The organism is Rhodoferax sp. GW821-FHT02C08, assembly GCF_059421805.1.
The window spans coordinates 284,623-342,293 of the sequence record NZ_JBWKVR010000003.1 but is presented as its reverse complement, the minus strand read 5'-3'; the positions used below and the strand labels follow the sequence as shown (position 1 = coordinate 342,293).

Here is a 57,671-nt window from a genome sequence, read left to right as displayed (position 1 = left end):
TTTCACCCCGAAGTGCAAACGTAGTGTGTCAGAAAAATTCCGTTATGGCTGCGGGCATTTGTCACACCGCCTGGGATTTACAAAACCGTACACGCGGTATACGTCCCGAAAGCCGGGGCTGCCCCCCTGCCCCCCGCTGCGCTATACCGCCAGTGCGACACCGTGGCGCAGCTTGAACACCGCCACCACGTCCACCAGTTGCTGCGCTTGCAGCTTCAGGCTATCGGCGGCAGCAGCGCTTTGTTCGACCAGGGCGGCATTCTGCTGCGTGGCCTGGTCCATTTGCGTAACCGCCTCGCCAACCTGGCTCACGCCCAGCGACTGCTCGGTGCTGGCGGAGCTGATCTCGCCCATGATGTCAGCCACACGGCGGATCGACGTCACCACCTCCTGCATGGTGGTGCCGGCCTGGTCCACCAGGACCGTACCCCGCGTCACCCGCTCCACGCTGGCATGGATGAGTTGCTTGATCTCCTTGGCGGCTTCGGCCGAGCGGCCGGCCAGGCTGCGCACCTCGCTGGCCACCACCGCAAAACCGCGCCCCTGTTCGCCAGCGCGAGCGGCTTCCACGGCCGCATTCAAGGCCAGGATATTGGTCTGGAAGGCGATGCCGTCTATGACGCTGATGATGTCGGCAATCTTGTTGCTGCTTTCGTTGATGCCCTTCATAGTCTCAACCACCTGGCCGACCACATCGCCTCCCCGCATGGCTACGCTGGAGGCGTTCAGCGCCAGTTGGTTCGCCTGGTGGGCGTTATCGGCATTCAGCTTCACGGTACTGGACAGCTCCTCCATCGAGGCAGCAGTTTCCTCCAGCGCGCTGGCCTGTTGCTCAGTACGCGCGCTCAGGTCGTTATTGCCCTGAGAAATCTCGGCGCTGGCGGTGGCCACGCCCTCGGCGTTCTGCCGCACATTGCCCACCACCTTGGACAGACTGGTCTGCATGCCCTGCAGGGCGCGCAGCAGCTGCGAGGTTTCGTTCTCGCCAACCGCCTCGAACTCCAGACTCAGATCGCCAGCAGCGACAGCACGCGACACGTCCACCGCCTGGTTCAGCGGGCGTGTGATCGAGCGCACCAGCAACCAACCCAGCGCGCACAGAAGTGCGATGGCCGCAGCCCCCAGGCTGAGCAGCATGAGCATGGCGGAATCGTAATTTTCCTGGGCCGAGGCTTCGGCATTTTTTCCATTCTTTGTCAGCACAGCCACCATTTCTTCGGCCGCGTCAGTCGCCGCCTGCTGCAGCGGTGCCACCGTGGTATGCAGCATCTGGGTTGCTTCGGTGTTCTTGTTCTCCTTGCCCAGCGCCACTACCTGGCTGGTAGGTGCCTGCAAGGCCTCCACCGCCAGCTCCAGCTTGCGCAGCGCCGCCACTGCTGCGGCGCTGATCACGGTGTCCTGCAGCTGCTTGTCCAGCTTCAGATAGCTGGCTTGCACATCCGCCAGACGGTCGGCCTGCTTCTGGATATCGGCCGCGCTTTCCAGCAGCACGATGTCACGCGCCACGATCGCCCGTACCCGCAGGTTGTCCTTCACATCCTTGACGTTCATCATCTTGGGCATGCGGTCGTTGGTCTGCTGGTTCAAGGTTGCGCGAATGGACGCCATATTGCTGGCACCCACCCAAACCATCGCCGCCATCAAACCGGCGGCCAAAGCGATACCGATGCCCAGGCGGGTGCTGATTTTCAAGTCGCTCAAGTTCATGTTTCGCTCCCAGTGAGGTGAACCACCGTTACGCCGAGGCACATCAGCCACACGCGCGCCCTTCCAACAAATTCTGCTATCAAAACTACAGTTTGGTGAAGTGGGTAAAGCCTGAGTAAAGACAGATATGCAGCGCTCTGCGCGCCTTCGAGCGCGAGCGACGGAGCGGCCTTTTACAATCGCGCCCTTTTTCCCCTGCTAGCGCTACAAAATGAATATCACGGTCAACGACGAACTGCTTGCCTACATCGACCCGCTCACCCCCGAGGAGCACGCCGCGCTGGAGCGCAGCATCCTGGCCGAAGGCTGCCGCGACGCGCTGGTGCTGTGGGGCGATGTTCTGGTGGACGGCCACAACCGCTACGGCATCTGCACCAAACACAACATCCCGTTCAACACCGTGCAGAACACCCGCTTCAAGACCATGGACGACGTGCATCTGTGGATGATCGACCAGCACCTGGGCCGGCGCAGCGTGTCCGACTTCCAGCGCGGCGTGCTGGCTCTGCGTAAAAAAGACATCCTGGCCGGGCGCGACCAGCCCGTGCCCGCCGAAGCCGTGACCGACACCAGCGGCCCCGCGCCCTGGGAAGCCCCCGCCGAGGCACCGGCCGCCCCAGCCGCCGAGCCCGCGCTGACCCGCGAAGCCCTGGCCAAGGCCGCACGCGTCAGCAGCGCCACCATCAGCCAGATCGAAAAGATCCAGAAGTCCGCCACGCCCGAGCTGGTGGCTGCGGTGAAGTCCGGCACCATCTCCATCAACACCGCAGCCACCGTGGCCAGCCTGCCGGCCGAAGTACAGCTGGCCGCCGCCGCCGGTGGCAAGAAAGAGCTGCAGCAGGCCGCCCGCCAGGTACGCGCTGCCAAGGCGGTGGAGCGCACCGAGCCCGACACGCCCGAAGGCATCATCGCCCGCCTGAAGCAAACCGTGGCCGAACTGACCGCAGAGAACGCCGCCCTGAAGGCGCACATCGCTGAACTGATGGCCTAAGCGGATACAAGCCAAACAAGCTACTAGCGCTGGTAGAACCTGCGCTAGTAGCTACTTATTTAATAGCAAATGCCTGTTAGCCTGCAGGCGCCCGGGACTGCTGCAACAAGTTGGCTGCGATTTGCAGCTCTGACTGCAACCATTCCTGGAAAGCCAGCAGCGGCGGCCAGTCACGGTATTCCGGGGGGTACACCAGCCAATAGGCGTCGTACGCCTCGGTCGCCAAGGCCAGGGGCGACAACTGCACCAGCCGCCCGGCACGCAGCGCGTCGGCGGCCACCAGCTCGCGACCCAGCGCAATACCCAAGCCCTGCTCGGTGGCCTGCAGCATCAGGCCCATGTCGTTGAAAACCGCCACCGGCTGGATACGGCAGGGATGGCCCGCCAGCGCAAACCAGGCCTCCCAGCACTCGCTGGTGCCCAGCAAGGGCTCGTGGACCCAGCTGGCGGGGTCGCTGCCGGCCAGGCGCGCGGCCATGGCTGGGCTGGCCACCACCACCTGCTGCGAATCGATCAGGCGGCTGCCTTCCAGGCCGCGCCACGGACCTTTGCCCTGGCGCACCGCCGCGTGAAAGCCCTCGCGTGGCAGGTCCATGGCCTGCTGCGAGGTGTGCAGCTCCACCGCCATACCGGGGTGCAGGGCCCGCCAATGCGCCATGCGCGGCATCAGCCAGTGCTGGGCAAACGACGGCGATACGGTGATGCGCAAACGCTGTTCGGTGCCGGTAGAGGCCAGGGCCGCAGCCCGCATGCCCTCGTCGAGCTGGGCCAGCGCAGGCTCTACCGCTTGCAGCAGCGCGGCCCCGGCGGCATTCAGCACAACGCGGCGGCCCCGCCGGTCAAACAGCAAGAAGCCGAGTTGCTCCTCCAGCAAGCGGATTTGCTGGCTGACCGCGCTGTGCGTGAGGTGCAGTTGCTCGCCCGCGGCGCGCAGGTTGGACAGCTTGGCCACGGCGCGAAAAGTGGGCAGGGTTTGCAGGGGAATGCGGGGCATTCTGGTAAGTATAAGCATCCAGCCTTGGCAGAAATGAGCGCTTTTATAGAGACCAATGAATGAATATGCTTACCAGCATCCATTCTGAACGCCTGCCATGCCCCTTTCCACCCTTGCACTTAAACGGCCTCTGGCCTGGCGCAGTAGCACCCAACTGCTGGCCCGGCTGTGGCAGCACTGCACCCGCCGCAGCCCGCCCGCCGCAACACCCCTGGGCGAGCTCAGCAGCCACCTGCTGCGCGACATCCAAGCCCCGGGCCGCGTGCACGGGCAGGCACAGGAGCACAGCGAACTGGCCCGCTATGACCGACAGCAAGCGCGGCATGCGGCCCATTTAAATATATAAAAGGAAACCGCCCCAGCGCAGATAAAACCTGCGCAACCCGCTATCAAAACAGGAGTATTAGGACCTTCTAGACGGTCCAGCTAGTAGGTGGATGCAGGTTCACTGTCCACACCGAAAACACGCACGCAGTCGCGTCCGCTGACCTTGGCGGCGTACATGGCGGCGTCGGCACTGCGCAGCAGCTCGTCGGCGTCGGCACCCGCTGCGGGGTACAACGCAATGCCTATGGATGCCCCCACCTGCAGCTGGTGAGACTCGATCTCCATGTCCTCGGCCACACCATCCAGCATGCGGTAGGCCAGGCCCAACGCGCTCTCCACGCCCTCCACCCGGTACTGCAGCACGGCGAACTCATCGCCGCCCATGCGCGCCACCAGGTCTCCGTCGCGAACGATCTGCCGCATGCGCTGGGCCAGCAAAGCCAACACCTTGTCGCCCACGGCATGGCCGTAGGTATCGTTGATGGGCTTGAAGCGGTCAATGTCGATGAAGTGCACAGCAAAGCCGGTGGAGCTCGGGCCGAACACCTTAACTGCATGGTTCAGCGCCTCCAGGAAGGCATCCCGGTTGACCAGCGAGGTCAGGCCGTCATGCCGGGCCACATGGCGGATGCGCTCATCGGCACGTTTGCGCTCGGTGATGTCGGTATAGGTGCGCAGCACGCCGCCGCCCTGGATGGGCACGCTGTTGACCTCGATCACCCGGCCGTCCGGGCGCTTGCGGTCGTAGGAATAAGGCCGGCTGAAGTCGCCCCCGGTGCGCACGATCTCCACCAGCTCGGGCGGCACATGGACGAACTCACCGTGCGCAGCCTGGTAGGCAAATACCGCATCCAAGGTGGGGCGGCTGTCCATCAGTTCCTTGGGCAAGCCCAACAGCTCCTGGGCACGCCGGTTGCAGACCACTACCACCCGCTCGGCACTGATGCGCATCACACCTTGCAGCATGCACTCCAGCGTGGCCTCCAGCAGAGCCGACTTTTCCTGCAATATGGATTCACTGTCGCGGGCACGGCGCTCGGCATCCTGCAGCTGCTGTTGCTGGTGCTTGAGCTGGGTGATGTCCATGTGGGCAAAAAAACCCTTGCCATCCAGGCTGCGCTGGGCGACGACGCGGCTCCAGCGCCCATCGGGCAAGGGCACTTCAACAGGTATGCCCTGGTAACGGGTGCCTTCGGCCAGGGTCAGCAAGCCCTCCTGGAACAAGGCGCCGTCCTGCGCTTCGCGCCCCTTCCACAAGTTGCGGTAAAGGTTCTCGAAACGCAGGCCGACCGCCGCATTGCGCCCCGATAACCCGTACAGCAGCACAAAAGGCTCGTTGACCCATTCGATACGCTCGTCCGCACCGGTAACCATGATGCCGTCCGGCAGCTTGTCGAACAGGCCCGCACCGTCGATGGATGGCGCATCGGCCGTGCCCAGAATGGAGGTACCCAGCCCGCCAGTGTTCAGGTCGTGCGCGCGCCAGATACGGATGCGCCCCACCTCCGGCAGGGGCAGGGACGACACCCACAGGCGCACACCCCGGTGTACGAACGAATACGCGCGCTGCTGCGCCCGGTGGCGCGCAATGCCTCTGGTGATGTAGTCGTCTATGGCCGGCAGTTCCTCCGGCGGCAGGCGCCCCTGGTAGAAGCGCCGCAGGTTGGCCGCGTAGGGCTCCCCCGCATGGATATGGGCCGCGTGCTCCGGGAAGAATTTGAGAAAGCTGCGGTTCCACAGCAAGGTGTTGTCGGCGTCGTCAAACACGCAAGTGGCGATGCCCAGGCCGTCCAGCGTGTCGGCCACTGTCTGCAGCAGAGGCAACACGCTAGCCATCCACCCGCCCTGTGCCGACACGCTGTGCCGCGCGGGGGCGCCAACCCGGCTGCCGTGCGTGCAGCCGCTGGTAAGGCTTGCTTGTCTGGGCGCAACTGACACGCCCCCTGCGGTCTATTCTGCTCATGGCCAAAATGTACCCGAGTCGCCCGTGCTTGCACCGTGCTGCGTGTAAAACCAAACTCTGCCCTGCCCTCTGCGTCTCTTGCACAAAAAAATACCGCGACGCCGGATTCACCTGCGGCATCAGCTACATTTTTAATAGCACGCTACTGCCCGCCCTCTTTGGGCGCTAAGTCCACGCCGCTGAGTTTGGCGATGTACTCGGGCAGCATGGGCACATAGGCCTGGTCCCCGCCGTTCTTTAAGGCCAGGGCAAAGGAATTCTTGACCGCATTGCCCAGGCTGTTGGAGATGCCCGCCGCGTCGGCCATGGACTCCAGATAGCGCAGGTCCTTGAAGGCGTTGTGCAGAGTGAATTTATGGGCCTCCTTGTTACCCTCCAGCACATAGCCCATGAAGGTCTGGTAGAAGCCGCAATCCATGCGGCCGCCGCGTATCACCGAGTCAAACCGCTCCGGCCCAATGCCCACCGCCTGCGCCAGCGTCATGGCCTCGGAATACAGTGCCGCATAACCCAGCGACAGAAAGTTGTTGACCAGCTTCATACGGTGGCCGTCGCCCGGCCCGCCGATATGCACGATGCGCCCGGCCCAGGTGGCCAGCACCGGCTGGATGCGGGCGAAGGTGGCAGCATCCGCCCCCACCATGGTGTCCAGCGTGCCGTCCCAGGCCTCTTTGGGCGTGCGGCCCAGCGGCGCATCCACCAGCGTGGCGCCCAGCGCCGCGATTTCCGCCGCCAGCGCCACGGTGGACACCGGGTCGGAGGTCGAGCAATCCACCACCACCGCACCAGGCTGCAGGCCGCCCGCCAGGCCGTTCGGCCCGCGCAGCAACGCCTCCACATCGCGTGAGCCGGTCACGCACAAGAAAATGACCGTTGCCTGGGCGGCCAAGGCTTGTGGGGACGCCGCCACCTGGGCGCCGCGCTGCTGCAAGTCTTCCAGCGCAGCCGACGGGCGGCGGGCGTAGACGGTGAGCGCATAGCCCTTGTCCACAATGTTCTTGGCCATGCCGTGGCCCATCAGGCCCAGGCCTATGAAGCCGATGTGCTCTCGCGTCTGTTCCATGGATGTCTGCCTTTGCTTTGATCTGAGCAGGGTTTGTACCCCATCCAAACGCAGTCGGGTACTTGCCCAGGCCCGTTACACCAGTGTCACAATGTAAACAGGGTCGGAAATGTTGCCGTTTCCAGCAGACGAATAACAAGGGATCGCCCAGATCTCCAACGATGGCAAGCGTGACAGAACTGCATATGTTTAGGGACGCTCTGCACCACTCCCCGCGGTCTGTGGCAGCACGGCCTTGGGCGGTCTGCTGCCTCGCATTTCTGGCCAATAGCTACGGCTATCGGCTGCAAAATGCGCCTTGCATCCCATCCAGATCTGCGCCACCACATCCTCGTCAGAGTTATGCAGAGCATCGCTAACGTGCTGGCACGCTTTCGCCAGTTCATGGCGCCGTACGAGGCGGAAGAACCCCTGGCCGCCAGTTTCCGCGCCAAGCAACTCCAGGCCGTGCTGGGCCTGACCCCGTTGGCCATGCTGGTCAACCTGTTCAACGCTGCCGTCGTCATGTCCCGCATGCCCACCCATGCCCAATGGCTGTGGCTCTGGTTCTTGGCCTTGCTGGTATTTGCCGGCCAGGGCCTGAGGGCCTGGTACCGCACACGCAACCGTCCGCCCCGGCCCCGGGCTTCGCTGAAAGCCATGCGGCGCGCACTGCGCCACGCTGCCGGACTGGGTGCGTTATGGGGCCTATTGCCCGCGCTGCTGCTGCCCGGCGCGGCGCCACAAGACCAGCACATGCTGACCATCATTTCCTGTGGAATGATCTGCGCGGGCGGCTTTGCCCTGGTGACCGTACCGGCAGCGGCAATGTCTTATGTGGGCATTCTGACTCTGGGCTCCGCCATCGGCCTGCTGCGCATCGCGCTGCCGGGTGCGCATGTGCTGCTCTACCTGCTGCTGGTATACAGCCTGGTGGTGGTCGCCTCGGTGCGCGTCATGGCCCGCTCCTACGGCTCGCGCCTGGTGGCCGAAGCGGACGCCGCCCACAAAGAGCAGATCGTGGGCCTGCTGCTGCGCGACTTCGAAGAAAACTCCAGCGACTTTCTGTGGGAGCTGTCACCCAGCGGGCAACTGGGCCGCACCTCCAGTCGGCTGTCCAAAGCCCTGCAATTCGACCCGCTGCAAGACGCTGACCAAAGCCTGGTTACGCTGATTGCACGCACCCAGGCCGCCTACCCCCAGGCGCCCGACGACACCGCGCAGTACCTGGACAAACTGCAGGAGGCGCTGGCCACACCCCAGCCCTTCCGCGACCTGGTTGTACCTGTAATACTCAACGGCAAGCAGCGCTGGTGGGCGCTGACCGCCAAGCCTGTATTCCTGCTAGGCCAAGCAGGCCAGGCCGACCATAACCAGCACGGCTGGCGCGGCGTGGGTGCCGACATCACCGACCGCAAGCACGCTGAAGACGAAATGCATCGCCTGGCGCATTTCGACGCACTCACCGGCCTGGCCAACCGCCGCCATTTCCAGCACCGGCTGCAGCAGTTGTGCACCCAGAACGGTGGCACCCCGGGCAGCGCAGCACTGCTGTGCATCGACATGGACAACTTCAAGCGCGTGAACGACGCCCACGGCCATGCCAACGGTGACCTGCTGCTGAAGACCGTGGCCCAACGCATGGTCGGCGCCATCCGGGCCCGTGACATGGTCGCCCGCCTGGGCGGAGATGAATTCGCCATACTGCTCGACGGCATCGCCCAGCCCGACGAAGTGCGCCTGTTCACCGAGCGCCTGATGCAGACCATAGAGCAGCCCTGCAACCTGTCCGGCATACGCTGCACGCCGCACACCAGTATCGGCATCGCCCTGCTGCCGCAGGACGGCCGGCACGCCGACGAAGTACTCCACCACGCCGATCTGGCGCTGTACGAGGCCAAGGCCCGTGGCCGGCGGCAGGCCCATTTTTTCTCACCGGCCATGGACGAAAAATCCCGCCGCCGCATCGCCCTGGAAGACGATCTACGCCACGCCTTGCAACAGGGCGAGTTGCATCTGGTCTACCAGCCCCAGATCTCGCTCGCCGGCCAGCACATGACGGGCGTGGAAGCCCTGCTGCGCTGGTCCAGCATGCGCTTTGGCAGCGTCTCGCCGGCAGAATTCATCTCCATCGCCGAAGAAGCTGGGCTGATCAGCGACATCGGTCTGTGGGTGCTGGAAACCGCCTGCCAGGCGGCCCGCCAGTTGCCCGACGCACTGCTGATGGCGGTCAACCTGTCGGCCAGCCAGTTTGACGACGCGCTGCTGGTGGACAAGATACTGGCCGTGCTGGAAAAAACCGGCCTGGACCCGCAGCGGCTGGAACTGGAGATCACCGAGTCCGTCTTTCTGGCCGACACCGACGACGTGCTGGCCGCACTACACCGCCTGCGCAGCGCCGGCATCCGCATTGCGCTGGACGATTTCGGCACCGGCTACTCGTCACTGGCCTATTTACGCAGCTTCCCGTTCAACAAGCTGAAGATCGACCGCTCCTTCGTCATGCACATTGGCGACAACGCGGAGTCGGATGCCATCGTGCGCTCCGTCATCGACCTGGCCAGCGGCCTGCACATGGTCACCACGGCCGAGGGCATAGAAACCGCCGAACAATGCCAGCGCCTGACACAGCTGGCCTGCACCACCGGCCAGGGCTACTACTTTGCCCGCCCACTGAGTCTGGCCGCCGTACTGGAGCGGCTGGCGCAACCTATGCAGTGAGCCAACGGCCAAAAAAAACGCGGCAGCTGTGTCCCGCCCCGCTGCACTAGGTCCGTTACAAAATCAGTACAACAAAAAAAGGGCTGCAGCGCATAATTCTTCAGCGCCAGTAGCTATTTTTATCATAGCAACTGAAGCAATATCGGCGCGCACGCTGACGTACGTGCCGACCGCCGACAGGGCATCTACCGTAGCCCCACAGGCAGGGATTCTCCTGCGGGCTCCGTACCAGGACAGGCTATGAAGATAATTGGCATTTCCGCCTCGCGCCGCCGCTTTTTGCGCGGCGCTGTCAAAACCGCACCGGCGCTGGCGACGCTGGGCAGCACACTCGGCCTGGCCAGTTCAACCCCTGTCGGCAGCAGCCCTGCCAGCTACAGCCCGGGCTATTTCACCCCACAGGAATGGCAGCTGCTGTCAGCCCTGGTAGAGCGCCTGATCCCGGCCGATGCCACTGGCCCCAGCGCCACCGAGGCCGGTGTGCCCGAGTTCATCGACCGGCAGATGGACCAGCCCTACGGCCATGGTGCGCTGTGGTTCATGCAGGCGCCGTTCGTGCCCACCGCCGCCGATGAATTCGGCTACCAGCTGGCGCAAAGCCCGCGCGAGCTATACCGCCAGGCCCTGGCCGCATTGGCACAGGCCATACAGCAGCAACACAGCAAACCTTTCACCGATCTGACCCCGGCCGAGCAGGACGCGGTGCTGACCGGGCTGGAAGCCGGCACGCTGGCCATAGGCACAGTGCCGCCCAAGACCTTCTTCGCGCAGCTGCTGACGAATACCCGCGAAGGCTACTTCTGCGACCCCAAGCATGGCGGCAACAAGAACATGGCAGCCTGGAAGATGGTCGGCTTTCCGGGTGCGCGCGGCGACTACATCGACTGGGTAGACCAGTACGCCACCAGGTACCCGCTGCCGCCGGTGTCCAGCTCTTAAAGGATCACGATGAGCGACAGCGTTAAAAAACCCGCGGTCGATGTCGTCATCGTCGGCTTTGGCTGGACCGGCGCCATCATGGCGAAAGAACTCACCGAGGCCGGCCTGAAAGTTGTGGCCCTGGAGCGCGGCCCCTACCGCGACACCTACCCCGACGGCATCTACCCCACAACGCTGGACGAGCTGACTTTCGTGCAGCGCGGCAAGCTGTTCCAGAACATGGCGAAGAGCTCGTTCACCTTCCGCCACGGCGTGGCCGATCTGGCCGTGCCCTACCGGCAGATCGGCGCCTTCAAACCCGGCGAAGGCGTGGGCGGCGCCGGCCTGCACTGGTCGGGCCAGCACTGGCGTGTGACACCCGAAGAGCTGCAGCTGAAAACCCATTACACCCAGCGCTACGGCAAGAACTTCATCCCCGACGGCATGACCATCCAGGACTTCGGCGTGAGCTACGCCGAGCTGGAGCCGCACTTCGACTTTGTTGAAAAAGTCTTTGGCACCTCCGGCCGCGCCTACAAGGTCAAGGGCCAGGTGGTCGGAGAAGGCAATGTATTCGAGGCCGACCGATCCGACCACTACCCGCTGCCACCGCAAAAAGTGCCCTACACCGCCAGCCTGTTCATGCAGGCGGCGAAGGAGGTCGGCCTGCACCCCTTTGTCGAACCCTCGTCCAACGCCTCCGGCCCCTACACCAACCCCTATGGCTGCCAGATGGGGCCATGCAATTTCTGCGGCTTCTGCTCGGGCTTTGCCTGCTACAACTACTCCAAGGCCTCGCCGAACGTGAACATCATGCCGGCGCTGCGGCTGGCCGCCAACTTCGAGCTGCGTGCCGACGCGAATGTGCTGCGCATCAACCTCGACGCCAGCGGCAAGCGCGCTACCGGCGTCACCTATGTGGACGCCACCGGCAAGAGCTTCGAGCAACCCGCCGAGCTGGTAATCGCCAGCACCTTTGCCTATAACAACGCGCGGCTGTTTTTGCTGTCTGGTATTGGCAAGCCCTATGACCCTGTGAGTGGTGAAGGCGTGGTGGGCCGCAACATCGCCTACCAGATGATGTCCACGGTGCAGATGTTCTTCCCACCCGGCACCAACACCAACCCCTTCATCGGCGCCGGCGGCACCGGCGTGGCGGTGGACGACTACAACGCCGACAACTTCGACCACGGCCCGCTGGGCTTTGTGGGCGGCGCGCCGGCCTGGTGCAACCCGGCCGGCGTGAAACCCATAGGTGGCATACCGGTACCCACTGGCACGCCAAACTGGGGTGCGGGCTGGAAGCGCGCTGTGAAAGACAACTACCTGAACACCGTGTCCTTCGACGTGCACGGCGCCAACATGGTCTACCGCGATTGCTATGTCGATCTGGACCCGACCTACACCGACCACTACGGCCAGGCGCTGATGCGCTTCACCTTCGACTGGAAAGACAACGACATCAAGATGAGCCGCTACGTCACCGGCGAGATGCTGAAAGTGGCCAAGGCCATGAACCCGCATTCCATCAAGGTCAGCCAGAAGAACTTTGGCGACCACCTGGACCTGCGCGCCTACCAGACCACCCACTGGGCCGGTGGTGTGGCCATGGGCGAAGACCGCAGCACCAGCGTGCTGAACCGCTATCTGCAGAGCTGGGACGTGCCGAATGTGTTTGCCGTCGGCTCTGGCGTGTTCCCCATCGGCATCGGCTACAACCCGACCGGCCTGGCCACCGCACTGACCTACTGGGCCGCCAAGGCGATACGTGAACAGTACCTGAAAGACCCTCGCCCCCTGGTAGATGCATGATGGCCCGCCCCACCCAGCGCCCCGCCCTGCTACTTGCTGCCGCACTGGCTTTGGCACTCTGCGCCGGCTCAGCGCAGGCCGCGGCCCCTGTCGATGCCCAACTGCTAGCCAAGGGCGCCTACCTGGCCCGCGCCGGTGACTGCATCGCCTGCCACAGCGCCACACCGGACAAGCCATTTGCCGGCGGCCTGCCCATGTCTACGCCGGTGGGTGCCGTCTACTCCACCAATATCACGCCGGACAAAACCGCGGGCATCGGCGACTGGAGCTATGAAGACTTCGCCAAGCTGATGCGCACTGGCGTCACCAAGGCCGGTTACACCGTCTACCCGGCCATGCCCTACCCGTCTTTCTCGCGCCTGGGCGAAGACGATCTGCAGGCGCTGTACGCCTATTTCATGCATGGCGTGCAGCCCGACCCCACGCCGAATAAAAAGGCCGACATTCCCTGGCCTCTATCGATGCGCTTCCCACTGGCACTGTGGCGCATGGTGTTTGCGCCACAGCCGGCCCCCATGAGCGTGCCGCAGAGTCCTCAGCCGAACCTGCTGCGCGGCGCCTATCTGGTGCAGGGCCTGGGCCACTGTGGCGCCTGCCACACGGCGCGCGGCGTGGCCTTTCAGGAAAAGGCTCTGAGTGATACCGGCAACAGCATCTACCTGGCCGGCGGCGGCGCGGTTGACGGCTGGGTCCCACCGTCCCTGCGCAACAGCCACGGCGGCGGCCTTGCAAGCTGGAGCGGGCGTGACATCGTGGATTTTTTGAAAACCGGACGCAACCAGCGCAGCGCCTCGTTTGGTGGCATGAATGACGTGGTGGCGCATTCCACCCAGCACCTGACCGACGCCGACCTGACCAGCATCGCGCTCTACCTGAAGTCCTTGCCCACCAGCGCACCCGCGCCAGCAGCGTATGTGGCCGACCCGCGCGTGGCGCAGGAGCTGCACAACGGCGTGGTGAACAGCCGCGGCGCACAAATCTACCTGGACCGCTGCGCCGGCTGCCACCGATCCGATGGCCAGGGTGCTGCCAAAACCTTCCCGGCGCTGGCCGGCAATGCGCTGCTACAGACCGCAGACGCATCAAGCAGCATCAAGATCGTGCTGTCCGGCAGTGCCATGCCCGCCACGCAGACCGCGCCCTCGGCCTTCACCATGGCGCCGTACGCCGGGCTGCTCAGCGACGCCGACATCGCCGACGTCGTCAGCTTCATCCAGACCAGTTGGGGCAACCAGGGTGGTGTGGCCACAGCGCGCCAGGTGGCTGCCCTGCGCAAGACATCGCCGCCCGTGCAAGCCGCGACCGTGTCCACGTTTGCGCCGGGCCGGCCGGACACCTTGGCGCCGCGCCCAGCAGCCAGCAGCGCTGTGCCTTAAACATTCAAAGGGAATCGGGCTCTAGCGCAGGTAGAACCTGCGCTAGCAGCTACTCTTTCAATAGCATGCGTTAACCGCACCAATGCTTACCAGCGCTGGTGCACCAGCGGTTTGGCAAAGCGCTCATACACACCCGCGATGGCCTGCATGGTGCCGTCGGTCAGCGGCGGCAAGTCGGCGGCGGCCACGTTGTCGGCCACCTGGGTAGCGCGCTTGCCACCGGGAATGGAGCAGGTCACCGCCGGGTGCATCTGTATCCAGCGCAGCGCCATCTGCGGCATGCTCTGGCCCGCGGGCACCAGGGGTCGCAGCGCGTCCACGGCTTGCAGGCCTACGTTGTAATCCAGCCCAGAGAAGGTTTCACCTTTGTCGAAGGCCGCGCCCTCGCGGTTGAACTGGCGGTGGTCGTCCGCGGCGAAAGTGCTGTCCTTGGTCAGCTTGCCACTCAGCAGGCCGCTGGACAGCGGCAGCCGCGCGAGAATGCCCACGCCGCGCTTTTGCGTTTGTTCAAACAGCAGCTCGGCCGGGCGCTGGCGGAAGATGTTGTAGATGATCTGCACCGACTGCACGCCGGGGAATTCAATCGCCTTCAGCGCCTCCTCCACCTTCTCCACACTCACGCCGTAGTGGCGCAACTTGCCTGCCTTCACCAGGTCGTCCAGCACGCCAAACACTTCGGGCATATAGAACACCTCGGTTGGCGGGCAGTGCAGTTGCAGCAGGTCCAGCGCCTCGGTGTTCAGATTCACCAGGCTGCGCTCGACAAAGGCGGTCAGGTTTTCGCGGTTGTAGCCAGCCGCCACATGCGGGCTCAGGCGGCGCCCCGCCTTGGTGGCAATGTAGAAGGGTTCGCTACGCTCGCGCTTGAGCTGGGCCAGCAGCCGTTCGCTGCGGCCATCGCCGTATACGTCGGCGCTGTCGAAGAAGTTCACGCCCATATCCAGCGCTTTGTGCAGCGCTCCCATGGACTCTGCGTCATCCACATCGCCCCAGGTGCCGCCAATGGCCCATGCGCCGAAGCTGACGGTCGAAATATTCCAGCCGGTGCGGCCGAGAGGACGGTATTGCAAGATGGGTCTCCTTGTTGGTTCGGGCGGCAAGTATCGCACCTTGGGCCATTTAGTGCGACGCTTCAACAATAGACCCTAAAGCCTGGTTAACGCTGGCAAACACTGCGCAGACAGCTACGTTTTAGATAGCAAACAGCCAAAGCCGCCAGGCGCCTCCGCACACGACTGCAGCCTGTGGCTCTTTCGCCATGCCTTGATCTGCATCAGTGTGGCCCCAGGTGCATAGGAGGACCATCAGGTCCAAGGAGTCCCACCATGCAACACCTCACCCCGGAACAACGGGCCACCCTGAACCGCGTATTGCAAGAACGCCGCCTTGCGCTGGAGGGTGAATTGGCCGACCACCGGCAAGATCTGGCCGCATTGGCCCCAACGCTGGCAGAGCGCCCACAAAACAGCAGCGCCTACCCGGCCAACGCAAACGACCGCGAGGTCGAAGCCGCTTTGTCCGATATGGACTCGGCTGAACTGGCTGCCGTGCAGCGTGCCCAGCAGCGCCTGCAGGACGACAGCTTTGGCATCTGCGTGGACTGCGCACAACCCATCCCATTTGCACGTTTGATGATTGAGCCCGAAGCCCTGCGCTGCGTGGCCTGTGCCTCCATTTTTGAAAGGAAACTCTGACATGCCACTATTCCACGCCGTAGTCTGGACCGACCACCAATCCGCCCAGGTCATCCAGTTCGATGCCGAGCAGGTGCTACCGCAAAAGCTCCACTCCCACAGCTACGACACTGCCCAGCACGGCAGCGCCGTACGCTCGCAGCACGAGTTCTTTGGCCATGTATGCGATGTGCTGGACGGCATCAGCCAGGTGCTGGTCACCGGCTCACATACCTCCATCGCCGACTTTCGCCACTATGCCGACAAACACAAGCCCGCGACCGCGCAGCACATCATCGGCTATGAGATAGTGGACCACCCCACGGACAAGCAGCTGGTTGCCCTGGCCCGCAAGGCGTTTGACAAACACAACCTGATGGACGGTGTGCCTACTGCAGGGTGAAGCGGGGTGAACTGCCACGCCCCCTCCGGGGTTGAGAGCGGCTAGGTCATACCGACCCGCTTCCGACATGGGCAGCGCCAACGTAATCTACGGCGGTGCAGCCATGCCCAACGGGCCCCCATGGGCAAGCCTTAGCAACTTGACGAATATTGGCTAATTCACCAGCGGCTGGAATTCAACCCGGCAAACACTCAACTCCATCAAAGTGTGCTGTTGCTGGTGGGAACAAGTTTGATCAGCGCTCCGCGCAGCTCTCTGAGCCTGGGCGGCTTGCTCAGCACACAGTCCACGTTCGCGGGTCCAACGCCGTCAGAAACCAATCGCTGCCCCCAACCCGTCAGCAATATCACGGGCGTTGACGGCGACAAATATTTGATGGCAGTAGCGACCTTATGCCCATCTACATAAGGCATTCCAAGGTCCGTAATCACAATCGCGAATGACTCGCCCTGCTCCTGTGCACTATGGAACGTATTAATGCCGGCTTGACCACCATCAGCAGAAACCACCGTATGCCCATCAAACGCCAAAATATCGCGCAGCGATCTCAGCACCAAAGGGTCGTCGTCCACGATCAGTATCCGCAAATGTGACGGCGCACTCTTTTCGTCGGCATGAGATGCAGTTTCTGCAACATCTGAAGGAACAAGAAAGCCCAAACGCACCGTTGTCCCGACGGCCAATTTCGACTCCAATTCGACGCTGGCGCTGTGCCGCTCCACCATGCCATAGACCATTGCCAGCCCCAATCCTGTTCCACGCTCTCCTTTTGTCGTGAAAAATGGCTCCAAGCAACGTTTACGCGTATCCTCATCCATCCCGATCCCAGAATCGCTCACTTCAATAAACACATGTCTTGAGACGATCTGCCTATCCCGGTCCTCAACCCCCGCAACCCTGGTGCGAAGTGTCAGCGTGCCACCATCAGGCATTGCATCGACCGCATTGAAAATGAGATTCGTCAATGCCTCCCGTATTTCACCCTCGACTCCCATAAAGAAAGGAAGATCAGGGTCAAGTTCGGTCCGCAGCTCAATCACAACACCCCGTTGCTGTGGCATATCGCTCCAGCGTGCTCGCGTCAGGTCGGCCACCTGCTGGATCAGGAGATTGGCATTTACCGGACTCAAAGTTAGCTGCGTTTCACGTTGCCGATAAAACTCCCTCATCCGAGCGACCGTTGCGGCCACATCGTCAATGGCCCGCTGGATCACCTCCAAATGGTTGCGGCCACGGTTGCTCAGGTTGGGCTCAGTTTCCAGCAGCAATTCCGTGTATAGCGCGATTGGAGAAATAGCATTATTGATATCGTGCGCAATCCCACTGGCCATTTGACCCAGCGCACGCAACCGTTCTTGCTGCATCACCGATTGCTGCGTCTGACGTAGATCGTCATAGGCTTGCTGCAAAGCGGTATACAACTGCGCTTGGTTGGCAGCGAGCGCAACGTGCTCACACAATTGCCGTAGGAATTCACACTCACCACTACTAAAACTGTTCGGCTGTTGTCGTGCAACGACCAAGACACCAAACACCGTACTTTCCACCAGCAGCGGAGCCATCACCAATGCGCGCAAACCACCTTTGGCTAGACGTTGTGGAAAAGGAAAATCTACTCCACTGATATCACCCTCGTATACCAGTTGCCCTTTCATGCACAGGGATAGGCCATTTGTGTCTATGGAAATGCGGGCGTTTTCCTCTAAAGAGAGTTGATGCATCAGCGCTTCGCTGCGCAGTCCCACACAGGTAACGATCAGCACATTTTGTGGTTGGTCGTATACGCAGAGGCAGACAAAATCCATCGGCAGTTGGTCCTCCAGGCTACGGATAACCACCTGAAAGATACTTCGTAAATCTTGGCGTGCGCCCGTAGAACGGGTAATCTGATGCAGCAGATTCAACCGCTCAAGTTGCGCATGTGCCTTTTGCTCAGCCTGTTGACGAACCAGAATTTCAGATGCGAGCGTCTCATTGGCGTTGAGCAGTTCATCTCGTGAAACGGTGGTTAACTTCAATTTTTCCGTCATGCCGTCAAACGCACGAGCGAGTTCGCCAATTTCATCTTGCGAAGCCGCGCCTAAGACAAAATCAAGATTACCTTCACCAACCACCTTCGTGCCTTCACGAAGTCTCTCGAGCGGTCGCGTTACGCTTCTCAACGTGATAAAGATAGTAAAAGCAATAGCCAGCACAACCAACAGGCCAAACGCAATCACCGTAACATTCGCTCTGTGTTGCGCATCAAGCACAGCATTGCGACTACGCTCCGACAAAACCAAAGCGTCAGAAATCATGGCTTGGGTTTTGTTTGATATCTGTCCAGACAATCTGGACTCCAACTCCTCAAGTATTTCTCTTCGACCCTGATCGTTTTCGAGTTCATGGCGATTCGCCACTAATAAACCGAACAATCTTCCAACGTCTTCTTGGTTGCGTCGAAGATCTCCAATAATTTCTGCATCATCTAAATCATTTGAGCCCATCGTTTCCGCAAGAAATTTTGAAAAAGAAGCAGACTTCAATTGCCATTGTTCCTGTGCACGCTCTTCATGGTGAAGCTCATATTCCATCGAGAGATATCGGAGAGCGGTAACTGCACGTAAAACCTCACCGGCTTGCTCATTTTTTACAAGCTCCCTCTTCATTTGTGAAGTTGTAAATAGTAAAACGCCCACAATGATGGCGACCACTATCCCACAAAATAGCTCAATAAGTTTTAGTCGTGTAGAGATTTTCACGGTAAAACTCTCAATGAATAACTGTCACGGCGGATGGATTGACGAATTCCAATCCGCCAATATACATATTATTCAAATAATTTGGCACCTTCAGTTTATCGGTCATTTTTTTCTTTATAGCCCAGCGAGCCTCATCCTCCAATGCCAATATCAATCCTTGATCCAAAACAATATCAAACTGATATGACGACCAATCCGCCCTCAATTTTTCAATTTGTATTTTTGTAGCCTTAGAAACAATTTTCTGAGCAACTTCTGGATTATTGTTGCATATCTTCGCGGCATGAATCAATGCACCTAAAACCTTCTTCACAGTTTCAGGATGCTGCGAAATATAGTTCTGCGTTCCAACCATGTTATAGATGCTTTCATATACATCTTGGCCATAAAAAACAACACCATTATTTCCAAGTTTCTCCATCGCACTGCCTAAATATGGTTCCCATATAGCAACTGCATCCACCTTTCCTTCTGCAAGGGCAGCAGGTAATTCTTCCGGCTTATAGTTATGCACAGTCACTTCAGTTGCCAGCAATTTTTGCCGATTGAGAAATGCATCCAAAGTAAAGTGAGCCGATGTACCTAGAGGAACACCAACATTTTTCCCTTTTAGATTGCTAGGCGCATTGATTCCTCTGTCTTTTCTGCCAACAATTCCATGGTCTTTTTCTCCCGAAAAAATTGTTGCAATTACAGAAATTGGGATTGCATCCAAACCAGCAAACATTACAGGAATATCGGCAACCGTACCTAAATCAGCATTCTTTTGAGTAATCGCTGCCATGGCAGCTTTTCCACTGGTATAAGGTTTAATTGAAACCTGAAGTCCTTCATTTTTAAAAAAACCCTCTTCCTGGGCAACAATGACGGAACAACTACCCACATATTCAGTATTCACGGCCAAAACAACTTGCTCGGACTGCAAATTCGCCGACACCAGAGATGCATATTTGAACCAAATAAAAACCCCAAACAACACGGCCAACAACAAACTAACTCCGCCCACCAGCATAAATATGGAGGCTTTTCGCATACCAGGTGTCTGTATCTCTTTCATCATCGAGGTGCCCTCAAAGCATTTATAACCTTTAAACAGGCGATTGCCGCCTTATTTCCGACATCCTTTTCTTCATGCCAGGCAGACACGGAGACTGCAACAATATTTGCAAAAGAAAGAGTTTTAAAAAGAGCCTCAATCTCTGAATACGTTGGGCCATTTTTCACATGATACTTTAGAGCAGGAGTTTCCGCCTCTGCATCCACCACATCGGTATCCCAATGAATATATAGGCTTTCATCGGAATTAAAATTCTTGAGAACCTCCGAAATACCACAAACAGTAATTTCCGAATTGTGCAATGCATCTTTTTCAGAAGCATCAAGATCGCGGGCATCTGATAATATGATTTTATTTTCAGCATAAGGGGTAAAACCGATATTCGCAAACATCGAATTTAGGGCCTCATAATGGGAACCGCCCTGCTCAATTCGACCAACCAACATAGCCAGTGGCATACCTCCAATATATTTTGTGATCGATGTTTCCCAAGTATGAAAATCACCATGGGCATCCAACCAAAGAATACGATCTGGTGTTTTTCCAGCCTTTTGCAAACCGCTTAAAACACCCAATGTAGAAACGCAATCTCCAGCAACGCTAATGGGACGCAAACCCATGCTTGCCAATTCTTTCACTTTATTTGATAGCACATGATAAATCCCACCCATTCTTCGTAGCTTTTCATCTGGATCATCAATACTTACTTTGTCCAGTTCAGAAACAGCAAGCACGTCCCAAACATGATCGTCTAACTCTCGAAGACGACAAAGACCATCACGTCTTTGCCCCATTAAGAACGGAACAATCAAATGATTGTTCATAACCAGGTTTCCGAGTTCATCTCATAACCCAACGAGCCCATCATGCTAGCAACCTCTTCTCGGCGACCTAGCGTAAGCAGCAAATCATTCCTTTTTCTCCATCGCTTCAGTGCTGGAGTCTCGGTTGCCATTAAAACAGGGAGATCTTTTAGGACTTCCATTTCATGTAACCCTAAGTATTTTTCAATTCTTTTAACCACCGCGTGTGGTGTCATCAAAAAATCCTCAAAAGCAACCCGAAGAGCATCTACACCACTAGAGATAATAGCTTGATGTGAAGACAACCATTGATTAAGGCAAACATTCTCCAATTTTTCATTTTGGAAATCTCTCCAATTCGGTGGCAAATCAAACTTCCACCACGATTTTCCAAACGGAACGCAATCAGAGTAACCCTCGATATTTAAACTTAGCCCACATTTTCTTAAGTCATGGGAAAAAAACCCCACAGGAGACAACCAACCATCCATTAAGCCATTGACAGACTGCGCATACCCACGCGTCAAGTGAATATATTTAACGATGGCATTCGGAAAAATATCCTCATATATTCCGATTCGGTAAACATCCGGTGGAGTTTTAAAAAGCAAAACTTTACTCTCCACATCCTCAGCACCAAATGGTCTCCGTTTAATTCTTGGCATGACAAATGGGGGCTCCTCAATTTTTAAGCACTCATCAAACCAGAGATTTTCATTTGCAGATAAATTTCCATCGTAATAATTGATTCGCCAAGCCTCATTCTCAAAAACCTTGGATAGAACAAATTTATCTAGATCACGCTCATTTTCTATATGAGCCCAATTTCTATTTTCATCAAAAATACTGCGTAAAATGCGAAGAAGATCCTCAAAGCCAGCACTCTTCGAAAACTTCACAGGAAATTGCAACAAAAATCTTTTTGCATATTTCTTTACCAGAAAATTTGCACCGGGAACATCATCCGAAAATATAGAAAGCCCGTCGAAAATATTGTCAATCAAACATTTTTTGTTATTTAAATAATCAATCGCATCACTATCCGAGTTATAACCAAAGCCATTTTCTGTTAATACAAGAAAAGGCTCAATCTCACCATCCAATGAAGCAACACTCGGATGTGATTCCAATGTATTTTTTAACAAACTTGACCCTGATCGAGGGCTACACAAAATTACAGCAACTCTTTTCACCAAAACATTCAGCTCGGAATTCTGAATATTTCGAGCTGCATTCACGGCCTTGATGAGATCACCCGGCATCATTCCACTTTTGCCACTCTCTTCATAAGAAACGCGTGAAACACTTTGGTTTCTGATTTATCGGCCGATTCACGCCCTATCGCCTTCACGGAAAATCCAGCCTCTTTGGCAAGTTTTTTTACTCGCTCCGTTTCTCCAAAATTAGAATGTATAAAATATATACGACCATTTGGATTCAAATGCTCTCCAACCTCTGCAAAGAAACGTGTGTTTGTTTGAAAATCCGTGTCCCATTGTGCCCTGGCAACTATATCGTGGGCAAATTTATCTCTAAATGGAATATTCGCCGTAATAACGTCAAACTTTTGACCCTTCAGGTTATCAAACAAATTAGACTTAACAACCTTCATGATTTTCTCAAAACCATGAGATTTGGCATTATATTTTGCACTTTTAATTGCAGCAGGATTAATATCAACTCCAACCACCTTCCCCGCCCCTTGATAGCAAGAAAAAATAGCAATAACACCTGACCCCGTTCCAACATCCAGTACGCTCTCTCCACTCTGCACGTGGAAATTTTTCACCAGAGGCTTGCTATCCGTAAATGGCCAAAATGTATTTGGGTAAACTAAAAATTCTTTTCCCAAATATTTAACAACCTTTCCTTCAGGCGATACCGATTTGAATAATTTTTGCCGCCCCTTTTGCCAGCGATTTATTTTTGCATCTTCTAAAGCAGATTTATTTTCCATAAGTTCCACCTTTTAAAATATTAAACAACCATACCTCATCGACAAAAAACCAGATCGTTGCATTCGGTCTGCAAGATCTCAACCACCCGAATAATCGTTACAAATACAAAAAAACTTATTGGACAGCGAATAGCCTCACATCCAAGCAATTAACTTGGTTCACCAACAAAATCATTCGATACTGGCGCGGTTAATTTATTAACCGGAAGCTCAATCCAAAAAGTGCTACCGAGACCTACGGCACTGTTAACGCCAATTTCCGCATGCATGGCTTCTATTATTTTTTTAGTGAAGGCAAGACCAATTCCAGAGCCCTCCTCCTGAGATTTCTCTCGTCCAAGACGATTGAATGGTTGGAATATTTCTTTTAATTGCTCGGAACTGAGTCCAATCCCAGTATCCACTACAGAAATTCGAATGCGGTCAGTTTTTATGGGTTGACAATATACTGTGACCGTTCCATGTTTTGTGTTGTATTTGATTGCATTTGATAATAAATTTATCAATACCTGCTTCAGTCGTGTTTTATCAGAGAACACGAACAGATCAATATTCTCCGGATAAGTCATTCCAATTTTATATTTTTCTGCTATGGGTCCTATCATTGTCTGACACTCATCAAAAATGAGCGCCAAGGGAATCAACTCCAATGAAATAGATATATTCCCTGATTCAACCTGCGCAATATCGAGAACACCGTTAATTAATGTGAGCAAATGCTTTCCCGCACTTTCAATATGCGTAGCAAATTTTCTCTTTTCTTCAAGTGTCGATGGAATTGACTCTGATTTCAGGATTTGTGCAAATCCAAGAATGGCATTGAGCGGCGTGCGTAGCTCATGGCTCATATGCGACAGGAATTTTGATTTTTCCTGATTGGCGCGTTCCGCCTCTTTTTTTGCCGCCTCCAGCTCTCGGTTCAATATGTTGAGTTCAGCAGCATGGGTCCGTTGGCGCTGCTCCAAAATCGCGTTTTCGATACGCAACCGCCGCGTCTCCAGTGCGCGCGCAAGGACGGGAAGAATGACCGCTATCTTGAAAGGTTTGACAATGTAGTCATGGGCTCCGACTTTCATTGCCTGCACCGCAGAAGCGATGGAGCCCTCACCCGTCATGATGATGCAGGCGAGATTGGGGTCCATCTTGATTGCCGCTTGCACTAAGGCAATACCGTTGATGCCAGGCATCATCAGATCAGATAGCAACAAATCGAATGTCTCTGTTTGCAGCAACTCCAGCGCAACCTCTCCAGAGACGAGACCGGTTGTCCTATAGTCGTGGCTACCCAAAATATCGCACAAAGCGCGCATGTGCACCGCTTCGTCGTCAACGATCAGGATATGGGGATTGGGATGGACTCCCGATTCGGCCATCAGACCTCCTGTCTGCTGTTGAAACCAACAATTAATTCGCAAAACATCTTTCCTGCAGCAACGTCAGGAAACCACGGAATGCGTAATAAAAACCAACTTGCCCCAAACGTTGTTTAGCATGTCGCACATGCTCAAAAACTGCAATGGGGACTCTGCTACAGAGGTGAGGAGGACCAGAGTAGCAGCGAGTCCGCATCCCCAATATTGAGGATAAAACACACCTCGAATTGCCATTTAAATTGTCAATATCGAAGATGGAACGACCATAGCATCACCGTTCAGAAAATCAATCAGCGCCGTTTGGCATCTCTGGCACGCGGGCCGCATCTGGATGTGTTCACAATCGTCAAAGTTTGCCTTCCTCGGTTGGTCCGATCGAACAGGAGTAAGAATGTCAAAGCTAGCTTGTACTCTTTGGCTGACTGGGCTCAGCGCCTCAGGTAAAACCAGTTTGGCTCAAGCGCTGGCTGAAGCACTCACTGCGGATGGGGCTTCGTGCCAAGTACTGGACGGCGACCTGATACGTCAACAGCTGAGCCGCGATCTCGGCTTCTCGCGGGAAGATCGCCGTGAAAACATTCGCCGCGTCGCCAACTTGTGCCGTCAATTGAATGACGAAGGAACTCTGGCCATTGCTGCGCTGATATCTCCGTACCGCGATGACCGGAACCTGGCACGCCAAACCATAGGTCCGACACGGTTCATTGAGGTGTACATGGCGACCCCCATGGAGATATGTGAGGCCCGCGACCCCAAAGGCCTCTACCGTCGGGCACGCAGTGGCGACATTAGCAGCTTTACCGGAATCAGCGCCCCGTATGAAGCGCCACAGTCCCCCCATTTGTCCTTCAATACGGGAATACAAGATTTGAACGAATGCGTCCGCTTGAGCATGGACATACTTGCGGCACGCTTGCTTGATTAAGTGCCAGCAACGCCAGAACTAATTACTTGCACAACGTCCCATCAAGTGCGCTCCTTAGGGTTCGCAGGGTAAGGACCGCCAAGACCAGGCTGAGCGCGCCCAGCAACACCGTGGCAAGAACCCAGAGCGGTGCGCTACCACGCAACTCCGCGTACCTCAACGCAGCATTCACCAGCGCAGCCATGGGGAAGCTGATCGCCCACCACCCCGCAGAAAATTTCACACTGGGGCGGAACACCTTAGGCGCGACCACGGCAAACATGAACAGCGCAAAGTAAAACAGCAGCGCAGCAAAGCGGTCTACTCCGCCCACGATATTGCTGTAGGCAAGAAAGCCCACCGCAAACGGCGCCACCAGAATCATCAGCGACGGCATCATGCCCGGCACGAGCGGGTCGCGGTGCACCAGCCGGCTAATAATCATCGCGAAGAGCACCAACGCCAGCACGGCGCCGACCGCACCGGCGAGTAAGTTCACCTCAGCCACCCAGGCCATGGGTATCTGTGCGCCAGTCACCGGGATGTCCAGCGTGGCCACGCACGGCACAATCCAGGCCGGCACTGCATGCGAAGCGTCCACCTGGCCATTGAGCAGGCGCGAGACCACGAGGTAGCACAGCGCAAAAGTTGTCAGCACACCCACGGTCCAGGTAGCGCGGGCAGCCTCCGGGCTATACGGACCGGCAATGGCAGACAGCAACAACAACGAGATCGCGATGGTGCCAAAGAAGTTGCCGCTCACCGGGTGTTGAAACTCAGCCAGCACCGCCTGCGGATGCTTCACCAGCTTCGTCACATAGCCCCAGGCCAGCAGCAGAAAAACACCCACGGCGAATGCGCCTACACCCTCGCCGATCCAGGCCGGCACCCCCAGGCTGCTGTGCGCCAGCCGCCAGGCCAGGGCCAGCCCGCTGAGTCCCATCACCGCGCCAAACAAATTGACCGGCAGGTTGCGGATCGACGCTGCGGCAGGCGGCGAATGGCGCACAGCGGACGCGTCGAGAGACGGGTTCAGGGACGGAGTGATGGACAGGTTTGGCACGACGAACCTTTTGGCTGAATTTGCATAAACATATATTTTCTGCCAGACTCCGCCCACTGTCTGCGCCGACATAAGGCGTTTTCTGCCAATCATTGGGCAATGTCTGCCATGCGTATCGCCATACTCGCTTTTCCCCGTTTCCAGCTGCTGGATGTTGCAGGGCCCGCAGACGTTTTCGTCGAAGCCTCGCGCCAGCTCGGCAATCCAAACGCCTACCAGGTGCAGGTCATTGGCACCGAAGAAGGCATGCTCAAAAGCAGCGGTGGGTTGCGCCTGGCCGTCGACGCCACCGTGGCCACACAGCGCGGGCCTATCGACACCTTGCTGGTCGCGGGCAGCCCGAATATCGAGGACATGGCCAGCGACCAGCCACTGCAAGACTGGCTTAGACGGCAGGCGCGCAGCGTGCGGCGCTATGGCTCCGTCTGCACCGGCGCCTTCGTGCTAGCGGCCACCGGGCTGCTGGACGGCAAGCGGGTCGCAACCCACTGGAATTCGGCTGCCCGCCTGGCAGCGGCCTACCCCAATACCAATGTCGAAGCGGACGCCATCTACGTGCAAGACGGCAAGCTGTTCACATCCGCAGGCGTCACCGCCGGCATGGACCTGGCCCTGGCGATGGTAGAACAGGACCATGGCCGCGAGCTTGCGCTACGCGTGGCCCGCGAGCTAGTGATGTTCCTCAAGCGCCCGGGCGGGCAGAGCCAGTTCAGCGCCCACCTGGCGGCACAGACAGCGGAGCGATCCAATGTGCGCGAGCTGCAAGACTATGTGCTGGCGAACCTGAAGCACGATCTGTCCGTGCCGCTGCTGGCGTCCAAGGCCGGCATGAGCGAAAGAAGCTTTGCCCGCATCTTCCGCGACGAGACCGGAACCACGCCCGCCGAGTTTGTAGAAAACGCCCGCATAGACGCAGCCCGCCGCCTGGCCGAAGAATCAGACTGGCCCGCCAAGCGGCTGGCCGATGCTGTGGGGTATGCCAATGTGGACGGCTTCAGACGGGCATTTGGTCGCCGGCTGGGGGTGAGCCTGGTGGAATACCGGAAGCGATTTGCGGGATGAGGGTGGAGGGGCGACGGGCACGCAATCCTGAGGGCCCAATGGCATAGCCCAAAGGATGCTTTTCTTGAGCCTATTCAACCCTTACTCGACGGACCATTCAAGGTGCGTGGCCCAGCCAATCCAGATGTCGAGCGGAGCATAGTTGTTACAGTTCTTGAAACTATTGGACAACGACATCGATTCCGAATCGCTTTATCGTCAGCTTGGTCAGCTTCTCGCCGATGAGCCGGAATTTAACTTGCAAGGAACGCTGGACAGGGAAACGCCCCTGCGATGATGGCGGGCATTTGCTCATGAAAATATTTCTACTTGGCACACAGCACCCATTGCAGGAGGCATCTCCTCGCATCAAGACTGAAGTGCTTACTGCCTTTACGGACCACCTTCGAGCTATCTGCACAAGCCATGCGATCGCTGCAATCGGCGAAGAGATGGATTTGCAGACTGTCAACGACTGGCCGGGGCGACCGAAGCGAGGCTCGATCCCTGAAACAGTAGCGAGCGAAGTCGGAATTCCGCATCGGTATTGTGATCCTACTCAGGAAGAACGCGTGCTCATTGGTGCCGTCTCAATCGAGACAGACCCGTCGAGGCGGGCGTTTTTAAAACTGCCTGACGTGCCCGCCGAAGATTTGGAGGCGGAGCAGATGGTCCGGTATGGGCGACGGGAGGAGGAATGGTTACGACGGGTCCGTGCTATGGACATATGGCCCTTGCTGTTCGTTTGCGGGATAGACCACCTCACCACCTTTTCCGAAAAAGTGATTGCGGGGGGCTTGGACTTGGAAGTCCTGCCGTCCTATCCCATACCGGATGGCGCGGAGTTGCAGCGGCCCAAGCCGCTCGACCTCAGCGGGGAAGAAAAGAAAATTACCCCTTAACCAGCACCCGCAAATCCCGCCCCCCCGGCACTCTCCCCCGCACGTTCTGCTGCACCGACTCGGTCAGCAATTCCGCCAAGCGCTGCACCGGCGGCTCAGGCTCGTTGCTGGCGCGGCGCAGGGCCAGGGTGATCTGCGGTAGCGCCGGCAACACTGTGCCAGTACGTTCGATCGTGCGCACATGGGCCGGCAGGCCGAACGGCGTACGCACACATAGGCCCAGGCCGGCCGAGGTGGCGGCCCACAGCGCGGCCAGGCTGGAGCTGGTGAACACGTAGCGCCAGGGCATGCCGGCGCGTTCCAGGGTGGTGGTGACGATGTCGCGCAGTGGGCATGGGGCATCGACGACGACCAGGGGTATCGGCTCTTGCAAGCCGCCCTGCGCGCCCCGCCCCAACTTCTGCAGCTGCTGCCACCACGGAGCCTCCAGCGCAGTCAAGTCGGCCGGGCCTATCCACTGCAGTGGCAGGCGCAGCACGCTGTCGGTGCGCGCATCGGCAGCGTCTAAGCCCACATCCCAGAACATCGCCAGGTCCAACTGGCCTAGCGCCAGCCGTTCGCGCAACACCGCGCTGGTGGCCACGCAGGCCTCGATGCGCACCTTGGGGTGGGCGCGGGCGAAGCGGCCCAGCGCCTCGGGCAGCACGGCCTCGCCCAAATCCTCCTGCAGGCCCAGGCGCACCCGGCCCTGCAGGTCGGTGCCGCGCACGGCGGCCACGGCTTCGTCGTTCAGTGCCAGCAGGCGGTGGGCGTAGGCCAGCAGGGTTTCGCCAGCATCCGTCAGCTCCAGCCCACGGCCGGACTTGCGCAGCAAGGGCGTGCCGGACTGCGATTCCAGCTTCTTCAGCTGCGCGCTGACGGCCGAGGTGGAGCGGCCCAGCCGGTCCGCCGCGCGGGCGTAGCTGCCCAGCGCGATGCCGGTGGAGAAGCTGCGCAGCATGTCTATGTCGTAGGTGATCTGGCCCATGGCAATCATCCCGATTTTCAAAATGATCAGTCTACTATTTTCTGATTTTCAAAACAGTCTGCGCCGCCCACAATCCGCCGCATGACACACCAAGCGACTCTTTCCACCCCACTTGTCACCTGCCCGCCGCCGCGCCACCGCTGGAAGGTGCTGGCCGCCGGCGTTGCCGCGAATGCGGCTTTTTCCGTAGCCTTCAGCGGCATCCCGATGACCGCGGTGCTGATGCGCGACGGCTACCGGCTCGACAACGCGACGCTGGGCCTGGTGCTGGGCCTAATGGGCCTGGGCATCGCCATCAGCGAACTGCCCTGGGGCCTGCTGACCGACCGCTGGGGCGACCGCCCGGTGCTGCTGACCGGCCTGGTCAGCACCGCACTGGCCTTGGCAGCCATGGCGCTGTGGGCGGCTCCATCGGGCGGGCAGATTCCACCGCTGGGCTTGCTGGCCGGCGGCCTGGTGCTGGTGGGCCTGCTAGGCGGCAGCGTGAACGGCGCCAGCGGCCGGGCGGTGATGCTGTGGTTTGCCGACGGCGAACGCGGCCTGGCGATGAGCATCCGCCAGACCGCCGTGCCGCTGGGCGGCGGCATCGGCGCGCTGCTGCTGCCGGCGCTGGCGCTGCAGCACGGCTTTGCCGCGATCTACAGCCTGCTGGCCGTGCTGTGCCTGCTGGCCGCGCTGCTGACCTGGGCCTGGGTGCACGAGCCGGCGCTGGTTCCGCACGCCAAACCCAGCACCGCCGCCGCCCGCAGCGAGCCGCTACATGGCCCGTTACGTAACCCGCGCATCTGGCGCACCGTGGCCGGCATCGGCATTCTGTGTGCGCCGCAGTTTGCCGTGCTGTCCTTCGGCACCGTGTTCCTGCACGACTACGGCCATGCCGGCCTGGCGACCATCACCGCGGCGATGGCGCTGGTGCAAGTCGGCGCGATGGTGATGCGCGTCTGGAGCGGCCGCTGGACGGACCGGCAGCGCAACCGCCCGGCCTATTTGCGGGCCTGCAGCGGGCTCAGCGCCGCGCTGTTTGCCGGGTTGGCACTGTTCAGTGCGCTGGCCGATGGCGGGCAGTTGCTGGGGTCGCCCCTGCTGCGCGCCGGCTTGCTGGTACTGCTGGCCATCTGTGGCATCTGCGTATCCGCCTGGCATGGCGTGGCCTATGTGCAGCTGGCCAGCTGCGCTGGCGCCCAGCGCTCGGGCACGGCGCTGGCGATGGCGAATACCTGCGTGTTCGGCGTCTGCTTTGTAACGCCGCTGGCACTACCGCATCTGCTTGCGCTGCAGGGCTGGCCGCTGGTGTGGCTGCTGGCCAGCGGCTGCGCATTGATGGCGCGGCCCTTGTTGGGTGGTGCCAAAGTACAACCCAAGTAAAAAATGTAATAAATCCACCTCCGACGCAGACACCACCTGCGCCAGTAGCTACAAACTCCATAGCAAAGACACCTAAGTGACATGATGTCTGACGATGGCATGGAATCTGCTGATAATGTCAGCCCGCAGACGCTGGGGTATTTACCAATCCCTCCACCGCACGATGCGAGCACCATCGCAGTGCACGTCTGACTTTGCGTTTTGACATATTTGGAGAACCATGAAAAATCTGAGCAAACTGGTCGTGGCCCTGGGCTTGACCGCCGCCGCTTTGGCAACCCACGCCGCAGGCACCCTTGTCTATTGTTCCGAAGCCAGCCCCGAGGGCTTTGACACCGCGCAGTACACCGGCGGCCAAACCTTCGATGCGGCCGGCATGGCCATCTTCAACCGCCTGGTCGAGTTCGAGCGCGGCACCACCAAGGTGGTCCCCGCCCTGGCCGAGTCCTATGACAGCGCCCCCGACGGCCTGACCTACACCTTCCATCTGCGCAAGGGCGTGAAGTTCCACACCACCGAGAACTTCACACCCAGCCGCGACTTCAATGCCGATGACGTGGTGTTCACGTTCATGCGCATGTTCGACAAGACCACGCCCTTCGCCAAAGCCTACCCGGTGCAGTTTCCCTACGCGGGCGACACCGGCCTGGACACGAACGTGGCCTCGGTGCGCAAGACCGACGACAACACCGTGGTCTTCCTGCTGAAGAAGCCCGACCCCGACCTGCTGGCCAAGATCGCCATGCCGGTGTTCTCCATCCTGTCGGCCGAGCACGCCAACAAGCTGCTGGCCGCCGGCACGCCCGCGCTGATCAACCAGCAGCCCGTGGGCACCGGCCCCTACATCCTGAAGCGCTACCAAAAAGACTCGCAGATCCGTTACGCGGCCAACAAGCAGTACTGGAACGCCAAGGACATCAAGCTGGACAACCTGATCTTCGCCATCACCACCGATGCATCGGTGCGCGCCCAGAAGGTCAAGGCCGGTGAATGCCAGGCCATGTCCTATCCCAAGCCGCAAGACCTGGAAAGCCTGAAGGCCGACCCCAAGCTGAAGGTCATCAGCGCGCCTGGCTTCAACATCGGCTACCTGTCGTACAACACTGAAAAGCCCATCACCGGCAAGCTGGAAGTGCGCCAGGCGCTGGACATGGCGATCAACCGCAAGGCCATCATCGAGGCCGTGTACCAAGGCCAGGGCCAGGAAGCCACCAACCCCTTCCCATCCTCGCTGTGGTCTTACAACCCGACGCTGAAGAACGCCCCCACGAACATCGAAAAAGCCAAGGAGCTGCTGAAAAAGGCCGGCTACCCCGATGGCTTTGAGATCAATCTGTGGAGCATGCCGGTGGTGCGCCCCTACAACCCCAACGCCAAGCTGATGGCCGAGATGATCCAGGCCGACTGGGCCAAGATCGGCGTCAAGGCCAAGATCGTCAGCTACGAATGGGGTGAATACCTCAAGCGCATGAAAGCCGGCGAACAAGACGCGGGCTTGATCGGCTGGAGCGGCGACTACGCCAGCCCCGACAACTTCCTGGGCGTGCTGCTGACCTGTGAATCCGTGGGCGGCAACAACTACGCGCGCTACTGCAGCAAGGAGTTCGACGGCCTGGTGCTGAAGGCCCGCAACAGCCTGGACCAAAAGGAACGCACCGCGCTGTACATGAAGGCGCAAGAAGTCTTCAAGCGCGACCTGCCCTGGTCCACCATTGCCCACTCCACGGTGAGCCTGCCCACCGCCAAGGGTGTGGACGGCCTGAAGATCAGCCCGTTTGCTGTGTTTGACTTCGCAGGTGTGAGCTCGAAGTAAGCCCCTATCGTCAGTCCAGAAAGCAAGGTAACGGCAAAGTTCGTTACCTTGCTTTTTTGTTTTAAGCAGCTATGTTCCTCTACATCCTCAAACGCTTGGCCGTGGTGATTCCGACCTTTTTCGGTATCACCCTGCTGACCTTTTCCCTGATCCACATGATCCCCGGCGACCCCATCGAAGTGATGGTGGGCGAGCGCACGCTGGACCCTGTAATGCACGCCGAAGCCATGCACCGCTTGGGACTGGACCAGTCGCTGCCGGTGCAGTATTTTCACTACCTGGGCCAGCTCGCACGGGGTGACCTGGGCGCTTCACTGAAGACGCAGATCCCCGTCTGGACCGAGTTCAAAACCCTGTTCCCCGCCACGCTGGAGCTGGCGCTGATGGCCCTGCTGTTCGCCCTGGTGGTGGGCATGGTGGCGGGCGTGACGGCGGCGGTAAAACGCGGCTCCATCCTGGACCACGGGGTGATGACGCTGGCGCTCACCGGCTACTCCATGCCCATCTTCTGGTGGGGCCTGGTGCTGATCATGGTGTTCTCCAGCGGCATGGGCTGGACGCCTGTGTCCGGCCGTATCGACCTGGCATTCGACATACCGCCCGACACCGGCTTCATGCTGATCGACGCCTGGCGCGCCCAGCGTGCCGACCCGGGCCTGAACGGAGGTGCGCTGTGGGACGCCATCAAGCATCTGATACTGCCAACCATCGTGCTGGGCACCATTCCGCTGGCGGTGATTGCGCGCATGACGCGCTCCAGCATGCTGGAGGTGTTGCGTGAAGACTATGTGCGCACCGCCCGCGCCAAGGGCTTGTCACCCGCACGCGTGGTGTTCATCCACACGCTGCGCAATGCGCTGATACCGGTGCTGACCGTGATTGGCCTGCAGGTCGGCACGCTGATGGGTGGCGCGGTGCTGACCGAGACCATCTTCTCCTGGCCCGGCATCGGCAAATGGCTGATCGACGCCATCAGCCGGCGTGACTACCCGGTGGTGCAAAGCGGCATTCTGCTTGTCGCCAGCCTGGTCATCACCACCAATTTCATCGTCGACATCCTGTACGGCGTGGCCAACCCACGCATCCGACACCAGAAATAGAACCTCCATGTCTACCCTACCCCTCCCCGTGACCGACGAGCTGGAACTCGCACCCGGCACACCTCCATCCAGCTGGTCAGAGTTCTGGCGCAGCTTCACGAAGAACAAAGGCGCCGTCGTTGGCCTGTGCTTCATGACCCTGGTCTGCCTGGCAGCGCTGTTCGCGCCCTGGGTGGCGCCCTACAGCCCTGTCGAGCAATTCCGCGAGCATTTCCTGACACCGCCCGCCTGGGTGGCCGGTGGTTCCAGCCAGTTCCTGCTAGGAACCGACGAAGTCGGGCGCGACATCCTCTCGCGGCTGATCCACGGTGCGCGGCTATCGCTGTTCGTCGGCTTCTTCTCGGTGCTAATGGCACTCATCCCCGGCGTGGTGCTGGGCCTGTGCGCAGGCTTCTTTGGCAAGGCGCTAGACTCCACCATCATGCGCATCATGGACATCATGATGGCCCTGCCCGCGCTGCTGCTGGCCGTGGCCATCATGGCCGTGCTTGGCCCCGGGCTGGGCAATGCGCTGGTGGCGATTGCCGTGGTTTCGCTGCCCGCCTATGTGCGCCTAACCCGCGCCTCCGCCATGACCGAGCTAAACCGCGACTACGTGACCGCCGCCCGCCTGTCGGGTGCCGGCACGCTACGCCTGATGTTCGTCACCGTGCTGCCCAACTGCATGGCGCCGCTGATCGTGCACGCCACCATGGGCTTCTCGGCCGCGATTCTGGAAATCTCGGCACTGGGCTTTCTGGGCCTGGGCGTGCAGCCACCCAACCCCGAGTGGGGCACCATGCTGGCCTCGGCGCGCGACTACATCGAACGCGCCTGGTGGGTCGTCACCCTGCCCGGCCTGACCATTCTGCTGTCGGTGCTGGCGATCAACCTGATGGGCGACGGCCTGCGCGACGCGCTGGACCCCAAACTGAAAACTGCGGCCTGATCCCGCGAAAAGAAACACGATGAGTTTGTTAAACATTAAAAATCTATCCGTAGAGTTCGGCCCACAAGGCCGCGCTTTCCGGGCGGTGGACGGGCTGGACCTGGCCGTGTCCCAGGGTGAAATCGTCGGCATCGTTGGCGAATCCGGCTCCGGCAAGTCGGTGACCATGATGGCCCTCATGGGCCTGCTCGACGGCCAGGGCCGCATCACCGCCGACACACTGAATTTCGACGGCCAGGACCTGCTGAAGATCACCCCGGCCCAGCGCCGCAAGCTGCTGGGCAAGGACATGGCGATGATCTTCCAGGACCCGATGACCTCGCTAAACCCCAGCTTCACCGTCGGCTACCAGATCATTGAAGTGCTGAAGCAGCACCTGGGCCTGCGCGGCGCGGCGGCCACGGCCCGCGCGGTAGAGCTGATGGAGATGGTGGAAATCCCCGCCGCCAAGAGCCGGCTGGACGTGTACCCGCACCAGCTGTCCGGCGGCATGAGCCAGCGCGTGATGATCGCCATCGCCATTGCCTGCAAGCCGCGCCTGCTGATCGCCGACGAGCCGACCACGGCACTCGACGTGACCATCCAGGCACAAATCATGGACTTGCTGGTGAACCTGCAAAAAGCCCACAACATGGCCCTGGTGATGATCACCCATGACCTGGCCGTAGTGGCCGAGGTGGCCCACCGCGTGGCCGTGATGTACGCCGGCCAGGTGGTGGAAACCGGCAAGGTGGACCGCCTGTTCGACCACCCGGCCCACCCCTATACCGATGCACTGCTGCAGGCCGTGCCCGAGCGCAGCCACGGCGCACGCCGCCTGAGCACGCTCAAGGGCATGGTCCCCGGCCAGTACGACCGGCCCAAGGGCTGCCTGCTGTCGCCGCGCTGCCCGCGCGTGCAAGACCGCTGCAAGGCCGAGCGCCCAGCGCTGACCCAGCACGAGGGAGACGCCGTGCGCTGCTTCTTCCCGCTGAATGCGGAGGTGGCGGCATGAGCGCGATTGTTTTAGAAGCCAAGAACCTCACCCGCTACTACGCCGTCAGCCAGGGCACCTTCAAGCCCAAGCTGCAGGTCAAGGCGCTGAATGGTATTTCGTTCCAGCTGCAGGCCGGCAAAACGCTGGCCGTGGTGGGCGAATCCGGCTGCGGCAAGAGCACGCTGGCCCGCGCGCTGACACTGATCGAAACGCCAACGTCAGGCAGCCTGGTGATGGACGGCCAGGCGCTGGACACGGCCAACCCGGCGCAGCGCAAAGCCATGCGCAGCAAGGTGCAGATGGTGTTCCAGAACCCCTACGCCTCGCTGAACCCGCGCCAGAAGATCATTGACCAACTGGCCGAGCCGCTGCTGCTGAATACCAAGCTCAGTGCCGCAGAGCGCACCGCCAAGGTCCATGACACCATGCGCCGCGTCGGCCTGCGGCCCGAGTTCGCCCAGCGCTATCCGCACATGTTCTCTGGCGGCCAGCGCCAGCGCATTGCGATTGCCCGCGCCATGATCTTGCAACCCAAGATTTTGGTGGCCGACGAGCCCACATCGGCGCTGGACGTCTCCATCCAGGCCCAGGTGCTGAACCTGTTCATGGACCTGCAGGAAGAGTTCCAGACCGCCTACGTGTTCGTGTCGCACAACCTGGCGGTGGTCGAGCATGTGGCGAATGATCTGATGGTGATGTACCTGGGCCGCGCGGTCGAGGTCGGCGCCAAGGGCCTGATCTTCGAGCGCCCGCTGCACCCGTACACGCAGGCCCTGCTGTCGGCCACGCCGTCCATCGACCGGCACCAGCGCAAGGTGAAGATCAAGATCACCGGCGAGCTGCCCAGCCCGCTGAACCCACCCACAGGCTGCGCCTTCCACAAGCGCTGCCCGCACGCCACGGCCCGCTGCTCGGCAGAAGAGCCGCAGCTGCGCCCACTGCTAGGGCGCGAGGTGGCTTGCCACCATGCGGAGAGTATTAACGCGGGGTAATAGCGGCTGATATCTACAGATGAAATAGGCTGCTAGCGCAGGGATTACCTGCGCTAGCAGCTATTTTTTAGTAGCAAATCAATCTAGCATGGCGCCAGGACTTCTTGCGCGCGTGGAGCACTCCCGTACACCAGTTAGGCCCTGGCGTGGTGCCTAGTTGATGCGCAGCGACATGCCCGCTTTTTTGAAAAAAGCGAAGCTTAGCCTTCGGTTCCGCTTGGCCTGGTCATCAGAGTGAGCATCATCAATTCGCCTGTTGCAAAACATACGCTTAGCGTATATATTTGCGATCCATGACTCAAGCACAACAGGTACTTCTTCGCGATGCGATGCGGCGGCTCAACATGACCCGAGAGGCCTTCGCTGAGCGAATTGGCTCTCGAAAGCGCGCTCTTGACGCTTGGCTCCTGCCCGACGAATCGGCAGAGTACCGGGCCATGCCCGAGGTTGTGCGGCGGTTCGTAGGGGAAATTCTTACCCAGGCTAGTGCAACAGAAAAAAGTACGCAAAGCGTATACAGCACAAATGCAAATCCATCGGATGCCTGGCCGGGAACAGTGCACTTGCTGTCTGTCTCTCAATTCAGCCGCGAAGCAGTGGAGGCGCTGTTTTCTTTGGCAGACGTAATGCAGCCGATTGCGCGCCGCCGCAAGGTTTCCCGGGTTCTGGAGGGCGCAGTGCTGGGCAATCTGTTCTTTGAAGCCAGCACCCGAACCCGGGTGAGCTTTGGCGCTGCGTTCTGCAGACTCGGGGGCTCCGTTTGTGACACCACGGGCTTCACCTTCTCGTCCATGGCCAAGGGCGAATCCATCTACGACACAAGTCGCGTCATCAGTGGCTATGTGGATGCACTGGTCATTCGGCATCCAGAGCAAGGCTCGGTGGCAGAGTTTGCAAGCGCGACCAACATCCCCGTGATCAACGGTGGCGACGGCCCAGGCGAGCACCCAAGCCAGGCGCTGCTGGATCTGTACACGATTCAAAGAGAGTTTTCACACATCGGCAAGCTGATCGACGGCTCGCACATCGTGCTGACGGGTGACCTCAAATATGGGCGCACGGTGCACTCCCTGGTCAAGTTATTGACGCTCTACCGCGGCATGAAGATCAGCCTGGTTTCTCCGCGCTCACTGGAGATGCCACCCGAACTCGTCCATCTGGCTTCGAGCCGGGGGCATGTCGTCGAACAATCCAACTCTTTGCGCACGGCCGTGGTGGGGGCCGACGTACTTTATGCAACCCGGATACAAAAAGAACGATTTACAGAGGAAGCGATAGATGGCTACGACCAAAGCTTCGAGGTGAATCGCGCCCTTCTTGATGCCACGGGCAAAGCCGACACCGTGTTGATGCACCCCCTACCCCGAGACAGCAGGCCCGGCTCCTTCGACCTGAGCGTGGACTTGAACACCGACCCTCGACTGGCGATTTTCAGGCAGACCGACAACGGCATTCCCATCCGCATGGCGCTGTTTGCGCAAATGCTCGGAGTCGACAGCCTGGTCCAACGGTCGATGCGCGACGCGTCGTGGAGATCGCCGGCACATATTGGCCCCGATGACGCCCTGCTTGCCGACGAGGCGTAGACGCACATCGGCACTTACACGCGCCTCCGATGCCGCACGGGTGAAGACACCCCAGCTGTACCCGCCACTGGGCAACGAGGCGGCTTGCACCACACGGAAAGTATCAACGCAAGGCAATAGCGATCAAGGCTCCCAATGAAAACAGCCGCCAGCGCAGGGTGCACCTGCGTCAGCAGCTATTTTTTTAATAGCACCCACCAAACACCCAGGTCAGGCCGTCCCCCGCTCCACGATCGAAAAACCAATGTCCACAATCGGCTCGGCAATCGCAATGCCATCGGCCCGGTCCACGATGTACTGGGCTGCGGTTTGCCCTATGCGCGTGCCGTCTATGCGCACGCTGGTCAGGGCGGGTTCCAGGCTGGCGGCGAAGCCCACGTCGCCCAGGCCGACGATGGCCAGTTGGCCAGGCACGCTGATGCCCCGCGTTTGCGCTTCGATCAGTACGCCCAGGGCCAGCATGTCGGAGCTGCAAAACACGGCATCTGGGGCCTCCGCGCGGCTGAGCAGCTCGGCCAGGCCCGCACGCCCGGCGCCCAGAGTGGTAGGCGGTGGCGTGAGGTACACCGGCACATCGGTCTGCCAGCCCAGGCTGCGCGCCATACGCTGAAAGCCGCCGTTACGGCGGCGCGCGCGTTCGTCGTCACCACACATCAGGGCAGGCCGGCGGTAGCCGCGCTGGTGCAGATAGGAGCAGACCGCGGCACCGATTTCTTCGTTCGAAAAGCCCACCAGCATGTCGATGGGCGTGGGCGTCAAGTCCCAGGTCTCGACCACCGGAATGCCGGACGCCAGCAGTTGGCGCCGCCCGGCGGCCGAATGCATGATGCCGGTCAGCACAATGCCGTCGGGCCGGCGGCGGATGATGGCGTCCAGCAGCGCGTCTTCGCGCGACTGCTCGTAGCCGCTCTGGCCGATCATCAGCTGGTAGCCCCGGGCGTCCAGCGCCTGGTTCAGCGACTGTATGGTTTCCTGGAACACCGGCCCCACCAGCGTGGGTAGCACCGCCGCCACCAGCCGGGCGCGCGACGAGCGCAGGCCACCGGCCATGCCGTTGGGGATGAAGCCGGTGCGCTGCACCACCTCCTGCACCTTGGCCAACGTGGTCGGCGATACCTGCTCTGGGTGGTTCAGCGCGCGCGAAACCGTCATGGCGGAGACTCCAGCCAGGCGGGCGATATCGTGAACAGTCAGGGCTTGCGACATGCTTCAATGATATCAATAACATTCTTGTCAACAAGGTGTTTTAGGTACGGCATTTAATTTCGTTCATAGGCATTTAAGGGTATACCCTCTGTTTTGAGGATTTTCCAGAAGCTATTCTTCGCTCACTTTGTTATCGATAACAGACAACAATACCAACCCACTACATTCGCCGCCCATGCCCACTCCGTCTTCACATTCCACGCCCCGCATTACCGAACTTCGCGTGATTCCCGTTGCGGGCCACGACGACATGCTGATGAACCTGTCGGGGGCGCACGGCCCGTTCTTCACCCGCAACATCCTGGTCCTGACCGACAACGCCGGACGCACCGGCGTGGGCGAAGTACCCGGCGGCGAAAAAATCCGCCAGACGCTGGAAGACGCCCGGGCCCTGATCGTCGGCCAATCCATCGGCAACTACCAGGCCGTCCTGAACGCCATGCGCAAGCAGTTCGCCGAGCGCGACAGCGGCGGGCGCGGCACCCAGACTTTCGACCTGCGCGTAGCCATTCACGCCGTCACCGCTGCCGAGTCAGCCCTGCTGGATCTGCTGGGCCAGCACCTGGAAGTGCCGGTTGCCGCCCTGCTGGGCGAAGGCCAGCAGCGTGACGCCGTGCAGATGCTGGGCTATTTGTTCTATGTGGGCGACGCCAAGAAGACCAACCTGGCCTACCGCACCGAGCCCGGCGCCGACAACGCCTGGTTCCGCCTGCGCCATGAAGAAGCCATGACGCCGCAGGCCATCGTGCGCCTGGCCGAAGCCGCGCAAGAACGCTACGGCTTTCAGGACTTCAAACTCAAGGGCGGCGTGCTACCCGGCGACGAGGAAGTCGATGCCGTGGTGGCACTGCACGAACGCTTCCCCGAAGCCCGCGTCACACTGGACCCCAACGGTGGCTGGCTGCTGAAAGATGCCATCCGCCTGGGCCAGCGCATGCGCGGCGTGGTCGCCTATGCCGAAGACCCCTGCGGTGCCGAGGGCGTGTACAGCGGCCGCGAAGTAATGGCCGAGTTCCGCCGCGCCACAGGCCTGCCCACGGCCACCAATATGGTCGCCACCGACTGGCGTGAAATGGCCCACAGCCTGGCCTTGCAGTCGGTGGACATTCCGCTGGCCGACCCGCACTTCTGGACCATGGCCGGCTCCGTGCGCGTAGCCCAGCTGTGCCAGTCCTTCGGGCTGACCTGGGGATCGCATTCCAACAACCACTTCGACATCTCGCTGGCCATGTTCACCCATGTGGGCGCAGCCGCACCGGGCAAGGTCACGGCCATCGACACGCACTGGATCTGGCAAGACGGCCAGCGCCTGACCAAAGAGCCGCTGCAGATCCAGGGCGGCTACGTGCAAGTGCCCAAGAAGCCCGGCCTGGGCGTGGAGCTAGACATGGTCGAAGTCGAAAAAGCCCACCAGCTGTACCTGCAGCACGGACTGGGCTCACGCGACGACGCACAGGCCATGCAGTTCCTGATCCCCGGCTGGAAGTTCGACAACAAGCGTCCGTGCATGGTGCGCTGAGCCTGATCCAATATCAAAACATACCCAAAGGAGACAAAGCCATGAAGCTCAACCACACCCCCTTGAAGATCGCTGCCAGCGTTGGCCTGCTCGGCCTCGCCGCCACCCTGCCCGGAATGGCGTTGGCCGACATCCGCGTCATGTGCTACCAGGACGGCATCGAATGCGATGTGACCGCCGACCTGATCAAGCGTTACGAGAAGCAAAACCCCGGCGCCAAGGTGGCCCTGGACATCGTGCCCTACAAGACTGTGGTTGAGCAGCTGCCCATCCAGCTGGCCGCGGGCCAGGGCCCGGACATCGCCCGCGTGGCGGAAATCGGTGGCTTGTCGAAGAACTACATCGACATCGGCCCCTACCTGAAAGACCGTAAGTACTGGGAAACCAACTTCGGCACCACCCTGCCCTGGATGCGCAACAAGGCGGGCGACAAGGGCATCTACGGCATGCTGTCGCAAATGACCATGACCGGGCCTTTCGTCAACAAGACACTGTTCGAACAGGCCAAGATCGCCCTGCCCGGCCCCAAAGCCACATGGGAAGAATGGGCCGACGCCACCCGCAAGGTCGCCAAGGCCACCCAGACCCCCGCAGCCATGGCTTGGGACCGCTCGGGCCACCGCTTTGCCGGCCCGGCCATCAGCTATGGCGCCAAGATTTTCGATGCCAAGGGCAACCTGGCGCTGGACGATGGCTACAAGACTGCTGTGGGCAAGTTCGTCGCCTGGCATAAAGACGGTACCATGCTGAAGGACGTGTGGGGCGGCTCCGGTGGCTCCAGCTATGCCGACACCGTGGGCGAATTCAAGAACGGCCGCCTGGTGATGATCCTGTCCGGCTCATGGCAGATCAACCGCATGCAAAAGGAAATCGGCAACGCCTTTGACTGGGTGGCCGTGCCCAACCCCTGCGGCACCGCCGCCTGCAGCGGTATGCCCGGCGGCTCGGCCTGGGTCGCACTGAAGACCACCAAGTCGCCCAAGGAAGTGGCGCAGTTCCTGGACTTCATGGCGCAAGAAGCCAACGTGGCCGAATTCGCCTCGCGCACCAACACCATTCCAGCCCACGCCGGAGTGGCACAACGTGGCCTGGCCTACACCAGTGCCGGGCCTGCTGCCAAGGCTGCGCTGACCGTCTTCACCAACGGCGCGCCCACCGTGGCCCCTGCGGCCTACGCACTGCAAGGCTACAAGTACAACCGCGCCCTGATGCTGCCCACCGTGACCCGCGTGACGCAGGCCATCGTCGGTGAAATCAGCGTGGACGAAGCCATCACCAAGATCAGCGCCGACATGAATGAGGCCGTCAAGCAAGCTGAAAAGTAGCCAGCTGCTCCGCGCTGCGCCAGATGCCTTTTAGGCCTCCAGCGCAAATAGATACTGCGCAAGCAGCTATAAAATTTGTAGTATTTGAATAGCCACCTCTAGGCGCCATTGCGTCTAGGGGCACCGCCTGCGCCAAGCGGGTGCTACAGGAGAGGATATCCATGTCCGTGTTTCTGCGCCTTCTAGGCTTGTTTTTCAATCTGTTCGAGCCGGTCTTTCGGCTGGGCCAGAAATGGCTGGGCAACTCCCGCATAGGCTGGCTGTTTGTCGGGCCCAACCTGCTGGTGATCGGCGTGTTCACCTTTTTGCCCATCGTCATCAACCTGGTATACGCGGCCACGGGCGGCGTAAATCTGCTGCCTACGCAGCGCCCGTTTGTGGGGGTAGAAAACTTCTCCATCCTGCTGGAATGCCGTGACTACATGGACCTGCAGACCTGCCGCACCGACATCTTCTGGCGCTCAATTCTGAACACCATGAAGTTCAGCCTGATCCAGGTGGTGCTGATGGTGCTGTTCTCGCTGCTCACGGCCCTGGTGCTGAACCGCAAGATCATCGGCCGGGGCTTCTGGCGCGGCGTGTTCTTCTACCCCGTGCTGCTGTCGCCGGTGGTAGTGGCGCTGATCTGGAAATGGCTGCTGCAAAGCCAGGGCGTGTTCAACGCCGGCCTGGTGGCCATGGGCTCGCAACCCATGGACTGGCTGCTGGACCGACACTGGGCCTTCTTCTGGGTGGTGGCTGTGTCCATCTGGGCGCACATGGGTTTCTACACCCTGATCCTGCTGGCCGGCCTGCAGGCCATCCCGAAAGACGTGTACGAAGCCGCCGAGATGGATGCCGCCCCGCCCTGGCGCGTACTCACCCGCGTCACCCTGCCGCTGCTGATGCCCAACCTGATCGTGGTGCTGGTGCTGGTGATGATCCGCGCGGTGCAAAGCTTTGACGAGGTCTTCGTGCTGACCGGCGGTGGCCCGGGCTCGGCCACCACCTTCATCGTGCAATACATCTACCAGACCGGCTTTGCCGAGCAGATCCACCTGTACGGCCTGGCCGCCGCGGCATCGCTGATTCTGGCCGTGGGCCTGATGGCGCTGACCCTGGTGCAGCTGCGCCTGTCCAAGGCCAGCGAAGCCGGCAAGACCAAGAAATAAGAGGACAAGCCCAATGGCCAATTTCATTACCCGCACCCGTGGTGGTGCAAACAGTGGTAAATATGGTGGCAGCCGCCTGCACTGGACCGACTGGCTCTCTTACGCCTACCTGCTGGCAGGCCTTGTCGTCATGTTCGGCCCCGTGCTGTGGCTGGTCATGTCGTCTTTCAAAACCGAAAGCGCGCTGAGCCAGTTCCCGCCCAGCTTCCTGCCCTACAGCCAGAAAGAGGTGGTGGTGGCGGGCTTTGACAAACCGCTGCCGCTGTTCCTCGCCAAGGACGAAAGTGGTAAAACCCGCGAGCTGGCCCAGGTGCGCCGCATCGGCATCATCGCCACCATGGTGGACCCAGCCCAGCCGGAAACGGAAATCAAGGTCAACATCAACGACCGCAAGCCCTTGAATGAACTGAAGTTTGCCAGCGGCAACTACACCGAGCTGTTCGGCAAGTTCGCCTTTGGCACGTATTTGTGGAACAGCGTGTTTATCACCGTGGTGGCCACCATCCTCACGCTGCTGTTCAACTCCATGGCCGCGTTCGCACTGTCCAAGTACCAGTTCCGTGGGCAAAAGACAGTGTTCGTGCTGATCATCGCCACACTGATGATTCCACCCACCATCATCCTGGTGCCGGCCTTTCTGGTGATCTCGGGCCTGAACCTGCTAAACAACCTGTGGGGCGTGATCCTGCCGGCCGTGGCCACGCCCACCGGCGTGTTCCTGCTGCGCCAATACATGCTGACCATTCCCGACGAGCTGCTGGAAGCCGCGCGCATGGACAACGCCAGCGAATGGCGCATCTACTGGAAGATCATCCTGCCGCTGGCCGCGCCCGCCATGGCGGTGCTGGCCATCTTCTCCTTCATGTGGCGCTGGAACGACTTCCTGTGGCCGCTGATCGTGCTGTCCAAGTCGGAGAATTTCACCCTGCAGCTGGCGCTGAACGCCTTCCAGGGCGAGCTAAACACCCAGTGGCATTACCTGCTGGCGATGACGGTGATCACGCTCATCCCGATCAGCCTGGTCTTCACCTTTTTGCAGAAATACATCACCACTGGCATCGCCGGTGCCGGTGTGAAGTAACACTTTCATAGGACGTATACCGTGGCTACTCTGGCACTCTCCAATATCGTCAAGGCCTTTGACAAAAGCACCATCATCCATGGCGTGGATCTGACCGTCTCCGACGGAGAATTCGTGGTCTTCGTCGGCCCTTCAGGCTGCGGCAAGTCCACGCTGCTGCGCATCATCTCCGGGCTGGAGCCCGCCACCAGCGGCGACATCCTCATTGACGGCCAGCGCGTCAACGAGGTGTCGGCCGCGCACCGTGGCTGCTCCATGGTGTTCCAGTCGTATGCGCTGTACCCGCACATGAGCGTGTACGACAACATGGCTTTCGGGCTGGAAAACCTGGGCGTGGCCAAATCGGTGATCGAAACCAAGGTCACCGCGGCCGCCACCATGCTGCAGCTGGCCCCATTGCTGCAGCGCAAGCCCACGCAACTGTCGGGCGGTCAGCGCCAGCGCGTGGCCATTGGCCGCTCCATCGTGCGCGAACCCAAGCTGTTCCTGTTTGACGAGCCGCTATCCAACCTGGACGCCGAGCTGCGCGTTTCCATGCGTGCCGAGATCCGCGACCTGCACGCCCGCCTGGGCGCGACCATGATCTACGTCACCCACGACCAGGTGGAAGCCATGACCATGGCCGACAAGATCGTGGTACTGCGCGCCGGCCGCATCGAGCAGGTGGGCACGCCGCTGGAGCTGTACAACAAGCCGCGCAACCAGTTTGTGGCCGGCTTCATCGGCAGCCCGCGCATGAACTTCGTACCCGCGGCGCAGTTCCCCACCGCCTTGCCCGGCGCGCACACAGTGGGCATACGCCCCGAGCACGCGCAACTGGACGACGCCGGGCCGCTGCAGCTCAAGGTCAAGCAGGTAGAGCAACTAGGTGCCACCAGCATCCTGCATGGCAACGTGGTGCCCGACGCGCCTTTCGAGCTGATCCTGAATGGCCAGACCACCATCCAGCGCGGCGACACCGTGCGCGTCAGCGCGCCTGCCGAGCACCTGCACTGCTTCGACAAAGACGGTCTGCGTCTGTAACTCTTGCACACCAACACCATGCGTCTCGACAATCCCCCCCTCTTCGCCCTGCATGCGCGCAGCGGCAACCACCTCGAACTGCGCAGCACCGGCGGCGCCGTGGCCCATGTCTGGGTGCTGGAAGAAGACATTCTGCGCGTGCTGGTGCTGCCCAGCGGCCAGCTGCACATGCCGCGAAGCTGGACGGTGGCGCCCGGTCTGGAAAACCTGCCCGTGGAGGGCCGCGACCGCTTCGACACCAGCGGCTTCTCGCTACCGGCCTTCGCGCTGACGCAGGATGAAAAGCAGCTGTGCATCACCACAGCGGCCGTGCGCCTCACCATTACCCTGGCCGGCTTCTTCTGCCGCTGGGAAAGCCAGCACAACGGCGCCTGGCAAGCCACCGCCGCCGACCGCAGCACGCAGAGCTATAACTTCGGCTGGTGGGACGAGAAGGTCTACCACTACCTGGCGCGCGAGCGCGGTGAGGCCTACTTCGGCCTGGGCGAGCGCGCAGGCGATGCCAACCGCGCCGGCCAGCGCTACCGCATGTGCAATCTGGACCCCATGGGCTACAGCGCGCGCAACACCGACCCGCTGTACAAACACATCCCGTTCTACATCACCCGCAAGGGCGGCGAGAAGGATGCCGGCCTCTGCTTCGGCCTGTTCTACGACACCCTGTCCGACTGCAGCTTCGACATGGGCCGCGAACTAGACAACTACCACGGCCACTACCGCTACTTCGTAGCCGACCATGGCGACCTGGACCTGTACTACATCGCCGGCACCGACCCCGCCGCCATCACCAAGCGCTACACCTGGCTGACCGGCCGCCCCATCTTCCCACCGCGCTACGCGCTAGGCTATTCGGGCTCCACCATGAGCTACACCGACGCGCCGAACGCACAGGAACGCATGGGCGAATTTCTGGAGCGCTGCGCTGAGCACGACATCCCCTGCGACTCGTTTCACCTGTCTTCCGGCTACACCTCCATCGGCCCGGGCCGCTACGTGTTCAACTGGAACCGCGACAAGTTCCCCGACCCCGCCGCGTTCGTTGAGAGCTACCTCGCCAAAGGCGTGCGCCTGGTGCCCAACATCAAGCCCGCCCTGCTGCGCGACCACCCGCGTTTCGAAGAAGCCCGCCAAGCCGGCCTGCTGGTGGCCGACCCCGACGGCCAGCCCACCGCCATCCAGTTCTGGGACGGCACCGGCGCCTACCTGGACTTCACCCAGCCCGCCACCATCGCCTGGTGGAAAAAGCAGGTGACCCAGCAGCTGCTGCAGTACGGCATACCCACCACCTGGAACGACAACAACGAATACGAGATCTGGAGCGACCAGGCCATGTCGTACGGCTTTGGCACGCCACGCCCTGCGCGTGAAGCCAAGCCGCTGCAAACCCTGCTGATGATGCAGGCGTCGCACGCCGCGCAGACCGAATTCGCCCCGGCCGAACGCCCCTACCTGGTGTCGCGCTCGGGTGCTGCCGGCATGCAACGCTATGTGCAAACCTGGTCGGGCGACAACTACACCGCCTGGGAAACCCTGCGCTACAACATCCGCATGGGCCTGGGCCTGGCGATGTCCGGCGTGTCCAACACCGGGCACGACATTGGCGGCTTCTCCGGCCCCGCGCCCAGCCCCGAACTGCTGGTGCGCTGGGTGCAGCACGGCATCTTTCTGCCGCGCTTCAGCATCCACTCGTGGAACGACGACAAGACGGTCAACGAGCCCTGGATGTACCCGGCCGCCACGCCGCAGATCCGCGCGCTGATCCACCTGCGCTACCGGCTCATGCCCTGCCTATACGACCTGGTGTGGCGCTACCACAGCGCGTATGAGCCCATCATCCGCCCGACCTACCACGACTTCCCGGAAGACCCGCGCTGCCTGGAAGAAAACGACGACATGCTGCTAGGCGCCAACCTGCTGGTGGCATCGGTCGTGGACGAGGGCCACACCCAGCGCCGCGTCTGGCTGCCCGGCAGCGGCGGCTGGGTCGAATGGGCCACGGCGCAGTACTACAAGGCTGGCCAGCACATCACGCTGGACGCGCCGCTGGACGGCCCGCCGCCCCTGCTGGCGCGTGAAGGCAGCGCCATCGCGCTGAACGTGGGCGAGATCCATTTCGCCCAGGTGCAAGACGTACGCGGCTTCCAGGTCTTCCCATTCCAGGGCGCAGGCCAGTTCGAAGCCACCTGCTTCGAGGACGACGGCCACACCCAGGCCTGCCGCGACGGCAGCCACGGCCAATGGCGGCTGCAGGTCAGCAGCACGGCAGAAACGCTCAGCATCCAGGTGCTGCGTGAAGGAGCCCGCGCGCCGGTGCAAGACAGCGTGGTACTGTATGTGCCCGCCAGCGACACGCGCAGCTTGCAGTTCGGCAGCGCCATGCTGCAGAGCAGCACGGTAGACGGCGCCTGGCGCCAGCTGACGCTCAAGCTCTGATATACGTCAAAACCACTGCTAGCGCAGGATTTACCTGCGCTAGCAGCTATTTACTCCATAGCATTTCAAGCAGGCAAGCGCGCCAACAACCGAGAACGCGTTTACGGTCTAAGGCAGTCTAAAGTCCAAGCTATCGTGCACCGAAACGGCGGTTAACTGCGTATTTCGGCCTGGTGGAGCGGCAGTGCCAAAAATTGTTGACCAGTCATCCGGGGGCAATGGTTTTTCCATGCAGGCTGGTATTTAGTGGAACGTGAGAGTGAATTGGTACTATCGGCCACACCCGGACATTCCGCTAGCATCGCAACTGAAGCCGTGATTGGACTCAAATCCCAAATTTTTCAAATATCGATTTCAAATCGGTATGCCATTCCATACAGGACCAAGTTACTGAGAATGCCAAAAGAGTCACTTCGCGGAAGGAGTTTAGGCACATTGAGCCTTGCTACTCTACTTGTTGGGATCTTATTAATTGGGTCATTATGGGTTCATCGTACGACAACTCCAAACCTTGTCGAGGGTGACACTCCGGCGCCATTCGGGTCTTCAATTGCGTTGGAAGTTGTTCCATCGCCAAATCGACGTCTTATTGCTGGTGAAAAATTCGACTTCAAATTCAAGGTCAACTTTGTCTTGAATGCAGATCATGGCAAAGTGACACTCATCATGCAGCCGACAACAAATGAATGTTCCTGGCGCGCGATTACCACTGAGATAAACCATGGCAATGGCACGGCACTAACTGGTATTTCCCTTGGTTATGAGCAGCTACCAGACACGGATAGCATCAAATTTACAGCATTACTTGCCGGTGAAAATCAAAAAGAAACATCAACAAAATCCACTGTTGCCCTGCCAGTTAAACGGCTGGACATACCATTGGAAAAATCAGCATTAACACCAAGGCACTCCAATTGTCACGCATAAATATAAACAGCCGTTTTTCCAGAATCGGATTGCCAAATATTCGTTGGCTATTTTTGCTAATAGCTGCCGCTTTTCACGTCAGTGGTACTTGGAGTGAGATTGGTCCAGAACTGCAGATTTTTTCTGGCAAATCGACTGACCTCACAATAATAAAATGCCTGCCATTGGAATACATCGAGATCATCTTACCTGGCATATTTGTTTTAATTTTCGGATGGTGGATGATTTTTGAAGCACTGCGAACTCGGAGATACATACTCACCAAGGCGATGTTTATTTTTATCGCTTGGTCAGGATTCATTCTGATTCAGATTTTTCCAATTTTCGAAAATCTACTTGGTTTCTGGTGGCAGTTTGGCGATCTAAAGGCCCGTCTTCTTCAGTTCTCTATTAACTGGCTTTAATATAAAAATTAATTACCCAACGGAAGTATTATTCATTTCCGCATTGCAGGCATTCATACAGCTGTTTCAAAGATGAAATCTTGATAGTCCAGTGCAGCTTGTCAACACTCCTCCACACTGACATTAAATATCTTTATCTCCTGAACCAACATTTAGCATATCAACACCAGCGAAGTAGTCAGCGACTACCGGAGTGACGGCCCATGATTTCCGCAATGCACACTCCATCAACGACCACCAGCTAAAACAGCCCCCAGCGCAGATAAAACCTGCGCTAGCAGCTATCAATTACGCAGCACCAGCACTCTGGGGCAAGGCATCGAAGCAGCTTTGCAGATACTCCACGCAGACCCGCACCTTGGCGGATGTGGTCAGGCGCGCCGGGTACACGGCCCACACGTCGGCCTGCTGGTCGTAGGCAGGTAGCACTTGCACCAAGGCGCCCGACTGCAGCAGCGGCGCCACGTCCCACAGCGAACGCAGCACCGCGATCTCACCGTGGTTGGTGGACAGCGGGCCAGTCACCTTGGCCAACTGCTTCGAGGACGACGGCCACACCCAGGCCTGCTGTGATGGCAGGCACGGCCAATGGCGGCTGCAGGTCAGCAGCACAGTAGACGGCGCCTGGCGCCAGCTGACGCTCAAGCTCTGATATGCATCAAAACCGCTGCTAGCGCAGGATTTACCTACGCTAGCAGCTATTGATTCAATAGCAGTTCAAGCAAATAAGCGTGTCAGCAACTTAGGCGCCGCAGACACCAGCATCGCCACGCCGGAGGCTGTCAACAGGCCCAGCACGATCTTGCGAAACGCGGCTTCGCTGATGCCTATATACAGCCGGGCACCCAGCAGCGTAGGCATCAGCATGGCCAACGCCACCAAGCCAAACATGGGCAGCATGTCCCGCGTGACCATGCCGGCTGCCAGGTAGCTGCCCATGGTGACCAGCAGCATGGACAGGTTGAAGTTCTGCACCACGGCACGCTGCGCATCCTTCTCATAGCCGCGCAGCGTGCACCACAGCGTAGGCAGCGCCCCGGTAAAGCCACCCAGGCCGCCCATCACACCGCCACTCAGCCCCACCAGCCCATCGGCCAGCCGGCCACCCACCGTGACCCGGGGCAGCTGCCGCGCCATCAGCATGGCCGGGCACCACAGCACCAGCAGGCAACCCAGCACCAGGCGGAACCAATCCATGTCCATGCGCGGCAGCAAAGCCACACCCAGTGGTATGCCCAGCAAGCCGCCCAACACAAAGGGCAACAAAATCTTGATGTCAAAGCCACGGCGCACCGAGACAGCAGCAATGATCTGTCCCGTCAGCGAGCCAAACACCGCCAACGCCGCCGCCAGACGCGGCTCCAGCGTCCACACCCAGAACGACATGGACACCAGCCCATAGGCAAAGCCAGACAAGCCCTGCACAAAACCCGCCACCACGGCACCCACCACAACTACGGCATACACCGAATCCATTGCGTTCCCTCCAGCAGAATTGCCAAACGGGCTATTGTGAACAAGTGGCTGGCAGCGTGGTCCTGCCTAGTGGAGCGACGGTGCAGGCAATCATTGATCAATCGTGCTCAACGTGTAGAGGTGGGAGCGAATTGGTACTATCGGCCAGAACCAGACGCTCGCTGCGTCGTTTCATTCCTCCCCTTCTACACCCTAACGAATGCTCGAACGCCTCAAAGCCTTCATGCGACCCAGCATGCCGACGTTGGAAACTCAGCCTAATTTAGAGGGCTTCGTCTACGTCACCGACGCAGAGACCACCGGTATGCGTGACGCCGAAGTTGGTTCCACTATTCGAAATCCCAGTGCTGAACCGCCTTGGATAGTTGTGCATCGCTCTTTGGACGACGTGTCGGTTGCCCGATGGCCCGGACGGCTGTTTCGTGTTGAGATTCTCGAAACGGCCAGTGAGCAACCAATGTCGTACGCTAACTACACGAGGGCTGTTGCAGTTACGGTGGTCGCGGAGTTGCCGGCGCTACTCCTTCTTGGTACTCATGGAGAGAACGTCGCGAAAATCCTTGTCAAGATTGACACGCTTACGCTCGATGAGGCGTTTGCATTAGCGGAAGTTACCAAGCCATCATCGTCTGAAATCTATGCGACCGCTTGGGGGAATTGGCTTGCTGAAGTAGACAAACAGTCGGTCTACCTTGATGCTGACCACCGAAATACTTTGCAAATCAGAGTTGGGCCTACGGTCTCGCCTGTTGGCTACGCCCTTTCGCTGGTGTATTCCAAGATGCACAATCGCGCACAAACGGTGAGCGGCCCAGCCGCAATTTGCTTCAATGCGGACGGAGAGGGAGAACTGCAAGCCCCTTGGCAGGGGGCAACCAATGCGCTTTTGCATGCAGCGATGGCCTACGGCGCTCCCGGTCTGCTCTCATCACAACAGACTACCGCGCTGAAATATCCTTGGCGGACGGTGATAGAAGGACACGCAGACTGAGTAGAGGGTCTGCCATCCGTCTATTTGAGATAGACGCTTCGGGGCCACTGGGGCGGCCCCAAATCCGGCAGAATCCGGCCAATAGCGGTCCCTCAAGCTATTGGGCTACAGCTATCGACGATTTCACCATTTTCACAGTCATTACCGCCGATGCGTCGCTTCATTCTTATTGCAATTCTTCTTACTTGTGCGAATGCTTTTGGGGCTCCCGAAGACGGGCCGCTTGCGCGCTGCATGAAAGCAGATGGATCCCGTCCGGGTCGCTTGGCTTGTTATAGCAATCGTCTAGCCGCTTTGGAGCATGAACAAAAGAAGTTAATTGAGCAAATTCAACATGCCCTGTCTGACCCGCCTCCAGAAGCTGTTGACTATGAGTTGGCGAAAGTGAACCTATCCAAGGCACAGGCGGCATGGACAAAGTTCTATGTTGCTGATTGCCAATTCGGAGCCAACGTGTTTGGAGGCGGGAATGGGGGGCCTGAACAGGAATTGGATTGCAACGTAAGGCACTTTGAAGCCCGTAACAATGACCTTAAGAATCTGTATCGTGACTTTCTCAGTCGCGAACCAGTCCGTTAATCGGGTTCACAACGGCGGCCATCGTGTTCGCCATTCTCCGAAACCGAGCAAATCCTTGTAGCCCGTTCACGTCCGACGTTAGAGCGCGAAATAACATAGGATTTGGATGGCCGCTGTCTGGAAATTTGTGTGACAGCTTCGGGCCCTGAAGCGACGTTCGCTCATCTCCTAAGCCGACATTCAAACAACCAGCTTCAGTGCAATGCTCACCGATGGCCGGAGTGATGCCCCATGATGTCCGCGATACCCGCGCCGCCCAAAGAGACCCACAAGAAACAAGCTCCCAGCGCAGATAAAACCTGCGCCAGCAGCTATCAATTACGCAGCACCCGCACTCTGGGGCAAGGCATCGAAGCAACTCTGCAGGTACTCCACGCAGACCCGCACCTTGGCGGAGGTGGTCAGGCGGGCCGGGTATACGGCCCACACGTCGGCCTGCTGGTCGTAGCCAGGTAGCACTTGCACCAGCGCGCCCGACTGCAGCAGTGGCGCCACGTCCCACAGCGAACGCAGCACGATGCCACGACCGTCCACCGCCCACTGCACCGCGATCTCGCCGTGGTTGGTGGACAGCGGGCCGGTCACCTTCACCACCTGCTGCTGGGCGCCCGTGCGCAGCCGCCACACGCCAAACGGGTGGTCGCGCTCCTTGATGACCAGGCAGTCGTGGCCAGCCAGATCGGCCAGGGTGCGCGGTGTGCCGCGCCGCGCCAGGTAGGCCGGGGCGACGCACAGCACGCGGCGGTTGCTGGCCAGGCGGCGGGCGATCAGGTGCGGGGCAATCTCGTCGCCCACCCGCACATCCAGGTCGAAGCCCTCGGCGGCAACATCCACCAGGCGGTCCAGCACCTCCAGGCGTAGCTGCAACTCGGGGTACTGCTCGTGCATGCGCGACAACATGGGCGCCACCACGTTGCGGCCAAAACCAAAGCTGGTGCTGATGCGCAAAGTGCCGCGCGGGCTGCCTTTGGTAAGGCCCACCTCCTGCACCAGCTGGTCCACGCCGTCCAGGATTTGCCCGGCCCAGTGGAAGACGCGCTCGCCCTCCTCCGTCACCACCACGCGGCGCGTGGTGCGCTGCAGCAGTTTCACGGCCAGGGCTTCTTCCAGCAGGCGGATGCGCTTGCTGACGTAGGCTACGGAGGTGCCCAGCTCATCTGCCGCCGCCGCAAAACTGGCCTTGCGCGCCACCACGGTGAAGACGCGCAGGTCGTCGTTGTTCAGTGTTTTATGCACGAAGTGTTGATAGTGGATTCACACCTGGCCGATTGTAAATTTATCGTGGCCAATTAAAAATCCAGCCTTCTCCACCTATCTCAACGCTGTACAGAAAGCTCACCATGCCCCAGCCCTACAAGATCGCCGTCATCGCCGGAGACGGCATTGGCCAGGAAGTCATGCCCGAAGGCCTGCGCGTGCTGCAGGCTGCCGCCCAGCGCTTTGGTATTGCGCTGCAGTTCCAGCATTTCGACTGGGCGCATTGCGGCTACTACGCCCAAACCGGCCAGATGATGCCCGACGACTGGAAGGCCCAGTTGCAGGGAATGGACGCCATCTACTTCGGCGCCGTGGGCTGGCCAGACACCGTGCCCGACCACGTGTCCCTATGGGGTTCGCTGCTCAAGTTCCGCCGCGAGTTCGACCAGTACATCAACCTGCGGCCGGTGCGCCTGTTTGAGGGAGTGCCCTGCCCACTGGCCGGGCGCAAGCCGGGCGACATCGACTTCTTCGTGGTCCGAGAAAACACCGAAGGTGAGTACACCAACCTGGGCGGCGTGATGTATGCAGGCACCGAGCGCGAGATCGTCATCCAGGAGTCGGTGTACTCGCGCTTCGGCGCGGACCGGGTGCTGAAGTACGCGTTTGAGCTGGCGCAAAGCCGCCCGCGCCACAAGCTCACTGTAGCCACCAAGTCCAACGGCATCGCCATCAGCATGCCCTGGTGGGACGGCCGGGCCGACGCCATGCACCAGCACTACCCGCAGGTGGTCGTGGACAAACAGCACATCGACATCCTCAGCGCGCGCTTTGTGCTGCAGCCAGACCGCTTCGACGTGGTGGTGGCCAGCAACCTGTTTGGCGACATCCTGTCTGACCTGGGCCCGGCTTGCACCGGCACCATAGGCATTGCGCCGTCTGCCAACCTGAACCCGGAGCGCAGCTTCCCCTCGCTGTTCGAGCCGGTGCACGGGTCGGCCCCGGACATCGCAGGCAAGAACATCGCCAACCCGGTCGCCATGGTCTGGTCGGGCGCGCTGATGCTGGACTTTCTGGGCCACCGCGAGGCGCACGACGCCATCCTGCGGGCCATAGAACAAGTGTTGGCCCACGGCCCGCGCACTGCCGACCTGGGCGGCAGCGCGTCCACCACCGAGATGGGCATGGCGATTGCCGCACTGTTGGCATAGCGGCGGGTGTGGCCTGCGGCCCCTTGAATGCCCAGGGTGGCACCGACCCTGCAGGCTCCACATATTGCTATTTATTTCATAGCTGCTTGCGCAGGTAAATCTTCCGCAAGCAGCTATTTTCTTATGTAAATGCACTGCGCTTGCCGGTGCCGATGGGTGGCAAGATGCAATGCACCCGATTGCACACCCATCCCACAATCCAGTCAAAACCCGTGTGACTGACTTCCACACGGTGAAACACATCTGGTCTAACCTCTGCCATCTTCGCGGTCCTGCTGCAGCACCTATAGGCTGACGACCACCCCGCGTATACCTGCGCCGCTCCAATGGAGGAGGGAAAACCAGACAGCTCTTTGCCAGCTTTGGCCTTGGCAAATGCAATAAATTTTCCACACGGGAAAACACCTAGAAAACAAATTCCATTTCAGCATTACATTGCAATGCAACCGGGTGCAAAACAACTGCATAACTACCCGAAACACTTGCTTTGGAATGAATTACGTATGTCCATGGACGATCTTCTTTTCGGTAAACGCAACAAGCGGGGCGACTGGGCGCCCAACCAGCATCCGGGCATTGCACCGTTCTGGTCGTGGCCGCCGAACCTGTTGAAAGTGCTGAAATGGCTGCCCGGCTATGTGTGGCCGTGGAACCTGTTCCACATCGCCACGGCGCTGGTGTGGTGGTACTACGTGCTGCCCGATGTGCAGACCATGAAGACCATCAGCTGGGGCTGGACGCTGTACCTGCTGGCGGTCAACCTGGCAGCCTGCCTGGTGTTCTATGGATTCTTTGAGTGGCGCTACTACAGCCGGCAGGTGCAGGGCAAAAGCTTCAAGTACCACCATAAGTTTCCCAAGGAGCAACCGTCCGATGTGTTCTGGTTCAAAAGTCAGAACATCGACAACTTCTTGCGCAGCTTTCTGGTCACGATCCCGCTATGGACGATGGTGGAAATCATCTTCCTGTGGTGCTTCGCCAATGGCCTGGTGCCCTGGGTGCAGTGGATCGACAACCCGTATTACCTGGCGCTGCTGATGTTCATAGCACCGGCCATCCACGAGGTGCACTTCTTCGTGATCCACCGTGCCATGCACTCGCCCCGTTTCTACAAATGGGTACACGCCATACACCACAACTCGGTGAATCCCAGCCCCTGGTCGTCACTGAGCATGCACCCGGTCGAAGGTGTTCTGTACCACGCGGTCGCCCTGTGGCACCTGGTGATTCCGTCCAACCCCATCGTGGCGATGTTCCAGCTGCACATGGCCGGCTTTGGCGCCATCAACGGCCACCTGGGCTTTGACAAGCTGAAGCTGGGCGAAGACAGCGCCATGGACAGCCATGCCTACACGCACTACCTGCACCACAAGTACTTCGACGTGAACTTTGGTGGCGACGGCCTCGTCCCCCTGGACCAATGGTGCGGCACCTGGCACGACGGCTCCAAGGAAGGCGAGCTGCGCATGCAGGAGCGCTACCAGAAGAAGCTGGCAAAGATGAATGCCCGAAAGGAGGCACAACCGTCCCCGACCGAATAAACCACGCCCAACACGGTACACGCACGCCGTGCACCGCCCACCTAAACAGAGAAAGAGGAGCACAAGATGAAAACAGTTAAAAACATGTTGAAAACAATCGCCGTAGCCGCCCTGGTGGCCTGCACTGCCAGCACGGCCATGGCCGCCGGCGCCAAGATATTTGTCATCGGCGGCAAGGCCGATGATCCGTTCTGGTCCCGCGTCAAAAAGGGCGCGGACGACGCCGCCCTGGTGGTCAAGGCCGCGGGTGGGAGCGTCACCTGGCTGGGCCCGCAGACTTATGACAACCTGGGCCCCGATGCCGCCAAGCTGATCCGCACCGCGCTGAGCCAGAAGCCGGACGCCATCGTCGGCCCCGACTGGGTTCCCGAAGCCATGGACGCGGCCTTCAAGGAAGTGGTCGCCGCTGGCGTGCCGCTGATCATCTACAACTCGGGTGGCATGGATGCCGCCAAGCGCCTGGGCGCACAGAACTATGTGGGCAGCGAAGAGTACGTAGCGGGCTTTGGCGGTGGCGAATACTTTGCCAAGCACGGTGTCAAGAACGTGCTGTGCGTGAACACCCAACCCGGCTCCACCAACCAGGAAGCGCGCTGCAAGGGCATGGCCGATGGCATGGCCAAGAACGGCGGCAAGGGTACGCAGCTGCCACTGCCCTCGTCGGCCTTCGGCAACCCGACCGCCGTGGCCCAGGCCGTGAAGGCCGCGCTGCAAAAGGACAAGACGGTGGACGGCCTGATCACCATCGCCGCCGGTGACGCCACCAGCGCGGCCACCGGCATCAGTCAGGCAGGTCTGGTGAAGCAGGTCAAGCTGGGCACCTTCGACATCGACCCGACCAACCTGCAGCGTCTCAAAGAAGGCACGCAGCTGTTCTGCATCGACCAGCAACCCTATCTGCAAGGCTATTTGGCGGTATCCATGCTGAACGCTTACGTGCAATACGGCCTGAAAGTGCCCACCGCACCCATCCTGACCGGCCCCGGCATTGTGGACGCATCCAACGTCGATGCCACCTTGGCCGGTGCAGCGGCAGGCGCGCGTTAAGCCTGACCGAAAACGGCCCGGGCAGCCGCCTGGGACGGCTTATTCCACCGCGAGGCCCCTGCCCGCTGATTACTTTTTTGCAATGCACGAACGACTGACACCATGAACTCGAAAACCATTCCTCCCCCACCGATCGGGGTCCAAGCCGAAGCAAGCAGTGCCCAGCCGGGGTTCTCCCTGGGCAACCTGCTGCGGCGGCCGGAAACCGGCTCCTTCATCGGTCTTGTCTTAGTCTTCGTGTTTTTTGCCATCTTCGGTGGCGAGACCTTTCTGTCGGCCAGCGGCGCGGCCAGCTGGCTGAACATCGCCGCCGAGCTGGGCATCATCGCCCTGCCAGTGGGCTTGCTGATGATCGCCGGCCACCTGGACCTGTCGATTGGCAGCACCATTCCGGCCAGTTCGATGACCATTGCCATCGTCAGCGGCCACTATGGCCTGCCCATGCCGGTGGGCATTGCTGCGGCGCTGGGCTTGGGCCTTGCAATTGGCTGGCTCAACGGCTACTTGATCGTGCGCACCGAGCTGCCGTCCTTCGTGGTCACGCTGGCCACCTTGTTTGCGGTGGCCGGGTTGACGCTGGGTCTGTCGGTCATCGTGGCGGGCAGCACCAGCGTGGCGCTGAACAGCGACCCCATCACCAAGATGCTGTTTGGCAACTTCATCGACGGCAAGTTTGAAGTCATCCTGCTGTGGTGGGTGGCGGCCATGCTGTTTGTGAGCTACATCCTCAGCCACTCCAAGTACGGCAACTGGATTCTGGCCCTGGGCGGCGACAAGGTCAGCGCCCGCAACGCTGGCATCCCCACCAACAAACTGAACATCGCGCTATACATGGCCAGCGGGCTGTGTGCCGCCTTCGTGGGCATGTGCCAGGCCATTCTGTACAACAGTGCGCAGGTATCGGCTGGCCAATCGTTCATCTTCAATTCCATCATCGCAGTGGTGATCGGCGGCGTGATCCTGACCGGCGGCTATGGCTCGGTGATGGGCATTGTGCTGGGCACCATGACCTTCGCCATCGTCAATCAAGGCATTTACTACACCGGCTTTGACGCCAACTGGGCC

The 57,671-nt window shown here is 59.8% G+C and carries 48 protein-coding genes and 1 pseudogene (1 of these 49 running past the window's edge); 32 read left to right on the top strand and 17 right to left on the bottom strand.

Annotation, left to right across the window (positions count from 1 at the left end; all coding sequences use genetic code 11):
• Positions 1-141: 141 nt before the first annotated feature.
• Positions 142-1,707 carry a methyl-accepting chemotaxis protein gene (locus AC07VY_RS05640; protein WP_495096431.1) on the bottom strand — a complete coding sequence of 522 codons (1,566 nt, stop codon included), beginning with the start codon at positions 1,705-1,707 and terminating at the stop codon, positions 142-144.
• A gap of 211 nt (positions 1,708-1,918) precedes the next feature.
• On the opposite strand from AC07VY_RS05640, the gene AC07VY_RS05635 reads away from it, so the two are divergent.
• Positions 1,919-2,698 carry a ParB N-terminal domain-containing protein gene (locus tag AC07VY_RS05635; protein WP_495096432.1) on the top strand — a complete coding sequence of 260 codons (780 nt, stop codon included), beginning with the start codon at positions 1,919-1,921 and terminating at the stop codon, positions 2,696-2,698.
• 76 nt (positions 2,699-2,774) lie between these two features.
• Here AC07VY_RS05635 and AC07VY_RS05630 read toward each other — a convergent pair whose 3' ends face one another.
• Positions 2,775-3,704, bottom strand: a complete 930-nt coding sequence (locus AC07VY_RS05630; protein ID WP_495096654.1) for a LysR substrate-binding domain-containing protein — start codon at positions 3,702-3,704, stop codon at positions 2,775-2,777.
• 85 nt (positions 3,705-3,789) lie between these two features.
• Here AC07VY_RS05630 and AC07VY_RS05625 point away from each other — a divergent pair, with 85 nt between their 5' ends.
• A complete protein-coding gene (locus tag AC07VY_RS05625) occupies positions 3,790-4,038 on the top strand; it encodes a hypothetical protein (protein WP_495096433.1) in 249 nt (82 codons plus the stop codon).
• A gap of 80 nt (positions 4,039-4,118) precedes the next feature.
• Here the strand turns inward: AC07VY_RS05625 and AC07VY_RS05620 are convergent, their stop codons facing one another.
• Entirely contained in the window at positions 4,119-5,855 is a 1,737-nt protein-coding gene (locus tag AC07VY_RS05620) for a diguanylate cyclase domain-containing protein (protein ID WP_495096434.1), read from the bottom strand.
• A gap of 269 nt (positions 5,856-6,124) precedes the next feature.
• Positions 6,125-7,093, bottom strand: coding sequence for an NAD(P)-dependent oxidoreductase (locus AC07VY_RS05615; RefSeq protein WP_495074498.1), 969 nt, complete (start codon positions 7,091-7,093; stop codon positions 6,125-6,127).
• Between the two features lie 243 nt (positions 7,094-7,336).
• On the opposite strand from AC07VY_RS05615, the gene AC07VY_RS05610 reads away from it, so the two are divergent.
• The 4 genes from AC07VY_RS05610 (at position 7,337) to AC07VY_RS05595 (ending at position 13,851) form a co-directional block, all read left to right on the top strand.
• Complete coding sequence (locus tag AC07VY_RS05610) at positions 7,337-9,745, top strand: putative bifunctional diguanylate cyclase/phosphodiesterase (RefSeq protein WP_495119477.1); 2,409 nt, start codon at positions 7,337-7,339, stop codon at positions 9,743-9,745.
• Between the two features lie 240 nt (positions 9,746-9,985).
• A complete protein-coding gene (locus AC07VY_RS05605; RefSeq protein ID WP_495096436.1) occupies positions 9,986-10,684 on the top strand; it encodes a gluconate 2-dehydrogenase subunit 3 family protein in 699 nt (232 codons plus the stop codon).
• Positions 10,685-10,693: 9 nt separating this feature from the next.
• Entirely contained in the window at positions 10,694-12,475 is a 1,782-nt protein-coding gene (locus AC07VY_RS05600; protein WP_495096437.1) for a GMC family oxidoreductase, read from the top strand.
• The gene (locus tag AC07VY_RS05595) at positions 12,475-13,851 is read left to right on the top strand and encodes a c-type cytochrome (protein WP_495096438.1); all 1,377 of its coding nucleotides are present in this window, start codon (positions 12,475-12,477) and stop codon (positions 13,849-13,851) included. Before AC07VY_RS05600 ends, AC07VY_RS05595 begins: the two co-directional genes overlap by 1 nt.
• 86 nt (positions 13,852-13,937) lie before the next feature.
• On the opposite strand, the gene AC07VY_RS05590 is transcribed toward AC07VY_RS05595, so the two are convergent.
• A complete protein-coding gene (locus tag AC07VY_RS05590) occupies positions 13,938-14,921 on the bottom strand; it encodes an aldo/keto reductase (RefSeq protein ID WP_495074503.1) in 984 nt (327 codons plus the stop codon).
• 255 nt (positions 14,922-15,176) lie between these two features.
• On the opposite strand from AC07VY_RS05590, the gene AC07VY_RS05585 reads away from it, so the two are divergent.
• Positions 15,177-15,545, top strand: a complete 369-nt coding sequence (locus tag AC07VY_RS05585) for a TraR/DksA family transcriptional regulator (RefSeq protein WP_495096439.1) — start codon at positions 15,177-15,179, stop codon at positions 15,543-15,545.
• A gap of 1 nt (position 15,546) precedes the next feature.
• Positions 15,547-15,927 (top strand): hypothetical protein, encoded by a 381-nt coding sequence (locus tag AC07VY_RS05580; protein ID WP_495074505.1) that lies wholly within the window; start codon positions 15,547-15,549, stop codon positions 15,925-15,927.
• Between the two features lie 200 nt (positions 15,928-16,127).
• On the opposite strand, the gene AC07VY_RS05575 is transcribed toward AC07VY_RS05580, so the two are convergent.
• The 6 genes from AC07VY_RS05575 to AC07VY_RS05550 form a co-directional block, all read right to left on the bottom strand.
• A complete protein-coding gene (locus tag AC07VY_RS05575; RefSeq protein WP_495096440.1) occupies positions 16,128-18,668 on the bottom strand; it encodes a hybrid sensor histidine kinase/response regulator in 2,541 nt (846 codons plus the stop codon).
• 10 nt (positions 18,669-18,678) lie between these two features.
• Entirely contained in the window at positions 18,679-19,728 is a 1,050-nt protein-coding gene (locus tag AC07VY_RS05570) for an ABC transporter substrate-binding protein (protein ID WP_495096441.1), read from the bottom strand.
• Positions 19,725-20,549, bottom strand: coding sequence for an arginase family protein (locus AC07VY_RS05565; protein WP_495096442.1), 825 nt, complete (start codon positions 20,547-20,549; stop codon positions 19,725-19,727). Before AC07VY_RS05565 ends, AC07VY_RS05570 begins: the two co-directional genes overlap by 4 nt.
• Positions 20,546-21,790 carry a hypothetical protein gene (locus AC07VY_RS05560; RefSeq protein ID WP_495096443.1) on the bottom strand — a complete coding sequence of 415 codons (1,245 nt, stop codon included), beginning with the start codon at positions 21,788-21,790 and terminating at the stop codon, positions 20,546-20,548. The genes AC07VY_RS05565 and AC07VY_RS05560 overlap by 4 nt, the downstream gene beginning before the upstream one ends.
• Positions 21,790-22,485 carry a methyltransferase gene (locus tag AC07VY_RS05555; RefSeq protein ID WP_495074510.1) on the bottom strand — a complete coding sequence of 232 codons (696 nt, stop codon included), beginning with the start codon at positions 22,483-22,485 and terminating at the stop codon, positions 21,790-21,792. The genes AC07VY_RS05560 and AC07VY_RS05555 overlap by 1 nt, the downstream gene beginning before the upstream one ends.
• A 149-nt stretch (positions 22,486-22,634) precedes the next feature.
• Complete coding sequence (locus tag AC07VY_RS05550; protein WP_495074511.1) at positions 22,635-23,858, bottom strand: sensor histidine kinase; 1,224 nt, start codon at positions 23,856-23,858, stop codon at positions 22,635-22,637.
• A gap of 391 nt (positions 23,859-24,249) precedes the next feature.
• Between AC07VY_RS05550 and cysC the strand changes: the two genes are divergently transcribed.
• Complete coding sequence (gene cysC, locus AC07VY_RS05545) at positions 24,250-24,783, top strand: adenylyl-sulfate kinase (protein ID WP_495096444.1); 534 nt, start codon at positions 24,250-24,252, stop codon at positions 24,781-24,783.
• Between the two features lie 22 nt (positions 24,784-24,805).
• Here cysC and AC07VY_RS05540 read toward each other — a convergent pair whose 3' ends face one another.
• Positions 24,806-25,816, bottom strand: a complete 1,011-nt coding sequence (locus AC07VY_RS05540) for an SLAC1 anion channel family protein (protein WP_495096655.1) — start codon at positions 25,814-25,816, stop codon at positions 24,806-24,808.
• A 117-nt stretch (positions 25,817-25,933) separates the two neighbouring features.
• Between AC07VY_RS05540 and AC07VY_RS05535 the strand changes: the two genes are divergently transcribed.
• Entirely contained in the window at positions 25,934-26,887 is a 954-nt protein-coding gene (locus AC07VY_RS05535) for a GlxA family transcriptional regulator (protein ID WP_495096656.1), read from the top strand.
• Between the two features lie 293 nt (positions 26,888-27,180).
• On the top strand, positions 27,181-27,768 hold the full coding sequence (locus AC07VY_RS05530; protein ID WP_495096445.1) for a hypothetical protein: 588 nt from the start codon (positions 27,181-27,183) through the stop codon (positions 27,766-27,768).
• Here the strand turns inward: AC07VY_RS05530 and AC07VY_RS05525 are convergent.
• Positions 27,758-28,735, bottom strand: coding sequence for a LysR substrate-binding domain-containing protein (locus AC07VY_RS05525; protein WP_495096446.1), 978 nt, complete (start codon positions 28,733-28,735; stop codon positions 27,758-27,760). The two genes, AC07VY_RS05530 and AC07VY_RS05525, sit on opposite strands and share 11 nt — an antisense overlap.
• A gap of 81 nt (positions 28,736-28,816) precedes the next feature.
• On the opposite strand from AC07VY_RS05525, the gene AC07VY_RS05520 reads away from it, so the two are divergent.
• From AC07VY_RS05520 to AC07VY_RS05490, 7 genes are all read left to right on the top strand, one after another.
• Positions 28,817-30,100, top strand: a complete 1,284-nt coding sequence (locus tag AC07VY_RS05520; RefSeq protein WP_495096447.1) for an MFS transporter — start codon at positions 28,817-28,819, stop codon at positions 30,098-30,100.
• A 220-nt stretch (positions 30,101-30,320) separates the two neighbouring features.
• Complete coding sequence (locus tag AC07VY_RS05515; RefSeq protein WP_495096448.1) at positions 30,321-31,913, top strand: ABC transporter substrate-binding protein; 1,593 nt, start codon at positions 30,321-30,323, stop codon at positions 31,911-31,913.
• Between the two features lie 71 nt (positions 31,914-31,984).
• Complete coding sequence (locus tag AC07VY_RS05510) at positions 31,985-33,013, top strand: ABC transporter permease subunit (RefSeq protein WP_495096449.1); 1,029 nt, start codon at positions 31,985-31,987, stop codon at positions 33,011-33,013.
• Between the two features lie 7 nt (positions 33,014-33,020).
• Positions 33,021-33,941, top strand: a complete 921-nt coding sequence (locus tag AC07VY_RS05505; RefSeq protein WP_495096450.1) for an ABC transporter permease subunit — start codon at positions 33,021-33,023, stop codon at positions 33,939-33,941.
• 19 nt (positions 33,942-33,960) lie between these two features.
• Complete coding sequence (locus AC07VY_RS05500) at positions 33,961-34,935, top strand: ABC transporter ATP-binding protein (protein ID WP_495096451.1); 975 nt, start codon at positions 33,961-33,963, stop codon at positions 34,933-34,935.
• The gene (locus AC07VY_RS05495) at positions 34,932-35,909 is read left to right on the top strand and encodes a peptide ABC transporter ATP-binding protein (protein ID WP_495096452.1); all 978 of its coding nucleotides are present in this window, start codon (positions 34,932-34,934) and stop codon (positions 35,907-35,909) included. The genes AC07VY_RS05500 and AC07VY_RS05495 overlap by 4 nt, the downstream gene beginning before the upstream one ends.
• A 293-nt stretch (positions 35,910-36,202) precedes the next feature.
• Complete coding sequence (locus tag AC07VY_RS05490) at positions 36,203-37,495, top strand: aspartate carbamoyltransferase (RefSeq protein ID WP_495096453.1); 1,293 nt, start codon at positions 36,203-36,205, stop codon at positions 37,493-37,495.
• Between the two features lie 210 nt (positions 37,496-37,705).
• Here AC07VY_RS05490 and AC07VY_RS05485 read toward each other — a convergent pair whose 3' ends face one another.
• On the bottom strand, positions 37,706-38,701 hold the full coding sequence (locus AC07VY_RS05485; RefSeq protein WP_495096454.1) for a LacI family DNA-binding transcriptional regulator: 996 nt from the start codon (positions 38,699-38,701) through the stop codon (positions 37,706-37,708).
• A gap of 175 nt (positions 38,702-38,876) precedes the next feature.
• On the opposite strand from AC07VY_RS05485, the gene gudD reads away from it, so the two are divergent.
• The 8 genes from gudD (at position 38,877) to AC07VY_RS05445 (ending at position 48,564) form a co-directional block, all read left to right on the top strand.
• A complete protein-coding gene (gene gudD, locus AC07VY_RS05480) occupies positions 38,877-40,220 on the top strand; it encodes a glucarate dehydratase (protein WP_495096455.1) in 1,344 nt (447 codons plus the stop codon).
• Positions 40,221-40,261: 41 nt separating this feature from the next.
• Positions 40,262-41,545, top strand: coding sequence for an ABC transporter substrate-binding protein (locus AC07VY_RS05475; protein ID WP_495074527.1), 1,284 nt, complete (start codon positions 40,262-40,264; stop codon positions 41,543-41,545).
• A 161-nt stretch (positions 41,546-41,706) separates the two neighbouring features.
• Entirely contained in the window at positions 41,707-42,696 is a 990-nt protein-coding gene (locus AC07VY_RS05470; RefSeq protein ID WP_495096456.1) for a carbohydrate ABC transporter permease, read from the top strand.
• Between the two features lie 13 nt (positions 42,697-42,709).
• Positions 42,710-43,777 (top strand): carbohydrate ABC transporter permease, encoded by a 1,068-nt coding sequence (locus AC07VY_RS05465; protein ID WP_495096457.1) that lies wholly within the window; start codon positions 42,710-42,712, stop codon positions 43,775-43,777.
• 21 nt (positions 43,778-43,798) lie between these two features.
• Entirely contained in the window at positions 43,799-44,800 is a 1,002-nt protein-coding gene (locus tag AC07VY_RS05460; protein WP_495096458.1) for an ABC transporter ATP-binding protein, read from the top strand.
• An 18-nt stretch (positions 44,801-44,818) separates the two neighbouring features.
• Positions 44,819-47,233 carry a glycoside hydrolase family 31 protein gene (locus tag AC07VY_RS05455; protein ID WP_495096459.1) on the top strand — a complete coding sequence of 805 codons (2,415 nt, stop codon included), beginning with the start codon at positions 44,819-44,821 and terminating at the stop codon, positions 47,231-47,233.
• Positions 47,234-47,668: 435 nt separating this feature from the next.
• On the top strand, positions 47,669-48,160 hold the full coding sequence (locus AC07VY_RS05450; protein ID WP_495096460.1) for a hypothetical protein: 492 nt from the start codon (positions 47,669-47,671) through the stop codon (positions 48,158-48,160).
• A complete protein-coding gene (locus AC07VY_RS05445) occupies positions 48,148-48,564 on the top strand; it encodes a hypothetical protein (protein ID WP_495111287.1) in 417 nt (138 codons plus the stop codon). Before AC07VY_RS05450 ends, AC07VY_RS05445 begins: the two co-directional genes overlap by 13 nt.
• Positions 48,565-48,852: 288 nt before the next feature.
• Here AC07VY_RS05445 and AC07VY_RS05440 read toward each other — a convergent pair.
• Both AC07VY_RS05440 and AC07VY_RS05435 read right to left on the bottom strand, forming a co-directional pair.
• Positions 48,853-49,092: pseudogene (locus tag AC07VY_RS05440) on the bottom strand (LysR family transcriptional regulator); the annotation flags it as partial.
• A gap of 189 nt (positions 49,093-49,281) precedes the next feature.
• Positions 49,282-50,040 carry a sulfite exporter TauE/SafE family protein gene (locus AC07VY_RS05435; RefSeq protein ID WP_495096462.1) on the bottom strand — a complete coding sequence of 253 codons (759 nt, stop codon included), beginning with the start codon at positions 50,038-50,040 and terminating at the stop codon, positions 49,282-49,284.
• A gap of 199 nt (positions 50,041-50,239) precedes the next feature.
• Between AC07VY_RS05435 and AC07VY_RS05430 the strand changes: the two genes are divergently transcribed.
• Together AC07VY_RS05430 and AC07VY_RS05425 are read left to right on the top strand one after the other, a co-directional pair.
• Positions 50,240-51,031 (top strand): hypothetical protein, encoded by a 792-nt coding sequence (locus AC07VY_RS05430; RefSeq protein WP_495096463.1) that lies wholly within the window; start codon positions 50,240-50,242, stop codon positions 51,029-51,031.
• Between the two features lie 150 nt (positions 51,032-51,181).
• On the top strand, positions 51,182-51,610 hold the full coding sequence (locus tag AC07VY_RS05425) for a lysozyme inhibitor LprI family protein (RefSeq protein WP_495096464.1): 429 nt from the start codon (positions 51,182-51,184) through the stop codon (positions 51,608-51,610).
• A 318-nt stretch (positions 51,611-51,928) separates the two neighbouring features.
• On the opposite strand, the gene AC07VY_RS05420 is transcribed toward AC07VY_RS05425, so the two are convergent.
• On the bottom strand, positions 51,929-52,846 hold the full coding sequence (locus AC07VY_RS05420) for a LysR family transcriptional regulator (RefSeq protein WP_495096465.1): 918 nt from the start codon (positions 52,844-52,846) through the stop codon (positions 51,929-51,931).
• 104 nt (positions 52,847-52,950) lie between these two features.
• Here AC07VY_RS05420 and AC07VY_RS05415 point away from each other — a divergent pair, with 104 nt between their 5' ends.
• The 4 genes from AC07VY_RS05415 to AC07VY_RS05400 all read left to right on the top strand — a co-directional run.
• Positions 52,951-54,018 (top strand): tartrate dehydrogenase, encoded by a 1,068-nt coding sequence (locus AC07VY_RS05415; RefSeq protein WP_495096466.1) that lies wholly within the window; start codon positions 52,951-52,953, stop codon positions 54,016-54,018.
• A 509-nt stretch (positions 54,019-54,527) separates the two neighbouring features.
• Positions 54,528-55,559, top strand: coding sequence for a sterol desaturase family protein (locus AC07VY_RS05410; protein WP_495096467.1), 1,032 nt, complete (start codon positions 54,528-54,530; stop codon positions 55,557-55,559).
• 84 nt (positions 55,560-55,643) lie between these two features.
• Complete coding sequence (locus AC07VY_RS05405) at positions 55,644-56,606, top strand: sugar ABC transporter substrate-binding protein (RefSeq protein ID WP_495119476.1); 963 nt, start codon at positions 55,644-55,646, stop codon at positions 56,604-56,606.
• Positions 56,607-56,708: 102 nt separating this feature from the next.
• Positions 56,709-57,671, top strand: partial view of an ABC transporter permease gene (locus AC07VY_RS05400; RefSeq protein WP_495074539.1) — the 5' portion only. Its footprint extends 111 nt past the window's final position; only the first 963 of its 1,074 coding nucleotides appear in the window; its start codon is at positions 56,709-56,711; its stop codon lies beyond the right edge, outside the window.

Coding starts and splice junctions, on each gene's coding strand:
- AC07VY_RS05535 (WP_495096656.1), top strand. CDS start 25,934: ATGCGTATCGCCATACTCGCTTTTCCCCGTTTCCAGCTGCTGGATGTT.
- AC07VY_RS05565 (WP_495096442.1), bottom strand. CDS start 20,549: ATGAACAATCATTTGATTGTTCCGTTCTTAATGGGGCAAAGACGTGAT.
- AC07VY_RS05610 (WP_495119477.1), top strand. CDS start 7,337: ATGCGCCTTGCATCCCATCCAGATCTGCGCCACCACATCCTCGTCAGA.
- AC07VY_RS05595 (WP_495096438.1), top strand. CDS start 12,475: ATGGCCCGCCCCACCCAGCGCCCCGCCCTGCTACTTGCTGCCGCACTG.
- AC07VY_RS05580 (WP_495074505.1), top strand. CDS start 15,547: ATGCCACTATTCCACGCCGTAGTCTGGACCGACCACCAATCCGCCCAG.
- AC07VY_RS05475 (WP_495074527.1), top strand. CDS start 40,262: ATGAAGCTCAACCACACCCCCTTGAAGATCGCTGCCAGCGTTGGCCTG.
- AC07VY_RS05550 (WP_495074511.1), bottom strand. CDS start 23,858: ATGGCCGAATCGGGAGTCCATCCCAATCCCCATATCCTGATCGTTGAC.
- cysC (WP_495096444.1), top strand. CDS start 24,250: ATGTCAAAGCTAGCTTGTACTCTTTGGCTGACTGGGCTCAGCGCCTCA.
- AC07VY_RS05600 (WP_495096437.1), top strand. CDS start 10,694: ATGAGCGACAGCGTTAAAAAACCCGCGGTCGATGTCGTCATCGTCGGC.
- AC07VY_RS05640 (WP_495096431.1), bottom strand. CDS start 1,707: ATGAACTTGAGCGACTTGAAAATCAGCACCCGCCTGGGCATCGGTATC.
- AC07VY_RS05510 (WP_495096449.1), top strand. CDS start 31,985: ATGTTCCTCTACATCCTCAAACGCTTGGCCGTGGTGATTCCGACCTTT.
- AC07VY_RS05530 (WP_495096445.1), top strand. CDS start 27,181: ATGAAAATATTTCTACTTGGCACACAGCACCCATTGCAGGAGGCATCT.
- AC07VY_RS05620 (WP_495096434.1), bottom strand. CDS start 5,855: ATGGCTAGCGTGTTGCCTCTGCTGCAGACAGTGGCCGACACGCTGGAC.
- AC07VY_RS05635 (WP_495096432.1), top strand. CDS start 1,919: ATGAATATCACGGTCAACGACGAACTGCTTGCCTACATCGACCCGCTC.
- AC07VY_RS05490 (WP_495096453.1), top strand. CDS start 36,203: ATGACTCAAGCACAACAGGTACTTCTTCGCGATGCGATGCGGCGGCTC.
- AC07VY_RS05555 (WP_495074510.1), bottom strand. CDS start 22,485: ATGGAAAATAAATCTGCTTTAGAAGATGCAAAAATAAATCGCTGGCAA.
- AC07VY_RS05455 (WP_495096459.1), top strand. CDS start 44,819: ATGCGTCTCGACAATCCCCCCCTCTTCGCCCTGCATGCGCGCAGCGGC.
- gudD (WP_495096455.1), top strand. CDS start 38,877: ATGCCCACTCCGTCTTCACATTCCACGCCCCGCATTACCGAACTTCGC.
- AC07VY_RS05585 (WP_495096439.1), top strand. CDS start 15,177: ATGCAACACCTCACCCCGGAACAACGGGCCACCCTGAACCGCGTATTG.
- AC07VY_RS05465 (WP_495096457.1), top strand. CDS start 42,710: ATGGCCAATTTCATTACCCGCACCCGTGGTGGTGCAAACAGTGGTAAA.
- AC07VY_RS05410 (WP_495096467.1), top strand. CDS start 54,528: ATGGACGATCTTCTTTTCGGTAAACGCAACAAGCGGGGCGACTGGGCG.
- AC07VY_RS05425 (WP_495096464.1), top strand. CDS start 51,182: ATGCGTCGCTTCATTCTTATTGCAATTCTTCTTACTTGTGCGAATGCT.
- AC07VY_RS05520 (WP_495096447.1), top strand. CDS start 28,817: ATGACACACCAAGCGACTCTTTCCACCCCACTTGTCACCTGCCCGCCG.
- AC07VY_RS05485 (WP_495096454.1), bottom strand. CDS start 38,701: ATGTCGCAAGCCCTGACTGTTCACGATATCGCCCGCCTGGCTGGAGTC.
- AC07VY_RS05435 (WP_495096462.1), bottom strand. CDS start 50,040: ATGGATTCGGTGTATGCCGTAGTTGTGGTGGGTGCCGTGGTGGCGGGT.
- AC07VY_RS05570 (WP_495096441.1), bottom strand. CDS start 19,728: ATGATGAAAGAGATACAGACACCTGGTATGCGAAAAGCCTCCATATTT.
- AC07VY_RS05470 (WP_495096456.1), top strand. CDS start 41,707: ATGTCCGTGTTTCTGCGCCTTCTAGGCTTGTTTTTCAATCTGTTCGAG.
- AC07VY_RS05415 (WP_495096466.1), top strand. CDS start 52,951: ATGCCCCAGCCCTACAAGATCGCCGTCATCGCCGGAGACGGCATTGGC.
- AC07VY_RS05495 (WP_495096452.1), top strand. CDS start 34,932: ATGAGCGCGATTGTTTTAGAAGCCAAGAACCTCACCCGCTACTACGCC.
- AC07VY_RS05605 (WP_495096436.1), top strand. CDS start 9,986: ATGAAGATAATTGGCATTTCCGCCTCGCGCCGCCGCTTTTTGCGCGGC.
- AC07VY_RS05625 (WP_495096433.1), top strand. CDS start 3,790: ATGCCCCTTTCCACCCTTGCACTTAAACGGCCTCTGGCCTGGCGCAGT.
- AC07VY_RS05505 (WP_495096450.1), top strand. CDS start 33,021: ATGTCTACCCTACCCCTCCCCGTGACCGACGAGCTGGAACTCGCACCC.
- AC07VY_RS05430 (WP_495096463.1), top strand. CDS start 50,240: ATGCTCGAACGCCTCAAAGCCTTCATGCGACCCAGCATGCCGACGTTG.
- AC07VY_RS05500 (WP_495096451.1), top strand. CDS start 33,961: ATGAGTTTGTTAAACATTAAAAATCTATCCGTAGAGTTCGGCCCACAA.
- AC07VY_RS05515 (WP_495096448.1), top strand. CDS start 30,321: ATGAAAAATCTGAGCAAACTGGTCGTGGCCCTGGGCTTGACCGCCGCC.
- AC07VY_RS05405 (WP_495119476.1), top strand. CDS start 55,644: ATGTTGAAAACAATCGCCGTAGCCGCCCTGGTGGCCTGCACTGCCAGC.
- AC07VY_RS05560 (WP_495096443.1), bottom strand. CDS start 21,790: ATGCCGGGTGATCTCATCAAGGCCGTGAATGCAGCTCGAAATATTCAG.
- AC07VY_RS05525 (WP_495096446.1), bottom strand. CDS start 28,735: ATGGGCCAGATCACCTACGACATAGACATGCTGCGCAGCTTCTCCACC.